This is a genomic window from Actinokineospora sp. PR83 (assembly GCF_021056305.1).
Classification (GTDB): Bacteria; Actinomycetota; Actinomycetes; order Mycobacteriales; family Pseudonocardiaceae; genus Actinokineospora; species Actinokineospora spheciospongiae.
Genome location: NZ_JAJCXD010000073.1, coordinates 1 through 57671 on the forward strand (window position 1 = coordinate 1; position 57671 = coordinate 57671).

Below are 57671 nucleotides of genomic sequence, written 5' to 3' on the forward strand. Positions count from 1 at the left end.
CCCGGCGGCGGCGTGGCCCGCGGCGGGCAAGGCACGCGCTGCCGCCGCGAGGACCGGGGCCGTGCTGGCCGCGGGCCGGGGCGGCGCGGTCGAGGTGGAGACCTTCGGCCAGGACGTGGCCCGCCGCGCCGGGGTCGACGGGGTCGTGCTGCGCGTCGCCGACGCCGCGGGCACCGCGGGCGGCGCTGTGTCCGTCGACCTGGACTACAGCGGGTTCGCGGGCGCCTACGGCGGTGACTACGGGTCCCGCCTGACTTTCACCCGCTACCCGTCCTGCCTGCTGAGCACCCCCGAGAAGACCGAGTGCCGCACCGGCACCCCCATCCGATCCACCAACGACCCCAGGTCCAAGCGGCTCAGGGCCGACGTGCCGGTCACCTCGGCGGTCAACTCCCGGGCGACGACGACGGGCACCCTGCTCGTGGCCTCCGCCTCCGCCTCCGGCCCCGGAGGCGACTACAGCGCCACCAGCCTGGCCCCGTCCGGGTCCTGGGCAGCGGGCGGGTCCACCGGCGACTTCGGCTACACCCTGCCGCTGAACCTGCCCGTGGCCCCCGGCGGTCCCGCACCGTCACTGGCGTTCTCCTACACCTCGTCCATGGTGGACGGTCGCACGTCCGCGACGAACAACCAGGCGTCCTGGGTCGGCGACGGCTGGGACCTCAACGCGGGCGGGTTCATCGAGCGCACCTCCACCGCCTGCGCCGACGACCCCGGCAACCAGGGCAGCACCCAGGTCGGCGACCTGTGCTGGAAGGGCGAGGAGTACACCGTCTCCCTCGGCGGCATCTCCGGCAAGCTGCTGCGCAAGCCCGACGGCACCCTGCGCCCCGAGACCGACGACGGCTCCCGCATCGAACACCTGACCGGGGCCACCAACGGCGACAACGACGGCGAGCACTGGAAGGTCACCGCCCCCGACGGCACCCAGTACTTCCTCGGCCTCAACCGCCTGCCCGGCTGGAGCGCGGGCAAGCCCGAGACGGGGTCGGCGTTCACCGCCCCCGTCTACGGCAACAACAACCTCGAACCCTGCCACCAGGCCGCGTTCGCGAACTCGTGGTGCCAGCAGGCGTACCGGTGGAACGTCGACCTCGTCGTCGACACCCACGGCAACGCCATGTCGTTGCACTACGACCGCGAAACCAACCACTACAAGCGCGGCGGTGTCAACGGCACCAAGACCGCCTACACCGCCGCGGGCCGCCTCAACCACATCGACTACGGTCTGCGCTCCACCGACCTGTTCGCCGCCGCTCCCGCGCGCGTGCTGTTCGAGGTCGCCGAGCGGTGCCTGCCCTCCGGGGCCATCACCTGCGACCCCGCCCAGCTCACCGCGGCCAACGCCGCGTCGTGGCCGGACGTGCCGTTCGACCGCGTCTGCACCGCGGCCGAGGCCGACTGCGCGGGCCGGTTCTCCCCGGCGTTCTTCACCACCAAGCGCCTGACCAAGGTCCGCACCCAGTCGCTGTCGGGCACCACTCACGTCGACGTCGACTCGTGGGCGCTGCGCCAGGAGTTCCCGCCCACCACCGATGGCAGTCCCGCCGCGCTGTGGCTGTCCGGCATCACCCGCACCGGCCACGTCGGCGGCACCGCGTCCCTGCCCGAGGTGACCTTCGCGGGCGTGGCCATGCACAACCGCGTCGACGCCGAGGAGGGCCTGCTCCCGCTCACCCGCTACCGCCTGACCAAGGTCCTCGGCGAGGCGGGTGGGCTGACCGAGGTGCAGTACTCCGGCGCCGACTGCAACCGGGTCAACCGGATGCCCGCCAACCCGGAGACCAACACCCTGCGCTGCTACCCCGTGTGGTGGACCCCGCCGGGCGACCAGCAGCCGCGCCTGGACTGGTTCCACAAGTACGTCGTCACCGCCGTCACCGAGGACGGCCGCACCGGCGGTCCATCCCAGGTCAAGACCCAGTACGAATACCTCGACGGCGCCGCGTGGCACTACGACTCCAACGACGAGGCCGACGCCGCCGAGCGCACCTGGTCGGAGTACCGCGGCTACGGCCGGGTCCGCACCCACCGCGGCGAGCCCAACGGGGTGCGCACCACCACCGAGACCGTCTACCTGCGCGGCATGGACGGCGACACCCTGCCCGGCGGCGCCAAGCGCGACGTGTGGGTTGCCGACGGCGACGGCGGCACCATCGAGGACAGGGACCAGCTCAGCGGGTTCACCCGGGAGACCAGGCTGTTCAGCGGCGGCCAGGTCGTCTCCGGGGCGATCTCCGAGCCGCAGCTGATCGAGACCGCCGTGGTCGGCGCCGACACCGCGTACATGGTGCGGGTCAAGAGCGTGACCAACCGCAGCAAGCAGGCCGACGGCACCTGGCGCAAGACCCGCTCCAGCACCACCTACGACGAGTGGGGCTTCGCGACCAGGGTGGATGACCAGGGCGACCTCGCCGTCACCGGTGACGAGACCTGCTCGGACACCACCTACGTCCGCAACACCAGCGCGTGGGTGCTCGGCTTGGCCTCCACGGTCAAGCTCATCGCCAAGCCCTGCTCGGAGTGGCCGGGCACCGCCGCGGACGTCGTGTCCGACGTGCGTTCCTCCTACGACGGGCAAGCCTTCGGCGCCGCGCCCACCCAGGGCGACCTCACCCGGGGCGAACGCTGGGACGGCACCGGCTACCAGCAGATCTCCACCGCGGAGTTCGACGCCTACGGTCGCACCACCAAGTCCACCGACGCCGACGGCGGCATCACCACCACCACCTACACCCCGGCGACCGGCAACCCCACCACCATCGCCACGACCAACCGGATGGGCTGGGTCACCACATCCACCGTGGACACCGCCCGCGGCGTGTCCACCACGGAGGTCGGGGTCAACGGCGAACGCGCTGACGCCTCCTACGACCCGCTCGGGCGCGTGCTCAAGGTGTGGAAGCCGGGGCGGGCGGTCACCGACACACCCAACACGGAGTACTCCTACGCCTACCACAACGAGCAGCCCACGGTCATCACTAGCAAGTCCCTGCGCGACAACGGGTCCTACGCGGTGTCGTACGACCTGTACGACGGATTGCTGCGCCTGCGCCAGTCCCAGACCCCGGGCATCGACGGCGGCAGGCTGATCACCGACAACCACTACGACGCCCGCGGCGCCGCTTACAAGGTCAACGGCGCCTACTACAACCAGGACCCGCCTTCGGCGACCCTCCACGGCGTCCAGGACAACGCGGTCCCCAACCAGACCGTCACCGAGTACGACGACCTCGGCCGCCCCACCGAGACCATCCTCAAGCGGTTCGACACCGAACTGTGGCGCACCAAGGCCCGGTACGCCGGGGACAACACCTTCACCACCCCGCCCCAGGGCGGCACCGCCACCGGCGTCATCAAGGACGCCCGCGGCGCCGTGGTCGAGCGCCGCCAGTACCACGCCCCCAGCGCCAGCGGAACCTACGACGGCGCCACCTACGACGCCACCAAGTTCACCTACGACGCCAAGGGCCGCCTCGCCAAGGTCGTCGACGCCCTCGACAACCAGTGGACCTACGAGTACGACGTCCTCGGCCGCAAGAGCGCCGAGGTCGACCCGGACCGGGGCCGCAGCGAGTACACCTACGACGCCCTCGACCAGATGACCACGGCCAAGGACGCCCGCGGCCAGGTCCTCGCGTTCACCTACGACGCCCTCGGCCGCCGCACGGAGACCCGCACCGGGTCCGCCACCGGACCCAAGGTCTCCGAGTGGAGCTACGACACGCTCCGCAAGGGCCTGCTCACCTCGTCCACCCGGTGGGTGGGCACCGACGCCTACACCCAGCGCGTCGACGCCTACGACGCCCTCAACAGGCCGACGCAGACCTCGGTGGTCATCCCATCGAGCGAGGGGACCTTGGCGGGCACGTACTCCTACCAGGCCGGCTACACCGGGATCAGCGGGAACCTGCGCTCGCAGACCGTTCCCGCGGTGGGGGCGCTGCCCCAGGAGACCGTGGTCCACGACTACAACGCCATGGACCAGCCGGACGCCACGCACGGCCTCAACAGCTACGCGTCCGAGCACATGTACACCCCGTACGGCGAGACCGCCCGAGTGACGCTGGGCGCCAGCCCCAAGAAGGTGTGGGTCAGCTCCAGCTACGCCGATGGCACCCGCAGGCTGGAGAACGTCCAGGTCAAGCGGGACACCACTACCCAGCCGTTCGTCACCGACCGCACGTACTCCTACGACCCCAACGGCAACGTCCTCAAGATCGCCGACACACCCGCCGACGGCCCGGTCGACAACCAGTGCTTCACCTACGACCACCTCCAGCGCATGACCAGCGCCTGGACCCCCGCCAACGGCGACTGCGCGGCGACCAAGACCGTGGCAGGTCTCGGCGGCGCCGCCCCGTACTGGCAGGACTACACCTACGACAAGATCGGCAACCGGCTGTCGCTGACCAAGCGGGCGGCCTCGGGCACCACCACCGAGACCTACGCGGTGCCCGCCTCCGGGCCCACGTCGGTGCGACCGCACGCCGTGACCTCCACAACCCGGGTCAGCGGCAGCAGCACCGCCCTGGACGAGTACACCTACGACGCGGCGGGCAACACCCTCACCCGCAAGATCGCCGGGGCCACCCAGACCCTGGAGTGGGACGCCGAAGGCCATTTGACCAAGGCCACCGAGGCCAACGGCGCGGTGTCGCAGTACCTCTACGACGCGGACGGCAACCGCCTGCTGCGCCGAGAGCCCACCTCCACCACGCTGTACCTGCCCGGCCAGGAGGCCATCCGCCTGACCAACGGCGCGATCAACACCAAGCGCTACTACACCCACGCGGGCGCCACCGTCGCCATGCGCAGCAACCTCAACGGCCTCCAGTACTTCACCGGCGACCACCACGGCACCGACGACGTGTCCATCACCGAGGCCAACAACCTCTACGTGACCCGCCGCTACAGCGACCCGTTCGGCAACCCGCGCGGCACCCAGCCCCGCTACTGGCCGGACGACAAGGGCTTCGTCGGCGGCATCAAGGACAGCAGCGGCCTGACCGCCGTCGGCGCCCGCTCCTACGACCCCAGGACCGGCCGCTTCGTCACGACCGACCCGGTCTTCGAGACCACCGAGTCGTTCCGCATGAACGCCTACGGCTACGCCAACAACAACCCCACCACCTTCAGCGACACCAGCGGCGAGCGCATCCCGGACTGCGAGGAATTCCACACCAACTGCACCAACGGCGGCAGGCTGACCTCACCGGACCCGGTCTCCCAGGCCCACCACGACGCCGTCGCCGCGGCGGCCAAGGTCCGCGCCAACACCAACCACACCAAGAACACGAAGCAGCAGGAATCCAAGCAGCAGGCCGCCCGCGAGATGGGCATGTCGGACACTGAACTGGCGCGCATGGAGAAGGAGGTCGAGGAGGACAAGGGCTTCTGGGGGGTGATGAAGGAGGAACTCCCCGACATCATCGGCGACCTCACCGGCCTCAACGACATCAAGGGCTGCTTCACCAAGCTCGACCTGTGGGCCTGCGCGGGCCTGATCCCGTGGGGCAAGCTCCTGAAGCTGGTCAAGACGGCCGGCAAGATCATCTCCATTGTCCGCAAGGCCATGGCCTACGAGGACCGCATCTCCGCCATCCGCCAGAAGCTCAACAGGTGGCGGGAACGAACCCTCGAACTGGCCAAGGCTGGCGAGGAGAAGCTCGACACGATCCTGGCAAGCTGCACCAAGCACAGCTTCCCCCCGGGCACCAGAGTCCTGATGGCGGACGGTTCGACGAAACCGATCGAACAGGTCCACGTCGGCGACCACGTCATCGCCACCGACCCGGCGACGGGCACGTCGTACGACCGGGAGGTCACCACCACCTGGGTCCACGACAACGAGCCGACCAGGACCGAGCTGACCTTCACCGACGGGTCGACGCTGGCGGGCACGGACTGGCACCCGGTGTGGGTGGCGGACCTGGGCACGTGGACACCGATCGCCGAGGTCCGGTCCGGCTCGTGGCTGAAGACCTCCTCGGGCACGTGGCTCCAGGTCACAGCCACCCGCCACTTCACCGACGGGGGCACGGCCCATGACCTCACGGTCGAGCAGACCCACACCTACCACGTGCTGGCAGGCACATCCCCCCTGCTCGTCCACAACTGCGATGACCTCCTGGCGGAGGCCCGCGATGCGGCAGCAGAGGCTCCCAATGAAGCAGCCATGACCGCGGTGGCCAGGATCAAGGGCAGTACGGACCCGGACGAGTGGCAAGTCGGCTACTCCGGCAGATTCGACGCCGTGGCACCGACCCCCGAGATCGACCTCAAGCGGGGTGGGCAGACCTACGCGGGTGATGCCGGAAACTGCGCGGAGATCCGCGCTTGCAGTAAGGTTCTGCGAGACAACCCCGGCGCACAGCTCAGGGATGTCGAGTTCATCGTGGTGGGGACCAAGACGGGAGCGATCGAGCCATCCTGTCTGTCGTGCTTCAGCACAGTGGTCATGAGAGGAGCGACTGACCTTGGTGCCCGCTGACGCGAAGACGAGATTTCCCGTCGAGGTCGAAAGGCTCCTGCGGACCGCAGGGTGGTTCCCCGGTCGGACCGTCGACACCGCAGCGTGTTCGGCGGCGTGGGCAGAACTGGAATTGCCAGGAGGCCCCACCGCGTTCGTCCGCGAGTTCGAAGGTCTCACCGTCGAACACCCGCCCTTCGTGGACTTCAACGGCGTCAGGCACTTCGACCACACCAAGTTCGGCGTGATCGGCGCGGTCAAGCGCTTGGCGCCCAGTGCGCACCGGAAGTACTGCGACTTGGCGGGTGTCGATCTCCACCCGGTGGGGCAGAACAGGTCGCACATGACGTTGATGGTGGGTGCCGGGGCGCTGTTCGCGGGGGTGGACCACTACCTGTTCGCCCACCCGGGTGACCTCGATGAGGCTGTGACCCGGATCTGTGAAGGAACACCTCCCGACCTGGTCGGGGAGTGGCCGCTCTGAGCGGGTGGAACCGCCTGTCATGTGAAGCTGACGCAAGGCTGTTCGAAGTGCGGGGAACAGAGGCCACCCACGACCGCTTCGGCAGGTTGCCGACGGCCAGGGGTGGGCGGTCTCAAGCGGTGAGACACTTCCAGGTCCTGCGCCCGTGGGCATCGGGTCGAGGAAGGAGTTCGCGTGCGACCGACCATCGTCCTGCTGTCCGTGAAGGACGGAACAGGAGAATTGGTGTCGCGCTGTCGCGATGTGGGGACATATGAGCCCATGCCGCCGTTCGACCGTCTGACGGTCGGCGAGTGCTGGTACGGGGTTGACCTCTCCGGACGCGTGATCGAGGACTACGAGCAGGACGAATTGGCCGAGATCGCCGAACGCCTCGGCGAGTTCGACCTGATCACACTGGAGTACTCGGGTGTCCCCTGCATCCGGACACTCCTGCAGGCTCTCCTTCCGGGCTTGACAGGTCTGCTGGACACCAACTTCGGAGAGCTGATCGGTTTCGACGAGGTGCTGTCCAGATTCGCCGCGGGACCCGACTGGGACTGGCGGGGCTGACACAGGACGAAGGCGGTGCGGGGAGGACCTCCCCGCACCGCCTTCGTGGCCTCGGTGACACGGCGCCGAGGCGCCCCTGAGCGGCAAGCTTCGGCCCAGGTGCCCGAGGATCGGCAGTCCAGCCCGGACGGGGTGCCACCCAGGTTTTCGACGACCAAGGGAGCCGGTTTCCTCCCTCGTCCTTCACCGTGAAATTTCATCGCTGGTCTTCCTCCTCGCGGTCGATTCTTCTGGGCGGCCGGCATCGGAGCACAGAGGACCTCAGTTCGTGAATCGCGGTTGTGAACACAGGGAGCTCTTTTCATCCTGGGTTGGATGTGTTGGTGTGCAGGGTTTGTCGTTGATCACGGGTTGCCAGGTGTCGGCGTGTCGTGCCCGGACATGGCGAAGCCCTTGATAGGACGTCAATCGACCAAGATCCCCGTCCACCCAAGGGCTTCAGATGTTGTTCTACCGTGTCGCTCTGCTGTTGTCACATCGGACCCTGACCTTCGTGTCCGGGTTGATCCGTGCCCACCGCAGAGAACTGGGGTCGGTGTGGCGCAGGCTCGACCCGGGGCAGCAGGCCCTGCTGGTGCTGGTGCACCTGCGCAAAGGCGAGCCGTTCGCCGAGGTCGGTGCCGGGTTCGGGGTCTCGACCACGGCCTGCTGGCGCTACGTGGGCGAGACCGTGGAGTTGCTCGCCACACGGGCCCCGAAGCTGCGGGCGGCGTTGCGGAAAGCCAAGCGTCAGGGCATGGCCTACGTGGTGATCGACGGAACGCTGATCCCGATCGACCGCATCGCCGCCGACCGGCCCTTCTACTTGGGGAAACACAGGATGCACGGGGTGAACCTGCAGGTCGTCGCGTCACCGGACGGGACGATCGGCGTGGGTGTCGGGTGATCTGCCCGGCAGCACCCATGACACCGCCGCGGCCCGGATCTGGAACCTTCTCGGCGCTCTGCGCGATGCGGGGCTGATCGCCCTGGCGGACAAGGGCTACCACCGCTACGACGCCACTGGCCGGCACGGGATCCCCCCTACAAGGGGCGGGGCAAGCCCGAGTCACAGAAGGACGCCAACCGCGCCCACGCCCGCCTGCGCGGACCCGGCGAACGCGCCAACGCCCAGCTCAAGACCTGGCGCATCCTGCGCAAAGTCCGCTGCTGCCCACGCCGCATCGGCCGGATCGCCAAAGCCATCCACGTCCTGCAGAACCACGAAGCCACAGCAGGATGAAAAGGGCTCAGGGGTGCGCTCGGCCGTTCGGCCCTGTGCAGGGGTGGGGGTTGCTATCTATGGGTCTGCGGGCCTGATCCCTTGGGGCAAACAGCGAGGTGTAGTCAGGACGTACCGCCGGATGTACCGATGCCACCCGGCGGGCAACAACCGCGGCCGCCCGGACAAGCAAGAGGGCCATCCACCCACGGTCTACATCCGCGAGGACCTCATCCTCGAGCAACTCGAAGCCTTCTTTGTCGAACGCCTGTTCGATCTCGGAGCGCCGCGAGCTGCTCCTCGCCGACGTCGACACCAACGACATCGCCGCCGACCATGAGCGCGACCGGCAGCGCCAACGCCTGCACCGCAGGATCGCCGACGCCGTCCGCAAACAGGACAACCTGCTGCACCAAGGGGAGAACGCTGACCCCGACGCCCCCGTCACCCAGGGACCGTGGCAGCGCTACGACGACCTGGAGAACGAACGCCGCGCGGTGAACGGCACCCTGGAACAACTGGAAAAGGAGATGCCCGCACGCGATCATCCGACAACGGAGCAAGCCAGCCTGCTCGACGCCCTGCCCCACCTGGCGACCAACCTGCGACACGCGCCCCCGGAACTGCTCCAGCGACTGCTGGACCTGACCCAACTGACAGTCCAGGTGCACTACCGGGACAACCAGGCCACCATCACAGCGGTCCTGCCCAGCGACATCGCCCCGATCGCCGCCACGGGCCGCGAAATCGCCGAACAGGCGATTGACCACGACCCGGATTATCAGGTATCCGCAGGTCAGGAACTGTGTGCATCCTGCGAGTGCCCCCCGGGCAGGCTTCGCCGGGATGCGCAACGAGATTAAATTCAATGGAGCAGTCGGGGAGACCCGAGCAGGTTGCACACCGCTGCCCAAGAAGCCGCTGGTCATCGTAGTGCGGGTGCCGCTGATCATGGAGCGTCGAAAGTCGTCTCTAGATGCCGCGAAGTGATCAGGTAGCCATTCGGAGGTGCTTGCCCTGCGTACATAATTATTATGACGGTACCTTTCGTAGGAGTAGAACCTACGACCCCTTGACTCCCAGACGCGCTCCGATCATGGCCTGACCTGCGAAAACGCAGAGCGTGGTCTCCAGTTCGGGCAATGTGCGGTATGTTCAGCGCATTTGACGTCGGGACAAGTGTGCTGAGATCTCCGGCTTCCCTTCCGCCGAGTCGATTGTTGAGTACTACAGTGCGTGTCCTGGTCAAGACCCGCCGAACAGCAGCGGCGGTCCGCCTCGTCCACCCCCGGTTACTGGTCGACATCCCACTCTGAATGAATCACCCATGTACATCCAAAACTGGATTCCCGTTGTGCTGCTCGCGGCCGAGGAGGCATAGGATGAGCAAGGTCGGCTGCCCCTGCGTCACGCGGTGGTGGGCAGGTTCAGGGCCGTGGAACCACAGTACGATCTACCCGATGTGATGGCGGCCATCCGCGGGATGTGCCGGATTCCCGGCCGTGTCAGAGGGTCGACCTTTCCCACACCGACGTGAGTCGCCATTCGTACACTGTCTGACCTTGAGGTCCCGCGCGAGAGGGCAGCAGCCAAATGGTTCGTTTCACGGACAACAACGGCGTTGAGTGGAATTTTGACGAAGCCGACCGGATCGGTGACCCGAGTGGGATGGGGGCGGTGTTCAGCGGCACGGCGGCCGACGGCGCCGCTGTGGCCGTCAAGCGGGTCCGGCTGCCGAATCCCACGGAGGAACGGCGGCGGCAGCGCGACCGGGAAGTGGCGATCTTCCAGCGGCTCGTGCAGGCGAACCGGTCGGGCGAGAAGGTGGACCACCTGGTCCTGCCGCTCGGCCACTGTTACCGCGGCGACGACCTGCTGATAGTCATGCCTCGCGCGGACGAGTCGCTGTCCGCCTCGTTGACGCGTGGTCGATTTGACATCGCAGGGGGAATCGACGTTGTGGGGCAGGTGGCGCGTGGGCTGGTGCAGCTCGCGGCGCTGAGCATCGTGCACCGCGATCTAAAGCCCGCTAACGTCCTCCGGTTCGGATCGACGTGGCGGATCATCGACTTCGGGTTGTCCAGGGATCTCACCGAGGCGACCGGGACCTACACCCTGGCGGGATGGGGCACGCTCCCCTACATGGCTCCCGAGTTGTGGCTGAACCAGCCCGCGAACGCCAAGTCGGACCTGTACGCGCTGGGAGTGCTGGCCTTCGAGATCTTCGCGGGCACCCGCCCGTTCGCGGGCCCGGACGACGTGGACTACCGCAACCAGCACCTCCACGAGGCCCCACCCGACCTGCCCGACACCCCACCCGGCATCGGGCGACTGGTCGTCCGGCTGCTGCACAAGTCCCCCGCCGCCCGCCCGCAGGACGCGCGTGCGGTGTGCGAGGTCCTCGCCGCCCAGGCCCAGCGCCTGCGGCCGGTACAGCACGCGCTGGTCGACGCAGCCCACAGCCTTGAACGGCGCCGGATGGCCGACCACACCGCCACCTCGGTCGCCGAAGCCGAGACCGAAAGCCGCACCGCCCTCCGCGACCAGGCCATGGCGGACTTGGGCGAAATCCTCGCCGACGCCTACGACGACCTCCACGAGGCTCTCCCCGACGCTGAGGGAGACCAAGCCGCGCGGAGCTTCACCATCGGCGGACTGACCATCACGTTCGAGGTCGGGCAACCCTTGCAGTTGACCCTGCACCACTCTTCGCGCTCCACGGTCCTGCAGGGCGTCGTCCGCCTGACGCCTGTCACCGGACCGAGTTCGGTGCACGCGCACCTGTATTGCGCGCCTCGGGCTGATGCTCGCCTGGCCTGGGAGTACTCCGGCCCGTCGGTAGCCAGCACTGATCGCATGCCACTCACCGCAGCCGCCGTTCTCGAGATCCTGGTTGCCGCGATGGAGAAGCACGTGAGCGGAGAGTGAACCAGTACCAGCGGCTCTCCGAGGCGGCTCTGGCCTTCCGCCCGAGCCAAAACAAGATTGTCAAGTGGGCCGAGGCCAACTCGGAAGGCGATGCCGCCAAAGCCGAGGCGCTCATCAAGAACCTGAGCCCCGGGTTGTTCACCAAAGAGGGTGGCCTGGTGAAGTCCCTGCGCGGCCTGCAGAGATCCGCGATGATCAAACTGTCGATGGCCGACCGGACGACCCAGGGCGACGTTCTCGTCGCCACACATACGATTCTCGCCGTCCTTGCCGTGGTCACTCAGTTGTCAGATGCATCCAGGCTGATCAAAGAACTCGGCTCTACTACGGATTCGACCGTCAAAAAGCTACTGCAGGAAAGCCCTGTCGAAATCAACGCGGTGACCATCGAGGCCCTGCTCGCCATTTCAATACCCGCTCCGGCTCTGGTGGCATCCTGGAGAGAATTGCAAGCCAGCTTACATGAAGCCCATTTCCAAGCCGCTGCCCCCATTCTTGACCACATCGTGCAGATACTGCCCGATAGGATCAGCGATGCCTTCTCGGGACGCCTGTCGTGGATCAAGGGGAATCTGGCCTATAATTCTTCGTATCAACACTGGCTCTATCTGTCACAAGCGGTGGACAAGAACAGCAACATTGCCATATGGCTCGGATTGCGTGAATCTGACGACCTGTTTGCCCCGGAAATTCACCTCATCGAATCGAAGATCGCGCATATCCGGAAGAATTTGCGCAGAAAACCTTTGGGCCTTGCAGGCATGAGGACCGTGCGGGAACTGAAGCTGCACGACAACAGGCTCATCGACGCATGGCATGAACTGGCGCGGCTGTACAACGACGAGATAGACAGGGCACCCAGCGTGCCCAGGCTCCCGGTTCTGAGAGATTCCTACATCAACCCGGCCTACCGGGTCGCGGCCCACGATGTTGACAACAACCGCCCGCACGAAGAGGCGTGGTGGAAGAGTTTGGCGGTTCACGACGAGATCCAAGAGTTCCTGGTGCGCTACCTCGCCTCCCCCTCCGCCACCGCGCTGCCGCTGCTGGTGCTGGGACACCCCGGTGCGGGCAAGTCCGTCTTCACCAGGGTGCTCGCCGCGCAGCTGGGCGCGATGAACCGACCGGTCGTCCGGGTCGACTTGCGCAGCGTGGCTGCTGACGCGCCCATCTACCTGCAACTGTCCTCGGCTGTTGAGAAGACGCTGACCCGGCGGATCGAGTGGGACGACCTCGTTCGCACAGCCCACAACGAGTATCCGGTGGTCATCCTGGACGGGCTCGACGAGCTTATCCAGAGCAGTGCGGTGAGCCGCGCGGACTATCTGGAACTGGTCCAGGATTTCCAGCGCAGCGCGGTCATCCGGGGCTGCCCGGTCATCGTCGTGGTGACGAGCAGGACGGTCGTGGCGCAGCGGGTGCGCATACCCGCGTCCACGCCCATCCTGCGGCTGGAACCATTCGATGACGAGCGCATCGGACTGTGGCTCGAGAAGTGGAACCAGCACAATGCGAGCCACTTCGCCACCACCGGCAGGAAACCGCTGTCGCGGTCGACGGTTCTCGCGCACCGGGATCTGGCGATCCAACCGCTGCTGCTGTTCATGCTGGCGCTGTATGACTCGAACGAGAACGCCCTACAGCGGGAAGGGCACGAGTTCGTCGGCGGGGACCTCTACGAACGCCTGCTGGAGTCGTTCGCGGTGCGGGAAATCAAGAAGCTGCACCCGTACGCCGAGGAGGGTGAGGTGGGCCGGCTGGTCGAGCAGGAGTTGGAGAGGCTGTCGGTCGCCGCGTTTGCGATGTTCAACCGGGGCAGTCAAGCGGTCCTGGAGGACGAACTCGCCGCCGATCTGGATGCCTTCACCAGACCGGCAGGCCAACCCGCGCGATCCTCGGAGGTGTCCGACAAGGCCAGGAAGTTGGTGAGCCGCTTCTTCTTCGTCCACGTCTCGCAGGCGACGTCTGTCGACGGCGGCGAGGAGAGGACAAAGAGCGCTTACGAGTTCCTGCATGCGACCTTCGGCGAATACCTGGTGGCCCGGCTCACCCACCGGGTCGTCATGCATGCCTACGAAAGCACTCGGTACCGCGACCACGCATTGACTATGATGAGCGCCGAACCCGATTATGCTGTCCTGGGCGCGCTGCTGTCGTTCGAACTGCTCTGCACGCGGAACACGGTCACGTCCTTTCTGGGCCACATGGCAAGTCGCACAGAGTCGGCCACAGTGCAGGCGCTCACCGCTTTGCTGGCCAGAGCACTCCGCGATTCCCTCCACGTGGACAACTGGGGCGGCATCGACGGGTATCGCCCACAGCGGACGTCGATCCCGGTGCGTCTGAGCCTCCGCACGGCGAACCTGCTCCTCTTGGTCGTCATCTTCGGAGGCCAGACCACACCAGCGGACTTGTTCCACGGCACGATAGATCCGCGCGAGGAGTGGGAACGACTGGCCGCGCTCTGGTATGCGACGCTGCCCGTCAAATCGTGGCAGTTGCTGACCGATACGGTCGAGGCCGTGCGCGATGCGGATGGTTCGCTGACCATCCGGCAATGCCAGACGATCATCATTGATGAGACGTACGAGTTCGCACCTTCCCTGGAGCAACTGCGCCGACTGGGCCTGCTCGTACACGACCAGCACATCCACTGGGGACTTTCCGCCCTCCAACCGCTAATGACCGCTGCCCCTGCCGGTTCGCAGCAACAAGCCCTTTCATCACCTGGGGCGAAATTTCTCATGCAATTGGCTTTTCCGCCCCTCGATCTGCTCGGGCAGCCTGATGTAGACTCGCTGTACTCGCTGATCTCCGATGGCGTCAACTACGCTGAGACCTGCCCGCCGCGAGACCGCAGGGTCTTCCTCGACCACATGGTCCGCCTGACCAAGACTCTCCCGACGCCGTTGCCGACTTGGCTGGCTGCACACTTCGGTGAAATCATCCGAAGCCTCGGCACCGAGGCAACCCACATCGCAGCAGAACTCCTCTACGAAATGGTCCGACTGGACCGGCCGCTTCCCCGAGACCTCGACCGACTCAGGCAGACCGTCCTCGTGATCGCAGCCCTCCTCGAGTCCTACGGGTCCGGACCGAGGCAGGTGCCGATTGCCCTCGGCCTGGCCCGGTTGGGTCTCCACGACCGTCAGTTCCCTAGTCGCCTCCGTCTTTCCCGGATCCTCTTCGACCCGGCATCACTCTGGGCCTCGATGGGCGAAGACCCCCACATGGCCGCCCGACTGCTCGAAGTCATCCGGACCACATCCCGCCAAAAGGCCGCGGCGAGGGCCGTCCACCTCCTCGCCTTAGTGCAGGACCTCAACCCCCTTGCCTTCCAGGATCTGGACATCCGGTACGTCCTCGCGCAAGCACGAAAAGCCGAACCAGGACCGGCCAAGGCCCTCGAACGGCGCTGGGAGGAGTCGCTCCTGCGCCATGAGCACCAACGCATCTCCCACCTGCTGAACCAGGTCCTCTACCGCCGCGACGCCCTCACCCGGATTGCCGGCGTTCTGCGCGCAGCCGCCAACCGCCCCGGACAGACGGGGCCGGACTCCCACCCCGACATCTAAGAGTTCCTAACAGAATGATCAACTTGGGTGGTGGCGGTGTCGCCGGTTGTGGATCATGGACCGGTGAGGAGAGGTCATTCGCCGCCGTGGGTCGTGTCCGACGGGCTGTGGGAGCGGATCGAGCCGTTGTTGCCGGTGGTGGAGTGCAGGTCGCGTAACCCTGGTCGGAAGCGGTTGCCGGAGCGGCAGGTGCTGTGCGGGGTGTTGTTCGTGTTGCATACCGGGATTCAGTTGGAGTTCCTTTCCCAACGGCTCGGGTTTGGGTCGGGAACGACCTGTTGGCGGCAGTTGGCGGAATGAAACGAGGCCGGGGTGTGAGCCCGGTTGCACGAGATTCTGCTCGCTGGGTTGCGCTTGGCGGGCAGGCTGGACTGGGATCGGGCGGTGATCGGCTCCTCGCACGTGCGAGCCGCACGGCGGAGCCCGAAAGCGGTGCCAGTCCGGTCGACCGGGGGCAGGCCGGGCTCCAAGCACCACGTCCTGATCGACGGTGGCGGCGTGCCGTTGGCGGTGGTGTTGACCGGCGGCAACCGTCACGATGTCACCCGGTTGGAACCACTGCTGGACGCGGTGCCCGATGTCCGGGGGCGAGTCGGGCGGCCTCGCCATCGTCCGAAGGTGGTCTACGGCGACCGGGCCTATGACCACGACAAGTACCGGCGACGGTTGCGCGCTCGGGGCATCGGCACTCGCATCGCCCGCCGCGGACATACGCACGGCTCGGGCCTGGGCGCGGTGCGATGGGTCGTAGAGCGCACCATCGCCTGGTATCACGGCATGAAACGCCTGCGCATCCGCTGGGAACGCCGCGACGACATGCACGAGGCCTTACTCGCCCTCGCCACCTGCATCATCACCTGGCGACACGTCCAACGACTTTATTAGGAACTCTAAGGCGATCGACAAGCGTGTGGTCGTCAACCCGGAACAAGCCGGACGGTTGTTCGACGCAGTGGGCGCTCAGAAGCCCAGCGGCGGCCGACTGGTGGCGTTCTTCGCCGCGATGTACTACGCAGCCGCGCGGCCCGGGGAAGCGGCGAACCTCGAAGAGTCGGACCTGCTGATCCCCAACGCAGCGTGGGACGAGACCGAAGAGCGGTGGGTGTTCCCGGACGGAGTGACCGAGGACGGGGGAGAACTGTTGCTGTCGGAGTCGGCACCGGAGACCGGGGCCGCCTGGAGTGAGACGGGTACCCGGCGCGACCGGCGACAGCTCAAACACCGGGAGAAGAGCGACACCCGCAGCGCGCCCTGCCCGCCCCAGCTCGCCGTGTGCTGCGCAACCACATCCGCCTGTTCGGCACCGACGCCGAAGGGCACTTGTTCCGCGGGTATCGGGACACGGGGCTGCTGTCGGAGTCCACCTACAGCCGCGCTTGGCGCAACGCCCGGAGGGACGCGCTCACCGAGGAGGAGTACGCATCACCGCTGGCGCGTCGCGCCTACCAGTTGCGCCACGCCGCAGTGTCCACCCAGTTGGCTGCGGGCATCCCCCCGCAGCAGGTTGCCGAGTGGGCGGGTCACTCGCTGGAGGTCCTGTTCAAGATCTACGCCAAGTGCCTGTCGGGGCAGGAGGACATCGCCCGTAGGCGGCTGACCGAGGCGTACCGCACGGACTGACCCCCGTGCCGATTTCGGTACGCATTCGGCACGGACACCCGTAGACGGTCCGCCACAGCCGGACATCACCGGACAGAACAAGATCAGCCCGTGACCCGGAAATCCCAGGTCACGGGCTGATTTTGCGTGGTCAGAGAGAGTGCCCCCGGTGCGACTCGAACGCACACTGGACGGATTTTGAGTCGGCGACGTGGCCAGGCTTCATGCGACGACCAGTGTCAACATGTAACGACAAGTCCCTCAGGCCAGCATCCTCGAACTTCGCTGGTCGGCATCTCGCACCCCGATTCGCACCCAGGGTGGCCCGTCCAGATGGCTCCTATGCCGCGCTTGGAAGCTGGTAGGGCTACTCCAACTGTTTTAGGCTGAACATCTGAGAAATCATTAGCAGGCATCAGGTTGTTAATCAGCAACTAGGCGTGCCAAAAATTGGTCTGTTCATAACGACTATCGCGTGATCCATGTAGTGCTCCTCAACTTGCGCTGAGTAGTATGATGAATCTTCCACTGGAAAAGGGGAAAGTTTTGGCTGGCAAAGAAGGTATCCAAGAATCAGTAAGTCCAGGTCATTCGGACTTGCAGTTGAAAGAACTGAAAGTTACGGGATTGTTTGGAAAGTACAAGCATTCAATTCCATTTCCTACATCTCATGATGAGCAGGGATCGTTAGCTTCAATTCTCATTATTCATGGGTTGAATGGTGTGGGCAAGACAACCTTGCTTCAGATGCTTAACGGAATTATGAAGCTAAACTTTGACGTATTTCGTGCAGTTCCTTTTGAGGTGTGCTCGCTGAGCTTTACTAACGGGGACCGACTGATTGTTAAAGCGGAACGAGAGTCTCTTGATATTTCATTTAGACAAACTCAGGTCAAATTGCAAAAGCGCAAAGGAATGAAGGGTGCTTTCAATCCGGTTGAACAACCTCTAGTAGAGGAATTTAGGCATCAGTTCTATACCGCTGTCAATAATATTTCTCTTCAGTTTTTCGACGCTGACCGTGCACGCCGGGCCAAATTCCTGCTAGAAGTTAAGAACAGCAGTCCTGACAGCCTTACAAGTTTGCCATCTTCCTTGCTGCCGGAGATCTTGCGGCCTGAAGAAGCAAAGAAGACGATCGCTACTGCTATCCAAGAATTTATCCGAGAAGCACAACTTGATTCAACCGCCTTTTTTGGCACGCATGACCTGAATTTGTTTAGTAAAATTATCGAAGACCTCAGAAGGTCCGACAAAAAACCGATAAACATTCTGCAGATCCGCCAGACGATCGAACAGGTTAGTGACTTAGAGGTGCAACACCGCCGCTTGGGTTTGCGCGTAGATGACTGGGATCCGGCCCAATTGGTCCAGCAGTTGGACTCGTCTGCGGCTGAAGAAAACACGCACGCTTTAACTGTATTGCAGACATATACCGAACTCCTTCAATCACGAGCTCAGTCACGACAGTTGATAGCAGAACGCTTGCTTACTTTCGAACAAGTAATGGCCGATTTTTTCGAAGATAAAAAAGTAACTGTAAATGCTCGTTTTGGGATCATGATCGAGTCTTCAAATGGTTCTATTATTGATGAGCTTCAGTTAAGTTCAGGAGAGCATCAGCTACTCTACTTGATGGTTTCGGCATTGACGACACGCCGAAAAGGGACGGTTCTGGCAATCGATGAACCAGAGCTTTCGATGCATATTTCATGGCAACGAAAGTTGGTCCGAAATCTTGTTAAATGTGCTTCGCGGGCAGCTCCACAGATCATCCTTGCAACTCACTCACCGGATGTAGCAAATGAGTTCTCCGACAATATGATCAATCTCAAGAGGAACTCAAAGGAATCATAGGGCATGCTTCGTCGAGGTCCTGGAACGATACTAACTGCACACAAAATGGATCCAAACCGTCGGGAACTATATGTTGAAGGTACAAAAGATCGAGCTTTTCTAAAATGGATTAGTGGGCATAATCTAGACTCGAACACCACCGTGCAGATTATTGACTCGGTGGATATGGCCGATGTTGATCAGGGGGGTAATCGGCAACGCCTTATCGATTTTTTGCGGACTGTTGAAGATGCGCAGGTACAGATTCGAGGATTAATTGACCTCGACCATGGCAAATTTGTAGAGGAAACATACCCAGTCAACTCCTGGGTTACCGACTATCGAGATATGGAAGGCTACGTTCTTGGTGTTTCTAATATCGAAAAGGCACTGAAACTCGGCTACGGTATTGAAATGGTAGATGCGCATAAGGTTTTCAATGCAATGTGTGTTGTCGCAAAGTATTTAACTGCAGTACGGTTGTCTAGCCAATTAAATTCTTGGAGACTTCCAGTTTCTGAAATCAACTTGCGGAAGTATGTTAAGGCGGACTCTCAAGGGGGCATCAGTATAGACAAAGAAAAAATTATTAAAGCTTTGCTGCAGGCCGCAGAAATAAGTTTAACTCGAATGACAAAAGTCGTAAACACAATTCAAGAAACTATCCAGAATATTGATGCAGAGGATCCTGTATTTGTCTGCCATGGCAAGGATGCAATGAAACTGCTTTCCGTGCAGTTTAAAGCCCTTGGTGTGCCGAATGTGTCCGATGTTAGTCCTATAATCTGGACCACCTTTGATCCAATCTCACTTAGAGCTTTACCAAACTTGAATCAAGCGGTTGCATTTTTATTGAATAAGAGTGCAATCGAAAATTAGATGCCTTTGGCGTAATTGGCAAATGTAGGACGTGAAGGGTGGGAACGTGCCTTTCTTCGTTCGACTGCCATATAGTCCTTAATAATGCGCAGATCTTCGCGAACACAAACTATACTTCTAGATTAAATAAAGCTCGAACTTCCGACTAGCCTGGGGGTCTCTGTTGGTTTACTATCATCAAATGGAACCCAACCATGAAAATATTCATTGGAAAATTCACGGTCGACGTGCTGTATATGCGAATAAGTGGGTCAATCTTGAATTGGTGGATGTAGAACCTCCGGACGGAAGTCGTTTCGAGCACCATGTGGTAAAATTGGATCATGTTGCTATAGCATTCTTGCTTAACGAACGAAATGAAGTTTTGACGCTATGGCGATATCGTTTTGCTGTGAATAAATGGGGTTATGAGCTTATTGGTGGGCTAGTGGAGAAAAATGAAAATCCGGCTCAGACTGCCGCTCGGGAAGCTGTAGAGGAAACAGGCTGGCGGCCGATCGGTCCACCAGAGCACGTCATGAGTTTCCAACCGCTGCCAGGCATGGTCGACGCGCCCGTAGATGTATATATGTGGACGGCGGCAGAAAAGATTGGTGAGCCGATCGATGCTGAAGAAGCTGCTCGAATTGAATGGATTCCCGTGGATCGGATGTTGGAACTGATAAAAAACGGTGAAGTGTTGGGTTCGGGAGCGATCATCCCGTTGCTATATTACCTAGCCACCCGTAATATCCGGGCTTAGGTCAATGTATTCTAGGCGTTTCCGCTGGCGGTCGGAGTCGATGCGGGCTGCCAGTTGGCGGCCCTTTCGGATGTAAGCCAGTGCTTTTTCTCGGTCACCCGCTACGGCGTAGGCGATAGCCAGGTCTACATACATGCCGGTTTGGCCTCGGATGGCTGCGGTGGGGGAGGACTCCAAGAGCTTGGCGGCGGTTTCGAGTTGGTTGATCGCGTCTTCGTCGCCGAGCTTGAGGAGGGTGTTGCCGCGCCAGCGGGTGAGGTGGCCGTCATCGAGGAGGAGGAAGGGGAGGGAGGGGTCTACGGGGTCGGTGGGCATGAGGCGGTTGGCGTCGTCGAAGGCTTGGAGGGCGGCTGTGCGGTTGCCTACGGCGGCCAGGCCCTCGCCGTGGGCGGCTGCCAGCCATGTGCGGAGGAGGGCGGGGGCCTGGGCGTCGGCGACATAGCGGGCGAACTCCAGGAGTTCCACGGCTGCTGAGTGTTCGCCCATGTCTTGGAGGATGACCGCTTGTTGTGCGGCGGCGTGGGCCAAGAGGTGTGGGGCGTTGGCCTCGCGGGCTGAGACCTTGGCGTCCTCGTGGAGTTGCCACGCCTGGAGTTGGGAACCCCGGTCCAGGGCGTTCCAGCCTGCCAGGGTTCGGGCGTCGGTGAGGATGTGGGAGAGGCGTTCGCGGTGGGTGGGGTTGACGCTGTAGGAGCGGATTGCTTCCAACTGGCGGATGTGGGCGCTCAGTTGGTCGAGGACGGGGAGGGAGCCGAACTGCTTGTCGGCTCCTCTGAGGTCGTTGACCTGGCGTTGGAAGAGGTCGAGCGTGGCGGCGTCGACGGTGCGGGAGACCAGTAGACGGTTGCGGAGTTCTTCGGCGCTCTCGCTGGCTGGCTCGGGTGGGAAGCCCAACTCCTCGTTGGTGCGGCCGTAGATTTCGCGGAACAGGCGTTGGTAGCCGGGTTCGGTCACCTCTACGTGGCCGTTCTCCCAACGCGACATCATGATGTTGAGCGCGGACTCTGATGCCCGGGGCAGGCCGGGGACCTGCTCACGACGGGCGAGGAAGTAGCGGACCACGTGGGCTTGGGTGTACTTCAGTTCTTGCCGGACAGCCTGTAGTTTTGTGCGGGCGTCCCTGCGGTTGCGAGTTGTCAACGCGGCCCCCCGGCCGTTGTGACATGCCGACCTAACTGGACCTAACAAGGCCCGTGTTAGGTGCTGGCAATTATTTTCACCCCCCTCGCCGCGGTCTGCTGTTCTCATGACAGCGAACCGAAATGCCCGTGTGGAACGAGCGTCAGTCCTCCTTTCTCGGTTGGGTTCTGCCCGACTCGTCGAGGCGACTTGTCAGGGTGCCCACCTGTGCTCGCAGGCCGCGAAGCTCGCGGATGACGGTCTGCAACAGGGGGATGACCGGGTCCTCTGTGTACGTCGTGGTGCTGTCGGGGCTCGGCGGGGTCTTCCCACGGAGTACGGCCGACAGGTGTTCCGGGTGCCAGTCGAGGGCTATCGACATGGCTTCCAGGGTGCGCGGGCTGCGGCGGCGGTGGATTTTGCCTTGCTGGAGTTCGCGGACGATCGCCAGCGAGACACCCGATCGTTCGGAAAGCTCGCGCTGCTTGAGCGCCAGCTCGTCCGCGCGGCTGTTGATCGCCGACGCGACCGCAGGCCAATCCTCGTCCACGTACGCCTCCGTGCTCCGCCTCAGCGCTGACATTAGCGAGGGATGCACTGACGAAGACGAGATTGCGCTGACATGAGCGGTAATTAGCCATTAATGAGCGCTGATGTCAGTTGTGGACGAATGATGTCAGTTTCGCGAAGGGCTCTTGCAATGACCAACTTTGCCCTGAACAACCAACTGCCCACGTTCTACACGGTTCCCGAGGCCGCTCGCATCCTGCGGGTTGACGCGGCCACCGTCTACCGGGCGATCCGGGAGGACGCCTTCCCTGCTGTGCGGGTGCGCTCCCGCTACGTCGTGCCCGCTCAGGCGGTCGCGGAGATGGCCAACCAGGCCGCTGCGACCGGTGGAGTTGTGGACGTTGCCGACATCGCTGCCCAGCGTCGGATGGCTCGTGAGGTCGAGCGTGCCGGTGGTGCCTGGTGAGCGACCACTTCGAGCAGATCGCGGCGGGGCTCGACCAGTACGCCGACGTTCCGGATGACGTCCTGTGGACCCGGGTCACCACGGATGGCGAGTGCATGAGGTTGTACGCCAGCGGCCAGGCGCCGGAGTTCTCCGGTGACATCCACTCCGATCGGGAGTTGGCCGCGCGGGTGTGCGCCGGGTGCCCGGTGCGCGGTGAGTGCCTGGAAGTGGAGTTCCGAACAGCGGGCTACCTGTCGCTCGGGGTGTGGGGCGCGCTGAACGAGGAGGATCGGCGCGCTGTCTACCCGCTGTGGCTCGCACGTCGGGAGACGGGGGATCGGGAATGAGCGCCATCACGATCAGCCCGACCGGTCTGGTTGCCGGGATCGGTGTCCTTCTCGGAGTCGTGCTCATGTGGCGGTCGGGCAAGCGCAAGGCACGTGCGGCAGCGGACGCGGCACGGTCCGGGGTGCGGGCAGTCTCGCTCGCGGGCAGGGTGCTCGTGCTCGCTGGCTTGATTACCGGGACTCAGTGGGTGGTCGTCACCTACGCCACTGAGAACACGACGCTCCTCGCGGTCGTGCTCGGGTTGCCAGCGCTGTTCACGGCGCACACGCTCGTACGCGCCTTGACCATCGTTGCCGATGGTTCGCGGGGCGGGAAGCGATGAACCGCTTCAGCCGGGAAGGGGCAGCCGCGGAATCGCGGCTGCCCCGCCCCTCCCAGGTGGACCGTCTGGCATCACAGGCAACCGAGGCAGCGGAGATCCGCACCTACCAAACCCACCCTGACGTGGTCGCGCTCCGGGTGGAGCAGGTGCGCGCCGAGGTGGACCGGCTCTGTTGGGCTGGGATCGTCCTCGGGCTCGCGTTCACGATGACCAACGTTCAAGCGTTTGCGGCCGGTGGTGCGGCGCCGTGGTCGCTGCCGTGGCTCACTGCGTGGTTGCTCGACCCGATGGTGTCGCTCGTGCTGTTGGCCATCCTGCGTGCGGAACAGGTGACGGCCCGGTATCGGGTGCGCACGGGTTCATGGGTCCGTCGTACCAAGTGGGCGACGCTCACGGCCACCTACGTCATGAACACCTGGGAGTCGTGGGCTGCCGGATCGGTGTCCGGTGTGGTGCTCCACTCCGTCCCGCCGTTGGTGGTGTTCACGGCTGCTGAGGCCGTGACCGACCTCCGGGACAAGCTCACCGCCGCTGTGGCGGTCGCGGTGGCAGATGCCCGGCCACCGGAGGAGAAGCCTGCCCGGAAGCTGTTCGCTGACTACCTGGCGGAAGCGCGGGCGGCTTGGGCTCCCGGGGTCGACGTCACGCCCGCATGGGTTCGCCAGGTCACGGACTGCTCCCGAGGACTCTCCTCGCGGTTGGCGACCGCGCTTTCCGAGGAGGTGCGGTCATGAACGGCGAGCCCCGGGACCTCGTGAACGCCGGGCCGGTTTATGACGCCGAACTCGTGAACGACGTCGTTGTTCACGAACGGCCGCGCGATCGAGTGGCGCGGTGGTGGCGGTACTCGCCTCGCGTGCCGCTGTGGCTGAAGGAACGCACCCACGCGCGGCAAGCCGTGCGGAACGCGCTCGCGTGGCTGCTGCGGGTGCCATGGCGGTACCTCCGGGCCGTTGTCCGGGGCGTCATGGCCGCGCTTCGGTGGTGGCGGCGATGGGTGACCGTCGGCGACTACCGCCAAGCTGCGGAAGCTCAGGGAAAGCTGGCGGACAAGTTCGCGGAGATTCGAGCGCTGTCGCTGTTCCGGTGGCGAGTGACCGGGGTCGCGCTCGCTGTGATCGTGTGTGCTGGGTTGGTCGTGTCGCTTGTCTGCGGCGCCGGCCTGCTGTGGGGCGTTGCTGGCGTCCTGACGGCGCTCCTGGCTGTGCTGGGACGGCAGCGTGATGGGGCACCGGGACGAAAGGCTGTGCTTGCGGGTGCTCGCGCGCTGACGTGGACGATGGACCCCCAGGTGCTCGTGGACGCGTTCCGGGACGCCAAGCTCATCGGCAAGGACGAGTCGCTGCGGCTGGTCGAGCGGGCCACGCGGCAGGGGGACGGCTGGGCTGTCACCGTCGACCTGCCCGCGACCCGCAAGGCGGCCGACGTCGTCAAGAACCGGGATGCGCTGGCGTCGGCGCTGGCCGTGGATGAAATCCAACTCATCGTTGAGCGGGTGCGCGGCAACGGTGGTCATGCCGGGTGGGTGGCGTTGTGGGTCGCGGACACGGACCCGTACGGGGCGCCGCCGATGCGGACACCACTGCTCGGTGCGGACCGGTGGGATGCCTGGCGGCCGGTGCCGTTCGGTCGGGATGCGCGACAGCGGCGGATCGACCTGCCGTTGGTGTGGACGTCGCTTCTGGTCGGTGCCATCCCTCGCCAAGGCAAGATGTTCGCGGCGCGGTTGGCCGCTGCCGGTCTCATCTTGGATCCGTACACGCGGCTGTACGTGGCCGACTTCAAGGCGGGCAAGGACTGGGACGCCTCAGCCCAGGTCGCGCACCGGTTCATGTCCGGTGATGAGGCCGCGCATGTCCTGTTGCTCATCGACTGGCTTGTCGAACTGGTGGGGGAGGTGCAGGGACGCTATCGGCGCATGAGGGAGTTGGACGACGAGGTCTGTCCCGAATCCAAGATCACCCCGGCGATCTCCAGGGACACCGTGCTCGACATGCCTGTCACCGCGATCATCGTGGATGAGGTCCAGGTGCCGTTGGAGGAGCGTACGGCCGTCGAGGTCGAGGGTCGCAGGGTGACGGCTGGCGAGTACGTCGGTGAACTGCTGACGTGGCTTGCCAAGAAAGGACCCGCTGCGGGGATCGTGCTCGTGCTGGCGACTCAACGGCCGGACTCCAAGACGATCCCGTCCGGACTGCGTGCGGTGCTCGGTTCGCGGTTCGCCCTGCGGGTCATGGACTGGCGCGACTCGAACATCATCCTCGGGGAGCAAATGAACACCCGGGGGTATGACTCCAGTCGGCTCCTCGCGTCCCACAAGGGCGTGGGCATCTTGCGGCCCGATGGGGAATCCGAGACTGGTGCCGATGTGCTGGCGACGGTCGTGCGCACGTACTACATGCCCAACGAGGATTGGCGGACGTTGTGCGCTCGGGGTAGGACTCTGCGAGTCGCGGAAGGAACGCTCTCCGGACACGCGGCCGGTGAGGAGTCGACTCCTGCTCTGCTCGGTGCGTCCGTTCCCATGGTCGAGGTCGCGCAGACGACGGAGGAGTTGCCGAGTCTGTTGGCTGAGGTGGTCGAGTACGTCGACCGTCACGGGGACGGGCGTGAGTTCATCCCCAACGCTGAACTGGTCGAGGTAACCGGGTTCGACTCGACCACGCTGGGACGTCAAATGAGCGAGTTCGGCTGTGTGTCGACACGGGACAGGATCGCGTCCGAGGAGGGCGTTCGCCAGGTGCGCGGGTACCGGGTGTCCGAGATCGAATCCGCTGTCACACGCTACGCGAACCCGTCACAGGCCGGTCCGGTTGTGACAGATGCTGTGACAGACCGGAATGTGGTCCCGAGCAGGGAAGATGGTGCGTTGTGACAGGTGTGACGGGTTCGCGCGAACCCGTCACAAACGCCCGTGACGCCATCTGGCGGACCTCAATCGGGAGGTCCGGCAGACGGCGTCACTTGTCACACGCGGAGGACGGGCGGGGGCATCACTCGTCCAGCCGGTGCTTCGACGGGTGGTCTGCGTCCGGCCACTTGGGAGCAGGTCCGAATGACTTGTACCAGTCAGGGTCGATCGGACTGCTGCCGTCAGCGTTCGGCGGCAGGGCGTCGGGTCCGGTGTACTGGTGGTCGATGAACCATTGGGCCACGTAGATGGCGTGGCGGCACGCGTACTCGAAGTCGTCGAGCGACGATTGGTCGATGTCCAGGACTTCGATCTTGTGTGCGAGCCTGTTGGCCGACGTGCCGATCATGCCCAGGAGCACGGTCAGGTTGGGAAGCAGGGCGGGCACCGTCGCGCCCTGCGGGTTCGGGTCGGGTGGTGGCATGGCTGGCTCCTGTCACGGGGTGATGTTGGCGGCGAGTCGAAGCAGTGCTTCGTTGGTTTCCTTGACCGAGAGAGCTGCGTTCATGAGCGTGCTCTCGACTCTCGTGTAGGGAGAGGTCTCGCTGGGACGCTCCAGGACGACCGTCGTCACTTCGTGTTCGAGCCAGACGACGGGGTGGAAGTGCTCGATCTGAACGACCCGGAAGGCTCCGTGGAGGGGAGTGCTGTTCGGGAGCAGACGGACGGGCTTGGGTGCGGAAGTGAGGTGCCGTAGCTGTTCCCGCATGACATGACGCGGTACGGCGGTGTCGCGCAGTGCGGCAGGGTGAAGCAGGTACCTGTCTGCCAGGCGCTCATGGCCCGGTGTGGCTCGCTCCTGGTTGGAGTTGTAAGCGTCGGTGCGGAGTGGGCCGGGGATGGGGGAGGGGCAAACGCTGGTGATGGTGTGGGCTTCCGCTTCGATGGCGCTCAGGATCTCAGTGCCTTGGGTTCGATGGATGATCCATTGGGTGTCACTGGCAGTTCGGGCCAGTTCGTAGAGCGCTGGGCGTCGGTGGGCCGGGATGTCCAGGAGTGCGCAGAGACCACCGATCTCCAGTGGGGTGGGTACCCGGCGACCGGTCATGACGCGGTTGCACATGGCGGGGCTCATCCGCATCTGGTCGGCCAGCTTGCGCGTGGTCAGTCCCCGCTTGGTGCGGTTGGTGTCCAGTTCACGAGCGAGGAGCAACCCGCGCAAGGTCTTGGGTCGAACTCCGTCGATGCCTGCGGCACTGATGTCGGTGACTGTGCTCATCATCGTTTGGTCCTCCGGTACCGCGAGGTCGTCAGGTAGCGCAGGAGTTGTTGAGCCCTGGGGGTGTGGTGGTGGGCGAGGAGCCAGCGCAGTGGGGTGATCGCGTCGTGGTAGACGATGGCGAGTCCGGCGACTTCGGCCGGTTCGACGTGTCCTGTGGGGATCATGTCGATGAGGTTCTGGGGGACGATCCGGAGGTCAGCCAGGGTTCCGTGTAGGTGGCACGCCTGTTCCGGCGGTGGTTCCTGATGTTCTGGGCCAGCGGTTGGAAGATTCTCGTTGGCTGACGAGGTCGGAGGGGTGATGAGCCAGCGGGCGGACTGGCTGATAAGAGTGGGGTAGAGGTGTTCGAGGGCTTCGACGCCAGCTCGGTCGAGTTGCCCTTGGTCCAGAGCCGCATCGATCTCGGTTGAGACCTGGATGAGTTTGTGCAGCTCCGAGGTGAGGGGTGGCATCGTGTCGGTCGGGCCGGTGCCGATGACGGGTTGGTTGGGCATGGGTCTCCTTGTGGTGGTCGGTGACCATCGGGTGTCGGGAAACCTTGGGTGGGGAACTGTTTAAAGCCGCTCGTGAGCGTTGGCCGCGCGTGTGATGAGGTCCGCGCTCTCGTGCGGATCGCAGGCCAAGCCGATCAGTTCGCTGACCGCACTCTCGAACGCGTCAAGGGCGGCTTGGTCGTCGAGGAAACCGGACGTGAAGTGCGTGTGGGTGTGCACCACGGGGCGTGCGGTCGTCGGCATGTAGAGGGTGAAGGCGCCGGTGGGGCGGTAGGCGCCGCGCCGGAAAGGGACAACGTGGATGACCACCCGGCGGTCTTTGAGGAGGGACAGCAACCACCTGAGTTGCATGGCCATCACGGCTGGCCCACCGACTGGCCGTCGTAACACGGCTTCGTCGAGGATCGCCGTGTAGAGGGGTCTCCCGAGGTGGCTCGTTCCTCGTTGGCGGGCGCTGACCCCGGCCAGTTCCTTGGCCGCGTCCTCTGCCGGATGCCGGTACAGCGCCCGCGTGTACGGCGGGATTCGCAGCAAGGCAGGGAGAACCGTGGGCGCGAACTCCACAGCGCGCGATCGGTGCTCCAGGAGTGCGACAGCCATGCGGTGTGTGCGATCCGCCCTCACGGGTGCCCACCAACCGTTGCCCACCTGGTCATCGAGCATCCCCAGGACACACGACCGGTCGTCGTCGTTCGGCTGGTAAACAGCCATTGCGGCTCCGACCTCACTGCGGGACACCGGGCGACGGCCGTTCTCGGAACGGTTCACCGTCGCAGATGATGTGCCCAGCTTGACGGCGGCAACCCTGGTGGTCAGTCCTGCCTCATCCCGCAACCGGGCCAGCGCTGTCCCCAGCATTCGCTGTCGGATCGACACGTGGTCTTCGATCATTTGTGTGCTCCCTGCCCGGCATCTACCGCTGAAACCAGTTCAGGCGCCGTTCCTGTCGGTCACCGGTGCTTGTTGGCTGGTGTCAGCTTGCCGCAGAGGATTCACCCTTGTGAACGACCTGGACGTGCCATCTCTTGCCCTAAGACGACCTAGACTGAATCAGCGCTGACATATGCGGCCAGGGGAGGAGGGTGCACGTGCCCGACACAAGTGATCATGAACTGCGGCGACGGACTCGTTTCGGTGAGTTGCTGCGACAGCGGCACCAGACACCGGAGGAGTTCAGTGCTGAGGCAGAGCGCTTCGCCTGCGAGCGCGGCCTCAAGGGCACGCTGAGCGCCCGCCACGTGCAACGGTTGGCGTCTGGCCTTCGGGACGACGGCAGGCCGTTGGGATTGCCCCGGCCTGCTACCCGGCGGCTGTTGGAGGAGATGCTTGGCGAATCCTTTGATGATCTGCTCGCGCCCGCGCGGGGGACGGTCGTGGTGGACTTGGGCGGGAGTGATGGATTGCGGTCGAGGATTCGAGCGGGCAGGGATATCGACGCTGTCACCGTGGACTTGTTGCGTCAGCGCCTCGAACTCACGAGGGCCATTGATCGTCGGTTGGGTGCTTCTGCCGAACATGACGATCTAGTGGTGCAGATCGGCCAGGTGGAGCGGTTGATAGGTCAGGCGTTCCGACAGTCCATTCGATCGGGTTTGGCCGCGCTGTTGGTGGGTATGTCCGCTCTTGCCGGATGGCGGGCTTTGGACCAAGGTCGAGTCGAACGAGCCTGGGAACATTACGACACTGCTCGCAGATCCGCGCGCGAAGCAGGAGATGTGTCCCTGGAAGCTTTTGTCTGTGCGAGTCAGGCGGTTGTTCTGATCGACATCGGCGAGTCGAATGCCGCTGTCGAACTGACCGAATACGCTCGATCCATCGCCATGGGCAAGGTGTCACCGCTATTGGCGGCGTGGCTCGCGGCTGGATATGGGGAGGTGTGCGCGGTCAATGGTGAGGAGGGCAAGGCCATGGTGGCATTCGATGACGCCCATTCCGTTTTGCCCGCGCAGCCGGACAACTCGGGAATTCCTTACATCGTGTTCAATGAGACGCACTTGGCCAGGTGGCGCGGAGCTGCCTTGGCCAAGGTCGGATTGCCCGAGGCGAACGCTGTGCTGGTCGGGGCGCTGGAACGGCTTGACCCTTCATTCGCCCGTGCGGAAGCTGCACTCAGGGTCGATCTGGTGGAATCGCTGGCCAGCGCTGGTGCGTGGGATCAAGCCGCGTCGCATGTTGAACGTGCCCGATTGCTGGCGAACCAGGTGGGTTCTGTCCGACAGCAGAGGAGACTCGCTCGGGTGCTCAGTCGTTCCGAGCGTTCTTGACCCGCGTCGACTCCAGGGCTTCCTTGGGCATGCGCGATCCCAGGATCTCCGCTGCTTTCCGGTCCGAGGCGGCTACCCAGGCCGCGTAGACCCGCAGGGTGGTAGCGCCGCCCCCGCCATGGCCCAGCCTGCCGGCAACGGTCCTGAGGTCGACGCCTGCGGTCAGCAGCTCGGTGGCTGAGTAGTGGCGCAGGGCGTGGAGGTGGGTGTCGATATCGAGGCGTGTCGCCATGTCCTTGTATCGCTGGCTCACCGCGTTGGGCGGGTAGGGCTGCCGGTGGTCGGGCGTGCGCGTCCCGGTGAACACGAACAGGTCGTCGGTGAACTCCTCGCCGAACTCACGTACGCGGTCGGCTACCCGGTCCCGCTGTTGGCGGAGTAGGACGACCGTTTCCGTGTCGAGTGCTATTCGGCGGCTCTGGTGGGTCTTGGTGTCCTTCTCCTTGCCGCGCACCCAGTTGCGACGGAGGTCGATGACGCCTTCGTCGAAGTCGATTCGGGAGAACCTGAGGCCGCACAACTCGCCACGCCTGACTCCGGTGGTCATCACCAGCCAGACGAGAGTTCCCCAGTCCTTGTCCATCATGAACGCTTCTTTGGCCAGTGCGGCAGCTTCTTTGGGCGACGGCGGATCGGGCTCGGGTGGTTTCTGCCTCGGGCGTCGGGCGATGGCGGCTGGATTGGAGTCGATCCAGTCCCAGCGGAGAGCGGCGTTCATTGTGCCGCTGATGATGGAGTGAATCTGCCGGATGGTCGACGCGACCATGCCCCTGCACTTGTGCTGCTTGCATTCCACCGTGAGGCAGTCGTGGTCATTCGTTTTCTTGTGCTTCTCGATATAGGGCTTGCCGTCGCAGCGAGCACGGCATCGGCGTAGGTCTGTGTAGAAGTTCTCCAGCGATCGGGCACTGACCTTGTTCATCGCTTGCTTGCCCAGGGCTGGTTTGATCGTGCGTGAGATGTAGCCCTCGTACGTCTCGCGGGTGCTGTCTTCGATTTCGCTGGTCCTCATCCACTCGTCCAGGGCGTAGCCCAATGAGACGGATGACGGAGTCGAACGCTGCTTGTCCACGCGCGCGATGAGCTCGGTGAGCTTCTTCTGAGCGGCCCTGTCCGTGCCTTGGATGGTTTCTCGGAAGTAGATGCGTTTGCCTGTTACCGGGTCTGTTCCGGCATAGACTTTGACGCGAAGTGTGTTCCCGCGTTGCTCGATCTCGCCGCGCCTGCGGCCCGTCTCTAGGCGTGCAACACTCATCACCCCAGGTTACTCGCACCCAGGGCCGCACCCACTGATCAACTAGTGATCAACATATTTGGTTGTAACCGCTGGTCAGCGGTGGTGCCCCCGGTGCGACTCGAACGCACACTGGACGGATTTTGAGTCCGCTGCCTCTGCCGATTGGGCTACGGGGGCGTCGGACGAGCACTGTACGCGATCACGTGGGTGGTGGGTGCGGGAGGGGCGGGGTGTCAGCGCGATCACGTCTCGTGGACGACGGGTTGGGGGTGGGCGGCGGTAAGCTTCGGGCTCCGATTCACCGTCACTAGTCCACAGGAGGACCCCGGTGACCGACCTGGCTGCCGAGGCCCAATCGGCCCCGACCCCCCGCCGTGTGCTCGTTGCCGAGGATGAGGCGTTGATTCGCCTTGACCTGGTTGAGATGTTGCGGGAAGAGGGGTACGAGGTTGCCGGGGAGGCCGGGGATGGGGAAGAGGCGGTTCGGTTGGCCGGAGAGTTGCGGCCTGACCTGGTGATCCTTGACGTGAAGATGCCGAAGATGGATGGCATTGACGCGGCTACCTCCATTGCTCGGGAGCGGATTGCGCCGGTGGTGATGTTGACCGCCTTCAGCCAGCGGGAGTTGGTGGAGCGGGCTCGGGACGCGGGGGCGATGGCGTACCTGGTCAAGCCCTTCGCCAAGCACGACCTGGTGCCTGCGATCGAGTTGGCGATGAGTCGGTTCTCCGAGTTGCAGGCCCTGGAGCACGAGGTGGCGGGGCTGACCGAGCGGTTGGAGACCCGGAAGGTGATCGAGCGGGCCAAGGGGCTGCTGATGACCAAGCAGGGGCTTTCGGAGCCGGAGGCCTTCCGGTGGATCCAACGCACCGCCATGGACCGGCGGACGACCATGAAGGCCGTGGCCGAGGCCGTGGTGGAGAACATCACCTGATCGGCGAACGCGGGTCGCTCCGGCACCGGGGCGGCCCGCGGCTCGTTCCCGGGTCAGGGGAGCAGGTCGAAGGAGCGGAGGGTGGACGTGGTTGTTCCGTCCACACCTGACAGTCTCAGTTCGACGGAGTGCCTGCCTGGGGTGAGGGCGGCCAGGGCTATCGGGATGGCGTAGGTGCCCCCGGTGCCGGGGCCGTCCGCCGTGGTCGGGATCGCTGCGATCAGCCCGCCGTCGAGGAACAGTTCCACGCCTTCCACGCCCGCCGTGGAGCCGGTGTCCCATTGGGTGGGGGACGCATCGGCGTGGGCGGTGGCGAGGAGTCTGCCCCGGGGGACCTGGGGGATCGCGGTTCGGAGGTCCCTGCCCGCCGCGTCGCCCAGGGTCAGGGTGGTGCGGGGGAGGGCGGGGGTTGTGGGGCGTTGGGCGTTGGTCCTCGGGGGTGGGATCGAGCCGGGTGGTGCTTGGTCCAGTTCGAGGTACATCTCCTGGACGAGGGTTTGCCTGGTGGTGCCGGGGGCTCGGACGACCAGGGGGGACAGGGTCGGGGCACCGCTGTCGCCCAGGAGGGTGGTGGGGATGTCGGCGGTGACCGTGATCGAGGAGCCCGGGGTGGACGGGCCGGGGACCGCGGGCGTCGCGGGCAGGACCGCTTGCCCGAGTTGGACGGTGACGGCGCCCGGTTCGAGCCCGGTGTCGGCGGTCAGGGTGGCGACGACGCGGGCCGTGGTGGCCCGGGTCAGCGGGGTGCGGGCGATGCCGCTGCCCGGTGCCTGCTCGGCCGGGCCCAGCACCCGCCGGGTGGCGGGGACGACCGGGACCTCCACCGCGGCGGGGACCGGGGTCGCGGGGCCGGTGTGGCCGATGGCGGTGACGTGGACGCGGCTGCGCCTGCCGTCCGGTCCGCGCACCCCCACCAGCGGGTACGCCCGCGTCCACGGGACCGGGGTCGGCGACGTGGCGACCGTGAGGCCGTCCTGGGCGACCTCCACCCCCTGCGGGGACAGCCGGACCTCGAACCGGTGGGCGACCCCCGCCCCCCGGCGCGGTGCGCGGCGGGTCGGGGGCGCCGTGCCGATGCGGACGCCCGCGTCGTCGACGACCACGCGCAGGACCGACGGGGGGACCGAGGCCGGGTCGCGGGTGCCGATGCGGTCCGCGCGGCCGGGGGCCAGGTCGATGGTCAGGGTGCCGCCGGGGCCCGCGGCGTCGGTCAGCACCGTGAAGTGGCCGGTGCCGCCGTCGAGGGTCATCGGCGCGCGGGCGCTGAGCACGGCCTCGTCGGCGCCGCAGCCCAGGTCGACCGGCAGGCCGCGCTCCCCGGCCGCCCGGCCGCCGACGTCCACGCAGCCGGGGTAGCCCGACAGGTGCCACCCGGCCCGGGTGCCGTCGGGGAACTCCTCCAGGGCGCCGGTCAGGCCGTCCCGCCAGGACTCGTGCACCGCCCCGGCCGCCACGTCGGGTAGGCCGAGCGGGCTCGACCGCCTGCCGAAGGCGTCGACGCTGCGGACCGAGACCGACATCGCCACCCCGTCGGGCAGGCCGTCGAACTCGGTGACCGGGGCCGCGGTGAGCCTGGTCCACCCGCCCAGGCGCACCTCGTAGCCCACGGCGCCGCGCGGTGCGGTCCCGCCGGGGAGGCCGTCGGCCCAGGCCAGGCGCACGCGGCCGGCGGCGGGGGTGGCGGTCAGGTCGCGCGGCGGGTCGGGGCGGGCACCGGGTTCCGGCAATACCACGAAATCGGAGTGATACCGCTGAACCCGGTGGCGGTCTGCCCGATCGGGTGGAATCGGGTGCCCGCTTTCACCGTCGACGCGCAGCGCCAGAACAGCCCCGGCGAGCAGGCCCGCGCCCACCACCGCGGCGAGCACCCGATTGCGCCTGCGCACGGTTCCCACGCTAGAGCCCAGCTCACGCCGTGTGAAGACGCTGCTGCGCGCAGGCACCCCAACCCGGCGTGAATTCGAAGTTTCGTCCGTCAGGCGAACAACCGCCCCCGCTTTTCGTTGCAGTCTGATCACGAGGTCGTGGGGTGCGTGACTACCCCCGCCCGGGGTCATTACCTTCCGGCGCAGCCCTCCAACAGGTATGGGCCGCGCCCGGCAGCGGTTCACGTGTACTCGCCGGGCGATTTTGGAGAAGGGACGTCACGTGCGTAACCAGACGGTGAAGGCCACGGTGCTGGTCGCGGGCGCGCTGCTGCTCGCGGCCTGTGGCACGAACAAGACCGAGTCCGGTGGTGGCACCTCGGGTGCGGGCTGCGACACGAGCAAGGGCACGCTGGTCGTCGGCGTCATCGCACCGCTGAGCGGTGAGCTCTCCGCACTGGGCCTCGGCATCCAGAACTCCGCCGACCTCGCGGTCAAGGAGGCGAACGAGAAGTGCACCGTCAAGGGCTACAAGCTCGCCCTCGACCCGCAGGACGACCAGAAGAGCCCGCAGCAGGGCGCGCAGGCGGCCACCAAGCTGTCGCAGGACCCCAACCTCGTCGGCGTCGTCGGCACCCTGAACTCGTCGGTGGCCCAGTCGGTGCAGCCGATCCTGGCGCAGAAGAACATCGTGCAGGTCTCGCCCGCGAACACCAGCGACGCGCTGTCCAAGGGTGAGAACGCGGCCGCTCCCACGCGCCAGTTCAAGACCTACTTCCGCACCTGCACCGTCGACTCGCTGCAGGGCCCGTTCGCGGCCAAGTTCCTGGTCGAGAAGCAGGGCAAGAAGAAGATCGCCATCGTCACCGACGGCCTGACCTACGGCGAGGGCCTCGCGGCCGCGTTCGCCACCAAGGCCGAGTCCCTCGGCGCGCAGATCGTGACCCGGCAGAAGATCGGCGAGAAGGACACCGACTTCTCCGGCGTCATCGCCGCGATCAAGCCCTCCGCCCCGGACGCGCTGTACTTCGGCGGCCAGTACCCGCAGGCCGGTCCGCTGTCCAAGCAGCTCAAGGACGCCGGGCTCAACATCCCGGTCATGGGCGGCGACGGCATCTACGACGACAAGTTCATCAGCCTCGGCGGCAAGGACGGCGACTACGCCACCTCCGTCGGCGCACCGACCGAGTCGCTCGACAGCGCCAAGGCGTTCGTCGACGCCTACAACAAGGCCGGCTACCAGGACAAGTTCGCCGCCTACGGCGCGTTCTCCTACGACGCGGCCAACGCCATCATCAACTCGCTGGCCACCACGCTCAACGGTGGCGACTGGTCCGAGTCCAAGCGCGCCGACCTGCTCGCCTCGGTGGGCAAGTACAACGGCCAGGGCGCGACCGGCACCATCTCGTTCGACGAGTTCGGTGACAGCAACAACAAGGTCCTGACCGTCTACAGCGTCACCGGTGGCAAGTGGTCTCCCGCGGAGACCGGCACCTACAGCGGCTGACCTGACAGCACAGCCGGTTCCCCGGGACCGGACGAAACACGGTGGGGGTGGGCGCGCAGCCCACCCCCACCGCGTATGGAGGTAGATGTGACGACGCTGTTGCAACAAATCGCAAACGGCATCGCTTTGGGAGCCACGATCGGGCTGATCGCCCTGGGCTACACGATGGTGTACGGCATCATCCAACTCATCAACTTCGCCCACGGCGAGGTCTTCATGGTCGGCGCCTTCGGCGGTCTGGCCGTCCACCGCTGGATCCTCCCCGAGGGCTTCCGCGAGAACTGGTACGTGTCCCTGCCGCTCATGCTGCTCGGCGGCATGGCGGTGGCGGTGGCGATCGCGCTCGTCATGGAGCGCTTCGCCTACCGCCCGCTGCGCAACGCGCCCCGGCTGGCCCCGCTGATCACGGCGCTGGGCGTGTCCATCGTGCTCCAGGAGGCCATCCGGATCTGGTTCCCCAACGCCGACTCGGCCCAGCCGTTCCCGAAGGCGTTCCTGGAGAGCCGGATCACGATCGTGGGCCTCGGCGCCGACGGGCCCGACGGCGACGTGAGCATCCGCGCTTCGCAGCTACTGCTCGTCGTCGTCTCGATCATCCTGTCCGTGCTGCTGCAGACCTACATCAACCGGTCCAAGATGGGCCGGGCGATGCGGGCGACCGCGCAGGACCCGGACACCGCCCGGCTGATGGGCGTCAACCCCGACCGGGTGATCGTCTTGACGTTCGTCCTCGGTGCCGCGCTCGCGGGTGTGGCGGGCGTGCTCTACGGCGTCGACATCACCAGCGTCGACAACGCGATCGGCTTCCAGAACGGCATCTTCGCGTTCACCGCGGCCGTCCTCGGCGGCATCGGCAGCCTGCGCGGTGCGGTCATCGGCGCGTTTGTCATCGGCTTGATCAAGACGCTGGGCGGCCAGTACATGCCCGGCGGCACCGACTACGACTACGTGTGGATCTTCGTCGTGCTGATCCTGGTCCTGGTGTTCCGACCGCAGGGCCTGTTCGGCGAGGCCGAAAGGGTGCGAGCATGACGATCCTCAACCGACTCCCCGGATCGGGCGCGTTGGGCAGGCACCTCAAGCCCGCCCACGCCAAGCCGCTGACCGCGGCGGGCGGTGTGCTGGCCGTCGTCGCGGCGCTGCTGCCCTGGGTGACGTTCGTCCTCGGTGACGGCGCCTACCCCGCCAAGGCCACGCTCCAGTTCTTCGACGCGCCGTTCGCCGTCGAGGGCTACCGGCTGCACGTGCTGCTGCTGGGCCTGGTCGCCCTGGTCGTCACCTTCGTGACCAGGACCCCCGGCCGCGGCCGGGTGCTGCGCGCCCTGGGCTGGGGCGTCTTCGCCATCTCGCTGATCAGCGCCGTGTTCATCACCGGCCGCGGCGGTGGCCTCGGGGCCATCACCGCCGCCGACGGCGTCACCGCGTTCGGCTCGGTCGTCGGCGTCGTCGCCGGGCTGCTGGTCGTGCTCGGCGCCAAGGCGGGCCACCTCGACGACATCCCCGAGTGGTCGACCGACCTGCCCAGGTGGGCGGCGTACCTGGCGCTGGTCGTCGGGTTCGTCGGCGTGCTGTACCTGGTGGCCTCGTTGCTCACCGCGGGCGGCACCGGTGGCGCGTCCAACCCGTACGCCGGTCCGATCTTCCTGGCCTTCCTCGGCATGGCCGGTGGCGTGCTCGGTGCGCTCAACGGCCTGGGCGTGGTCCGCTGGATCTCGGTGCTGTCGGAGAAGCACCGCGCGTTCTCCATCGCCGTCCTGCTGGTCTGCGCGCTGGCACTGCCGCTGACCAGCGCGGGCAACGAGTACTGGATGACGGTGGCGACCATCATCGGCGTCTACGCGGCCACCGCGATCGGCCTCAACATCGTCGTCGGCCTGGCCGGGCTGCTCGACCTGGGCTACGTGGCGTTCATGGGCATCGGCGCGTTCGTCGCGGCGAACCTGTCCGGCGCCGCCGCGGCCAAGGTGGGCATCCACCTGCCGTTCCCGGTGGCGGCGCTGCTCGCGGCGGTCATCGCAGGCGTCATCGGCGCCATCGTCGGCTCGCCGACGCTGCGGGTGCGCGGCGACTACCTGGCGATCGTGACGTTGGCCTTCGGCGAGATCTTCTCCAAGTCCTCGCAGAACAACATCGGCGGGCTGACCGGCGGCGCGAACGCCATCCCGGGCATCCCGGACGTCGAGGTCGCGGGCACCGCGTTCAACGAGCCGATCAGCGTGCTCGGCGCCGACCTGCCCGGCGGCGTGCTGTACTACTTCATGATCGTGCTGATCGTCGGCGCCGTCATGGCCGTGTTCGCCAACCTGAAGAACAGCCGCATCGGCCGGGCCTGGATCGCCATCCGCGAGGACGAGGACGCCGCGCGGGCCATGGGCATCAAGACCGGCAAGGCCAAGATCCTCGCCTTCCTCGCCGGTGCCACCCTGGCCGGTCTGGCGGGGGCGGTCCTGGCGCACAAGCTGACCACCACCTCCTACGAGAGCTTCCGGTTCCTGGAGTCGGTCACCCTGCTCGCGGCGGTCATCCTCGGCGGCATGGGCACGATCCCCGGCGCGGTCCTCGGCGCCTCGCTGCTGTTCGTGCTGCCGGAGAAGCTGCGCGAGTTCAACGACTATCGGCTGCTGTTCTTCGGCCTCGCGCTCATCCTGATCATGCGGTTCCGGCCCCAGGGGTTGGTGCCCGACCGGGTGCGCAGAGCCGAGCTCGCGGGCGAGACGGCGGGCGGCAAGTCGATCGAGGAAGAGGAAGAACTCGTGGTCGAGCACGAACACGGGACCCCGGGGCCGAAGGGGGACCGGGCGTGAGCACCACCGACAGCCTCCCGGGCGCCCCGGCGGTGCCGGTCCTGCAGGCGCAGGGCGTCACCATGATCTTCGGTGGCCTGACCGCGCTGAACAACGTCTCGCTGTCGCTGGACAGGGGCGAGATCGTCGGCCTGATCGGGCCCAACGGCGCGGGCAAGACGACCTTCTTCAACTGCCTCACCGGGCTCTACCTGCCCAGCCGGGGCCGGGTGCTGCTCGACGGCAGCCAGCTCGCGGCCGACCCGTCGGAGGTGACGATCGCCGGGGTGGCCCGCACGTTCCAGAACATCCGCCTGTTCCCGAACATGACGGTGCTGGAGAACGTCATGGTCGGGCGGCACAGCCGGATGCGGCAGGACCCGATCTCCACCCTGCTGCGGCTCCCCGCGTTCCACCGCGGCGAGCGGGCGGCGCGGGAGCGCTCGCGCGAACTGCTGGAGTTCGTCGGGCTCACCCGCGCGGAGCACGAGGTCGCCCGCAACCTGCCCTACGGCGACCAGCGCAGGCTCGAGATCGCCCGCGCGCTGGCCACCGACCCCAAGGTGCTGCTGCTCGACGAGCCGACCGCGGGCATGAACCCGCAGGAGACCGAGGCCACCCGGCAGTTGATCTTCGCCATCCGGGACACCGGCGTCTCGGTGGTGGTGATCGAGCACGACATCAAGTTCATCTTCGGCCTGTGCGACAAGGTGTCGGTGCTGGTCCAGGGCGAACTGCTGGTCGAGGGCACGCCGGAGGTCGTCCGCGCCGACCCGAGGGTGGTGGAGGCATACCTGGGCAAGCCGCCGGAGGAGGTCGAGGCCGACGTCCGCGCCGCCTCGACCGAGCAGGACACGAGGGGTGAGGCATGAGTCCGCTGTTGGAGGTCACCGACCTCAGCGTCGCCTACGGCGCCATCGAGGCCGTCCGGAACGTGTCGTTCGTCGTCGAGGCGGGCCAGATCGTCAGCCTCATCGGCGCGAACGGGGCGGGCAAGACCACGACGCTGCGCACCATCTCGGGGCTGTTGCGCCCGCGGGTGGGGTCCATCCGGTTCGACGGCGCCGAGATCGGCGCGCTGGCCGCCCACAACATCCTCAACCTGGGCATCGCGCACTCCCCGGAGGGTCGGCGCACGTTCGGCCGCATGACGGTCGAGGAGAACCTGCTCCTCGGCGCGTACACGCGCGACGACAAGGCCGCGGTCGACAAGGACATGCGCAACGTCTACGAGCTGTTCCCGGTGCTCGGGGAGCGGCGCGACCAGAAGGCCGGGCTGTTCTCCGGCGGTGAGCAGCAGATGCTCGCCATCGGCCGGGCGATGATGTCGCGACCGCGGCTGCTCATGCTCGACGAGCCCTCCATGGGCCTGTCGCCGATCATGACCCAGCGCATCTTCGACACCATCAAGGAACTGCAGTCGCAGGGCACCACGATCCTGCTGGTGGAGCAGAACGCGCTGGCCGCGCTGGCGCTGTCGGACCGGGGGTACGTGATCGACCTCGGGACGACGACGCTGGAGGGGCCGGGCAAGGCGCTGCTGTCGGACCCGCAGGTCCGGGCGGCTTACCTGGGCGAGGACTGACCACCCCGCTGTGACACGACGAGGGGGCCGCGCTTTCGGGCGCGGCCCCCTCGTCGTGCTCGGGGGAGCGGTTACTTCGAGCCGGGGGTGCGGTCGACGGCCACGCAGGTGAGGCGGGCGGTGCAGGTGCGCTTCCCGGACTCCTCGGTGATGACGATCTCGAACGTCGAGGTGCTGCGGCCCAGGTGCAGCGGGGTGCACACCGCCGTCACCACGCCCTCGCGGGCCGCGCGGTGGTGGGTGCAGGACAGCTCAAGGCCGACCACCACCTTGCCCTCGGGGGCGTTGAGGGCCGCGGCGATGGAGCCCGCCGTCTCGGCCAGCACCGCGTTCGCGCCGCCGTGCAGCAGGCCGTAGGGCTGCAGGTTGCCCTTGACCGGCATGGTCGCGACCAGGCGGTCGGGGGTCCAGTCGGTGATGTCGATGCCGAGCTTGTCGGCGAGGAGCTGGTCGGCGACCTCGGGGAGGACGCCGGGGAGCTTCGTGGGGTCGGCGCTGCCGCTCACGGTGCCCTCCTGTCGGGTGACGCGAGCCCGGCACTCGCCGGGCTGTCGGTGCTCCACCCTAGACTCGCCGCGTGCCCGCCAAGACTCAGACCCGCGCTCCCGCCACCGCCTCGACCGCCACCCGGCGCCTGCTGCTCATCGATGGGCACTCGATGGCCTACCGGGCCTTCTTCGCCCTGCCCAAGGAGAACTTCCAGACCGGCACCGGGCAGCACACGAACGCCGTCTACGGCTTCACCTCGATGCTGATCAACCTGCTGCGCGACGAGGCGCCCACCCACCTCGCGGTGTGCTTCGACGTCTCGCGCAAGACCTTCCGGACCGAGCAGTTCGCCGAGTACAAGGCCAACCGGTCCGCCAGCCCGGACGAGTTCAAGGGCCAGGTCAGCCTGATCGAGGAGGTCCTCGCCGCGCTGAACATCCCCACCCTGGCCAAGGAGAACTTCGAGGCCGACGACCTGATCGCCACGCTGACCACCTCGGCCACCGCCGAGGGCATGGACGTGGCCATCTGCACCGGCGACCGCGACGCCCTGCAACTGGTCAACGACCACGTGACCGTGCTGTACCCGGTCAAGGGCGTCTCCGAGCTGGCCCGCTACACCCCGGCCGCGGTGCTGGAGAAGTACGGCGTCAGCGCCGCGCAGTACCCCGACTTCGCCGCCCTGCGCGGCGACCCCAGCGACAACCTGCCCAAGATCCCCGGGGTCGGCGAGAAGACGATCACCAAGTGGATGCAGCAGTTCGGCTCCCTCGGCGAGCTGATCGACCGGGTGGACGAGGTCAAGGGCAAGGTCGGCGACGCGCTGCGGGCCAACCTGGCCAACGTGCAGCTCAACCGGCAGCTCACCGAGCTGGTCCGCGACGTCCCGCTGGAACTGGGACCGGACGACCTGGCGGTGCGCGACTGGGACCGCGACGCGGTGCACCGGCTGTTCGACGAGCTGGAGTTCCGCGTCCTGCGCGACCGGCTGTTCGCCACCCTGTCCACCGCCGCGCCGGAGGCCGAGGAGGGCTTCGAGGTCACCGGCGGGGCGCTGGAACCCGGCGCGCTGCCCGACTGGCTGGCCGAGCACGCCCCGGCGGGCACCCGGATCGGCCTGGCGTTCCGCGAGACCCCCACCGGCCCGTCCGGGCAGGCCGTCGAGCTGCGCTCGGTGGCGCTGGCCACCGCGGCCGGGCAGGGCGTGTACGTCGACGTCAGCGCGCTCACCGAGGAGGACGAGACCGCGTTCCGCGCCTGGCTCGCCGACCCGGAGGCGGTCAAGCTCGGCCACGACGTCAAGCGCTCGCTGCACGCGGTGCGCCACCGCGGCTGGGAGCTGCACGGCCTGGCCACCGACACCGCCCTGGCCGCCTACCTGGCCCGCCCCGGCCAGCGCACCTTCACCCTCGACGACCTGGTGCTGCGCTACCTGCAGCGCGAGCTGCGGGTCGAGGACACCGGCGGCGAGCAGCAGCTTTCCCTGCTCGACGAGGAGGGCGACGACGAGCGCAAGCTGGCCGCGGGGGAGATCCTGCGCGCCCGCGCCATCGCCGAACTCGCCGACGCCCTCGACGTGGCGCTGCGCGACACCGGCCAGGAGGCGCTGCTCACCGACATGGAGCTGCCGCTGCTGCGGGTGCTCGCCGAGCTGGAGGAGGTCGGCATCGCCGTCGACGCCGAGCGGCTCTCGGAACTGGAGTCGGAGTTCGCCGCGCGCGTCCGCGACGCCGAGCGCGCCGCGTTCGACGTGATCGGCAAGGAGATCAACCTCGGCTCGCCGAAGCAGTTGCAGGTCGTGCTGTTCGACGAGCTGCAGATGCCCAAGACCAAGCGCACCAAGACCGGCTACACCACCGACGCCGAGGCGCTGACAACGCTCTACGAGCAGACCCAGCACCCGTTCCTGCAGCACATGCTCGAACACCGCGACGCCACCCGGCTGCGCGTCACGGTGGAGGGCCTGATCAAGTCCATCTCGGACGACGGCCGCATCCACACCACGTTCAACCAGACCATCGCCGCCACCGGTCGCCTGTCCTCGACCGAGCCGAACCTGCAGAACATCCCCATCCGCACCGAGGCGGGCCGCACCATCCGCGACGCGTTTGTCGTCGGGGCAGGCTTCGACACGCTGCTCACGGCCGACTACAGCCAGATCGAGATGCGGATCATGGCGCACCTGTCGGAGGACGCGGCCCTGATCGAGGCGTTCAACTCCGGTTTCGACTTCCACGCCGCCACCGCCGCCCGCGTGTTCCGGGTGGACCCGAAGGCGGTGACCGGCGAGCAGCGGGCGAAGATCAAGGCGATGAACTACGGCCTGGCCTACGGCCTGTCCGCCTACGGCCTGTCCCAGCAACTGCGCATCTCCACCGAGGAGGCGCGCGGCCTGATGGAGGACTACTTCCAGGGCTTCGGCGGCGTCCGCGACTACCTGCACCAGGTCGTCGAGCGCGCCCGCAAGGAGGGCTACACCGCCACCCTGTTCGGCCGCCGCCGCCTGCTGCCCGACCTCACCAGCGACAACCGCCAGCGCCGCGAGATGGCCGAGCGGATGGCCCTCAACGCCCCCATCCAGGGCAGCGCGGCCGACATCATCAAGGTCGCCATGCTCAACGTGCAGCGCCAGTTGAAGGAGGACGGGCTGACGAGCAGGGTCCTGCTCCAGGTCCACGACGAACTGGTCCTCGACGTCGCCGGGGGCGAGCGGGACGCGGTGGAGGCCCTGGTGCGCGAGCAGATGGCGGGCGCCTTCGCCCTGCGCGTGCCGCTGGACGTGTCGGTGGGCTTCGGCCGCACCTGGAACCAGGCGGCCCACTAGGACGGAACCGGGGAGGGCGACGGCCTCGCCCTCCCCGGTCACCCACTAGCTGGGAGACCCCCCACGCCCGCCACTGCGGTCCTGGTCCACCTGCGACGGGCCAGGGACCTCATGGACTCCCGCTACGCCGAGCCGCTGGACCTCACCGCCCTGGCGGCGGAAGCGGGTTTCTCCCGGTACCACTTCGCCCGCGAGTTCAAGGCCGCCTACGGCGAACCGCCGGGCACCTACCTCTCCCGCCGCCGGGTCGAGCGGGCGAAGGACCTGCTGGGCGCGGCGAACCTCACCGCCACCGAGATCTGCACCCTCGTCGGGTTCTCCAGCCTCGGCTCGTTCTCCGCCCGATTCGTTGGACTGGCAGGCTGCTCGCCCACCGAGTACCGCGGGCGGGTCGAGGCGGGGGACGGCCCACCCATGGCCTGGCTGCGTCGTGATGGCCTGGTCGCGTCCAGCGATCCGGGAGAAGCCGAACCCGCCCCGCGCGCCATGGCGTTCTCCTCGAACGCGATCCGCACCGTCGGCCCGGTCGGGTGGAGCCGGACGCGGAGCCGATCCCGGTCCGCACAGGTATGGGCCACGACCCGGAGACCGCCGAGCAGGTTCGGGCGCTGGTCGCCAGGGGCGCGCCGGGCCGGGTGCCATGTGGACCAGCGACTGCCACAGGACCCACCGGGAGTGGTCCGAGCGCCCCCACGGCATCGAGGCCCCGTTCCGCGACGACTCGGGCAACTGGTTCAGCCTCACCCAGCGCACCCGGTAGGTCCACCGACAGGTGAAATAAGCTCACCCTTGTGGACGTATACGAGGTCATCAGCAGGCGCCGCGACGTGCGCGCGGAGTTCACCGGCGCACCGCTGGACGAGGGGACCCTGCACCGGGTGCTCTCCGCCGCGCACGCCGCGCCCAGCGTCGGGATGACCCAGCCGTGGGACTTCGTGCTGGTGCGCGACGCGGGCACCAGGGCCGAGTTCCACCGGCACGTGCACACCGAGCGGGCCCGGTTCGCCGCCGGGCTCAGCGGGGAGCGCGCCGCGACCTTCGACCGGATCAAGATCGACGGCATCCTGGAGTCGACGCTGTCGGTGGTGGTGGGCTACGACCCGGAGCGCGGCTCACCGGCCGTGCTGGGCAGGCACGCCATCGCCGACGCCGGGCTGTACTCGGTGTGCCTGGCCATCCAGAACCTGTGGTTGGCCGCGACCGCCGAGGGCCTGGGCGTGGGCTGGGTCAGCTTCTACCGCGAGGACTTCCTGCGCGACCTGCTCGGCATGCCCGCGCACGTGCGCCCGGTGGCCTGGCTGTGCCTCGGCCCGGTCGCGGGCCTGCAGGAGGTGCCCGACCTGGAACGGCACGGCTGGCGCTCACGGATGCCCCTCGCGGAGGTCATCCACGAGGAAAAGTACACCCCCAAGGATTGAGCGCGCGCCACGCTGGGTAACCCACCGGCACTCAACGCGGAGGAGGCGGCCATGCGGGCACTGGTGATCGGCGGAACCGGACTTCTCAGCGGGACCGCCGCGGACCTGGCCGACCACGGCTGGCGGGTGGTCCTCGCCAGCCGCCGCACCGACCCGGTGACCACCCGCACCCGCGCGGCCCGGTGGGTCCCCGCCGACTGGTCCGACCCGGACCCCCACCTCGGCGACCGCCTCACCACGGCCCTCGGCGGCCCGGCCGACCTGCTCGTCGTCTGGGCGCACGGCGGTCTGCACGGGCAGATGGCCGCCACCGTCACCCCGCTGCTGGCCGAGGGTGCCCCGATCGTGGAAATCCACAGCGGCTCCTCCGCGCACACCGAGGACACCCCGGGCCACCCCACCCACCAGGTCCTGCTCGGCGTCGTCGACTACGCGGGCCGCACCCGCTGGCTCACCGCCCCGGAGATCACCGACGCCGTCGTCACCACCGTCGACCGCGCCACCGCGGGCAGGCTCCCCGGCGTCCACCAGGTCGGCCTGCCCCGCCTGCTCGCCGCCTCCTAATCCCGGGAGCGCCGACAGCAGCCGTTGCAGTTCCACCCCCGCTTCGTCGCACCCGGTGTCGGAGATCCGTTGCAGTTCGAGCAGGTCGCCCGCCGCGACCGCGCGCCGGGTGAGCAGGTGCCCGGCGTGCCTGCACCCTCGTCCAGCAGTTCGCTCAGCTCGTTGAGGTCCGCCTGCGGTACGGGGCGGCCCACGCGATCGACCCGATCAAGATCCGCACCCTGGCCGACCCGACCCTGTGCGAGCTGTTCCTCGCCCAGGCCCACGACCTCGCCCCGCACGACCCCCGCATCGACGCCCTCGCCCACCGCATCGCCGCCGCCACCCGCGACCGCTACGGAACCGACCTGCCCGCACCCGACACCGGTTCCGGGATCCCGGCCCTGATCCAGGGAGCCGTCAACGCCTCGTCCCCGGCGTGGCACCGGCTCGACACGCTGATCCGAGCGGAACTGGGCGCCTGACACCCGCTCACCGGCGGTACGCGCCGCGTGCAGGCTGAACGCAGGGCTGCCCGCGCTACCGGGGTGGGCGCGGGAGGTGGGCCAGGGCCGTTTCCGTGATGCTCCGCAGGGTGCTCTCGTCGATCCCGGCCTTGCCGAGGGCTTCGATGCCGCGGTGGACGGTCAGCAGCAGGCCCGCGAGTTGCCGCGCGTCGGCGGCGGGGTCGATGTCGCCGTTGCGCTGGCAGGCTTCGAGGTCGGCGGTGATGGTCCGGTGGAGGCCCTCGAAGGTCTTCCGCGAGCGGGCCGAGACCACCTCGTCGTGCTCGGACAGTTCCGCGGTGCCCTTGGCCAGCAGGCAGCCGCGGTGGCCGGGCTCGGCGCAGGCGGTCGCGTGGTCCAGCAGGTAGGTGGTGAGCCGCGCGAACGCCTGCTCGTCGTCACCGCCCAGTCGGTGGTTCGCCGAGTCGATCGCCGCGGTGCAGTGCTCGTCGAACACCCGGTGGAAGAGTTCGCGCTTGCCGCCGAACGCCCCGTACAGGCTGCCCTTGCCCAGGCCGGTGGCCGCCGCGATCGCGTCCATGCTGGTGCCCGCGAAGCCGGTGGTCCAGAACTGGTCGCGTGCCGCGTTGAGCACGCTCTGCTCGTCGAATTCCCTCGGTCTCGGCACTCCCACAGCCTAGCCGTTCTTGACTGCATCGTCCATAAGTCGCTAGCGTTGTGGACGATTCATTCCAATACGGGGCTTCGACGAGAGCGGGCGATCGGGCGATGAGTGGAATCCTGGACGACAAGGTGGCCGTGGTGACCGGTGGGACGAGCGGGATCGGGCTGGCCATCGCCCGGCGGTTCATCGCCGAGGGTGCGCTGGTCTACATCACCGGCCGCAGGCAGGCCCAGATCGACGCGGCGGCCGCGGAGCTGGGGCCGCGGGCCGTGCCGGTGCGGTGCGACGTGGGGAACCTGGCCGAGCTCGACGCCCTCTACGAGGTCGTCACGCAGCGCTCGGGTCGGATCGACGTCCTGGTGGCCAACGCGGGCGGCGCGGTGCCCGCCGTCCTGGGGGACATCACCGAGGAGCAGTTCGACAGCATGTTTGCCACGAACGTGAAGGGCGCGGTGTTCGGGGTGCAGAAGGCGATGCCCCTGCTGTCGCGGGGGGCCTCGGTGATCCTCATCGGGTCGAGCACGTCCACGCGCCCCGACCGGGGCATGGAGGTCTACGGCGCGACCAAGGCGGCGCTGCGCAACTTCGCCCGAAGCTGGACGCTCAACGCGCGGGAGAACGGTTTCCGGGTCAACGTGCTGAGCCCGGGGCCGATCCGGACCCCCGGTCTGCTCGGCGTCGTCTCCGAGGACCAGCAGGACGACTTCGTCGAGATGTTCGAGACCGTGCTGCCCGCGGGGAGGCTCGGCGACCCCGACGAGGTCGCGTCGGCGGCCCTGCTCCTGGCCTCGGACACCGCCACCTACGTCAACGGTGCCGAGTGGTTCATCGACGGCGGGTACACGAGCATCTGAGGAGCGCGGGCGTCAGACCTTGCCGCGCAGGCCGCGCACCAGCAGCAGGACCGACTCGCGGACCTCGTCGCGGCTCTGCTCGGGTTCGAAGACCTGCCAGTCCAGGGCGACGACCAGGACCGTGCCGAACAGCGACGCCGCCGCCGTGCGGACGCGGACGCCCTCGGGCAGGTCGCCCGCGTCCTCCAGGCGCTGGAGTTGGCCGCGGATGATGCTGGTGACCTCCTCGCGCAGCAGGGCCAGCGTCTGGTGCCACTGCCCGGGGGTGCGCCACAGCTCGCTCACCAGGAGCTGCGCGAACGTCGGGTACTCGGCGAAGAAGGCGAGCATCCCGTCGACGAGGTCGTGGACCGTGTCGAGGGGGCCGACGGCGGTCTCGGCGGCGCGCAGGCGCGCGGCGAGCAGGTCGACGCCGTAGCGGAGCAGGGCGTCGATGAGGCCGTCCTTGCTGCCGAAGTTGTAGTAGACCGTCCCCTTGGCCACGCCGGCTTCGGCCGCGATCTCGTCGACGGTGAGGCCGACCATGCCGCGGCTGCCCGCGAGGTTCAGCGTGGCGTCGAACAGCTTCTGCTTGGTGGCGCCGGTCCGCGCCGGTCTCGGGTTCACAGCACCAACTCCGGTCGCAACCTGCCCGCCGTCCACACCCGCTGCCTGCGCGCCGCCACCGTCGTGATCACCAGCCCTCCGATCAGGTACACCGCGAGGACGCCCACGTCGACGCCGAGCCCGGACAGGGGACCACCGTAGAGCAGATGGCGCAGTCCGTCGACGACGTAACCCATCGGGAGCGCTTTGTGTAGCGGCAGCAACGTTTCCGGCAGCGTCTGCCACGGAAATGTGCCCCCTGCACTGATGAGCTGGAGAATCAAGACCACGAGCGCCACGAACTTCCCGACCGGTCCGAGGAACGCGTTGAGCGCGTGCACCACCGACACGAACGCGAGCGAGGTCAGCACCAGGAATCCCAGTGTGGCCAACGGGTTCGCCGGGTGGATGCCGATGAGCGTGGTGACCACCGCGTACATCACCACGACCTGCGCCACGCCCAGCGCGGCCGGGGTGAGCCAACCGGCCAGGGCGGTGCGCACGGGGGAGTGGCCCGCGGCGAGGGCGCGCGCGGACAGCGGGCGCACCAACAGGAACAGCACGAACGCGCCGATCCACGTTGCCAGGCCGAGGAAGAACGGCGCCAGGCCCGCGCCGTAGCTGCCCGCGCTGTTCTCGCCCACCGTGCGCACGGAGACCGGGTCGCCGATGGTGCGGGCGGTGCTGTCGCGGGTGTTGTCATCCGGGTGCGGGATTTGGTCCAGACCGGCGGTGAGCCCGTCGCGCAACCGCGTCGCGCCGTCGGCGAGGGAGCGCGTGCCCGAGGCCAGTTCCGCGGTGCCGTCGACCGCGGTTTGCTCACCGGAGCGCAGTTTCACCGCACCGTCGTGCAAGGTGGAGGTCCCGGTGGCGAGTTCCCGGCTCCCGCTCGCCGCCTGGGCGATCCCGTCGGTGAGCGCGGGGGTGGCGGCGGCGAGCGTGCCCGCCCCATCGGCGACCTGCTTGGCGCCGTCGGCCAGCGTGCGCAATTCGCCGGTGGCGCTGTGCACCCGACCGTTCGCCTGGTCGATCGGCGTGCGCAGGCCGCGCAGGGTGGTGACGGTCTGCTGCACCTGCTCCTCGGGCAACCCGGCGGCGCGCAGCCGGGCGGCGATGTCCTGCTCCGCGCCGTCGAGCCGGTCCACCAGGCCCTGGGCGAGGGTGGCGACCTCCTCGCCGGTGGCGGCCACCTTCTCGTTGCCCGCGGCCACCTGCCGGGCGCCGTCGGCCAGTTTTGCCGTCTGCGCGGGCAATTCGCCCGTTTTGTCCTTGAGTGTGCCGAGCCCGTCGGCGAGGGTGCGCGCCCCGTCGGCGGCGGTGCCGGAGCCGTCGGCGAGCTGCTGGGCGCCGCTGAGCAGTTGGCGCTGCCCGGAGTCGAGCTTGCTCGCGCCGTCGGCCGCCTTGGTCGCGCCGTCGGTGAGCTGACCCGCGCCGTTGGCGGCTTCCAGGGTGCGCTGGTAGACCGTGCCGAAACCGACCAGGAACTTCTCCGCGGCCTCGGTGCCCACCTCGCTGGCGACCGACTGGCGCACCTCGCTGACCACCTGGTCGGCGATCGTGCCGACCAGGTAGTTGTTGGCGTCGTTGGTGGTCACGGTGATCAACCCCTGCCGCGGGGTCAGCGCGGAGCTGGACGCCAGTGCGGCGGAGAAGTCCGCGGGCAGGGTCATCGAGAACGTGTACCGCCCGTCGCGCACCCCCGCCTCGGCCTCGGCGGCGCCCACCTCGTGCCACTGGAACGCGCCGGAGTCCTTGAGCCTGTCGGCCACCTTGCGGCCCGCGTCGAGCCGGGTGCCGTCGGCCGCGGTGTTGCCGGTGTCGGCGACGACCAGGGCCGCCGGGATGTTGTCCAGCCGGTCGTACGGGTCGGCGTTGGCGTAGAGGTACAGCGAGCCGTAGAGCAGCGGCACGAGCACCAGCGCCAGCACGGCCAGCTTGGGCAGCGTGCCGGAGGTGATGCGGCGCAGCTCGGTGCGGGCGAGGCGGAAGGTGCTCACGGTGTCGTCTCCAGGGGCGGCGCGGTGTCGAGGGGGGCGGGCTGGTCAGAGGAGCCGAGCCGGGCCGAGGGGTGGGGCAGCTCGCGGGCGGTCCCCGCACCGCAGAGCACGACCACGGCGAGCCCGCCCCGCGCCAGGGCCAGCGCGGTCTCCCACCAGGTGTGGTGGTCGCTGCTGTGCCGATCGGGCGTGTCCAGGACCAGCAGTTCGACGCCGGGTCGCTCAGCGGCCAACCCGGCCAGCAGCGCGGTCCGGGCGGCGGGGGCGACGGCCTCGAAGCGGGTGTCGGCCTCCAGCCCGTGCCGGGCCAGCACCCCGGCCACGTCCGCCCGCCGGTCCCGGCGCCCCGCCAACGCCAACTCCTCGGCCACCACGTCGGCGACCCGCAGCGCGGGCTCCGGTTCACTCACCCCGGGCGCGTCGACGAGCACGGAGTGCGCGCGCAGCCAGGACGCGTCAGGCTCGACCGTGCCCGCCGAGGGGACGAGCCTGCCGGTCAGCGCCAACCCGAACGCGGTGTGCCCGTCGTTCGGCTCGCCCGCCACCACCGCCAGCTGCCCCGGCCCGACCTCCAGCGAGGTCGCCACCACCAGCGGCCCGTGCGCCCCGGTCACGGCCACCCGTTCGGCCCGCACCCGCATGTCGCCTCCATGTGAACTGACTGGTCAGTACAAATAGTGCGCCGCGTGGCAGCCGGAGGCAAACCACAATGGGGTGATTCGGGATACGTTCGCCCACCAGCCACCCAGAACAGCACCAGCGCAGCCACCGACCACCCCCGAACCCCACCGAGCGGCCGGCCACCGTGCGCAGCCGCCGACCGCCCACCAACCGCCTGCCTGGCGGCCACCCATGCCGAACCCCACAAGCGCAGCCGCCGACCACCCCACCAACCGCAAACCTGGCGGCCAGCCACCCGCAACCCCACCGCGCGCAGCGAAAACCAGCCACCTCCGCAGCCGCCGGCCCGGCTACGGAAATGCCCGGGTGGGTGGATGTGCTTGGGTGGGGGTGCCGATCATGTGCGAGCCTGCGTGGGCTGTGGGGCATCTCTTCAGCCCCACTCGGTCACACTGGGCGCATGATCGGCGTAGGGGCCCCGCCCAAGCAGATCCACCCACCCGGGCACGCCCCCAAAAATCCCGGGCTTTGAACAAGGACACGGCCGAGCAGAGATCAGCCCGCCCCGGCGCCACCACCAAAATCCCCGGCGCATGAACCCCACGCACCAGGTACGACCTAGCGCAGCGCCGTCGCGGGCCGCAGCTCCCACACCGTCCACAACGGCCGGTACCCCTGCCGCGACCAGAACACCGGCGACAGCGGGTTCGGCGGGTTGTAGTACAGGAACATCCCCACCGCGCCCCCCGACAGCAGGTCCGCGTGCGCCGCGTCCGCCAGCGCGCGCCCGACCCCCGTCCCCCGCGCCGACGGCACCACCGACAGGCAGTTCAGGTACCCCCACCGCCCGTGCCGCACCCGGGTCTCCGCCCAGGACCCGGGAGCGGACACCGTCTGCCAGCCCTCCGCGTGCCCGACCGGCTCACCGCCGCGCTCGGCCAGCCACACCGGGTCCTCCTGCGCCAGGTGCACCCGCAGCGCCGCCCGCTTGACTGCCCGCGCCCGCGGCCGCAGGACCGCCCCGCCGACCCGGGACGAGTACTCGACCTCCGCCACCGCGGAGTCCACCAGGAAGTCCAGGTCCGCCGCGGTCGCCCGGCGCACGGTGACCGCGGACGGCCGGGTTCCCGGTGCCGGGCCCACGCGCACCGCCAGCACCGACAGCGGCACGAAACCGTGTGCCAGCAACGCTTCCGACGCCACCACGTCCCGGCTGGGCCAGGTCACCACGCACGAGGAGTCCGGTCCCGGCGCGGCCCGCGCCAGCACCGCCGCCCAGCGGCGCAGCAGCACGTCCAGGGCCGCCCCGGGTGCCGCGCCCAGCAGCGGGTGCAGTTCCCGCACGTCCAGCGCCGACCACAGCGCCGGTGCCGTGCCCGGCCCGTGCTCGGTCCTGGTCAGCACCGCCGCCACCCGCTCGCCGTCGGGCAGCGCCGCCACCAGCGCCTCGCCGCCCGGCGGTGCCACCGCCGCGGGCAGCAGCGGGTCCAGGCCCGCGAACCGGGTCGACTGGGCGGCCAGCAGCGGACCGGTCACCGGCGGCAGCGGAAGATCGCCGTGCCGGGGAAGCGCTCGCCGCGCAGCGGGCTCCACTGGCCCCACTCCTGGGTGTGCCCCTCCGGCCACTCCGGCTCCACCAGGTCGAACAGGGTGAACCCGGCGGCGGTCAGCGCGCGCACGTAGTCGCCGAGGGTGCGGTGGTGCTCGACGTAGGTGGGGACGCCGTGCTCGTCGACCTCTACATACGGGGTGCGGTCGAAGTAGGAGCCGGTCACGGTGAGCCCGCCGGGGCCCGGGTCGTCCGGGAAGATCCACCGCATCGGGTGGGTGACGGCGAACGTCCACGTCCCGCCCGGCCGCAGCACCCTGGCCACCTCGGCGAACGTGCCCGCCACGTCGGCCACGAACGGCACCGCGCCGAACGCCGAGCAGGCCAGGTCGAACGAGCCGGTCCGGAACGGCAGCCGCTCGGCGTTGCCCCTGATCAGCGGCACGTCGATGCCGGTGGCCTGGTTCGCGGCCCTGCCGTAGCGCAGCATCCCGGCCGACAGGTCGATGCCGACGACCCTGGCGCCGCGCTCGCGCAGCCAGCGCGCGCAGGGCGCTGAGCCGCAGCCGACCTCCAGCACGTCGCGGTCCGCCACGTCGCCGAGCAGGTTCGCGTCCTCCTCGCGCAGCGCCTCCGGGCACCACATGAAGTCGGCCACGCCCAGGAACTCGCCGTGCTCGGCGTGGTAGTCGTCGGCGTCGGCGTCCCACCAGGCGATGTTCGCCGCGACGGAGGCGGCGGAGCCCACCGCCACCCTGGCGACGCCGGTGGTGCCCAGGACCGCCTCGGCGCTGGTCTCACTCGTCACCGGGGCATGGTGGCAGCAGGGCGCTGACCACGGCCGTTCGAGGTACCCGGGTTTGCCCGTGCCCCGCCGGGCCGCGTAGGATACATCCACGCAGTGGTATCGCGCTTCCAACCAGTCTCGACCGGTCTTTCTCCAAGCCCGGAATGCACCGGCGGTGGCGTGTGTTGTCCGGAGTATGTCCTGCTCGTGGGGTGTAAGTCGGCGGCCGTGATCCGCTGCGCCACACGAGCTACACGACGAACAGCACCAAGCCCAGCGACCCCCAATCCGTACCGGAGCCACCTACCCAATGTCCACCGACACCACCATTGTCCCCGCCGCCTCCTCGTCGAGGCCGCAGGTCGCCATCAACGACTTCGCGTCCGAGGAGGAGTTCCTCGCCGCGATCGATGCGACGATCAAGTACTTCAACGACGGCGACATCGTTGAGGGCACGATCGTCAAGGTCGACCGGGACGAGGTCCTGCTCGACATCGGCTACAAGACCGAGGGCGTCATCCCCTCGCGCGAGCTGTCGATCAAGCACGATGTCGATCCCGCCGACGTGGTCAGTGTCGGTGACGAGGTCGAGGCCCTCGTTCTCCAGAAGGAGGACAAGGAGGGCCGTCTGATCCTGTCCAAGAAGCGCGCGCAGTACGAGCGCGCCTGGGGCACGATCGAGGCGCTCAAGGAGTCGGACGAGCCGGTCAAGGGCACGGTCATCGAGGTCGTCAAGGGTGGCCTCATCCTCGACATCGGCCTCCGCGGCTTCCTGCCCGCGTCGCTGGTCGAGATGCGCCGCGTGCGCGACCTGCAGCCCTACGTCGGCCGCGAGCTCGAGGCGAAGATCATCGAGCTGGACAAGAACCGCAACAACGTGGTCCTGTCCCGCCGCGCGTGGCTGGAGCAGACCCAGTCCGAGGTCCGCAGCGAGTTCCTCAACCAGCTGCAGAAGGGCCAGGTCCGCAAGGGCGTCGTGTCCTCGATCGTCAACTTCGGTGCCTTCGTGGACCTCGGTGGCGTCGACGGCCTGGTGCACGTCTCGGAGCTGTCCTGGAAGCACATCGACCACCCCTCCGAGGTCGTCGAGGTCGGCCAGGAGGTCACCGTCGAGGTCCTCGACGTCGACATGGAGCGCGAGCGCGTGTCGCTGTCGCTCAAGGCGACGCAGGAAGACCCGTGGCGCCAGTTCGCCCGCACCCACGCGATCGGTCAGATCGTGCCGGGCAAGGTCACCAAGCTCGTCCCGTTCGGCGCGTTCGTCCGGGTGGACGAGGGCATCGAGGGCCTGGTCCACATCTCCGAGCTGGCCGAGCGCCACGTGGAGATCCCGGAGCAGGTCGTGCAGGTCGGCAACGACGTCATGGTCAAGGTCATCGACATCGACCTCGAGCGCCGTCGCATCTCGCTGTCGCTGAAGCAGGCGAACGAGGGCTTCACCGCCGAGACCGAGTTCGACCCCACCCAGTACGGCATGGCCGCCGAGTACGACGCCGAGGGGAACTACATCTACCCCGAGGGCTTCGACCCGGAGACCCAGGACTGGCAGGAAGGCTTCGACAAGCAGCGCGAGGAGTGGGAGCGCCAGTACGCCGAGGCGCACGCCCGCTACGAGCAGCACATGAAGCAGATCGTCAAGGCCGCGGAGGCGGACGCCGCCGCCGAGGCCGAGGGTGTCATCGCCGCTGCCACCGGCGGCAGCGGTGGCGAGCAGAGCTACTCCTCGGCCGGTGCTGAGAAGCCCGCCCAGTCGGGCGGCACCCTCGCCAGTGACGAGCAGCTCGCGGCCCTCCGCGAGAAGCTGTCGGGCGGCGTGTGAGCTAGCTAGGCACTTCTTCTCTCCCCGGGAGCCCCCGAACCTGTCCAGGTTCGGGGGCTCCCGGCTTTGTTCCCGGGTGACGGCCGCGAGCCCGCGGCGCACCGGGCCCTGACAGAATCGGCCCATGCTGCGCGTAGGCCTCACCGGGGGAATCGGTTCCGGCAAGTCCACCGTCGCCACCAGGCTCGCCGAGCACGGCGCCTTCGTGGTCGACGCCGACCGGATCGCCCGCGAGGTCGTCGAACCCGGCACCGACGGCCTGCGCGACCTCGTCGAGGCCTTCGGCGATGGCATCCTCACCGCCGACGGCGCCCTCGACCGGCCCGCGCTGGCCGCCATCGCCTTCACCGACGACGCCTCCCGGGCGAAGCTCAACGCCATCGTGCACCCGCGCGTCGGCGCCCGGACCGCCGAGCTGGTCGCCGCCGCCCCGGACACCGCCGTGGTCGTGCACGACGTGCCGCTGCTGGTGGAGAACCGGATGGGCGCGCTCTACCACCTGGTCATCGTGGTGGACGCCCCGGTGGAGGAGCGGGTGCACCGACTGGTCCACTCCCGCGGCCTGCCGGAGGCCGACGCCCGCAACCGGATCGCCGCCCAGGCCACCGAGGCCGACCGCCGCGCCGCGGCCGACGTGTGGCTGGACAACTCCGGCCCGCAGGACGTCGTCCTCGCCGCGGTCGACGCGCTGTGGGCCGACCGCCTGGTCCGCTTCGAGAGCAACGTCCGCCTGCGCCGCCACGACAACCGCGGCGCCCCGCGCATCGTCGAGTACGACCCCACCTGGCCCGCGCAGGCCGAGCGGGTGCTGGCCCGGCTGCGGCTGGTCGCGGGGGAGCGGGCGGTGCGGATCGACCACATCGGCTCCACCGCGGTCCCCGGCCTCGCCGCCAAGGACGTCCTCGACTTCCAGGTCACCGTCGCCGACCTCGACGCCGCCGACGGCCTGCCCGAGGCCCTGGCGGACGCGGGCTTCCCCCTCGCGGAGGGGGTCTTGGAGGACAGCCCGTACGGCGACGACGCCGACCCCGCGCACTGGCGCAAGCGCGTCCACGTCGACACCGACCCCGGCCGCTGGGTCAACATCCACGTCCGCGAGGCGGGGCGGCCGAACCAGCGCCACGCCCTGCTGTTCCCGGCCTGGCTGCGCGCCGACGCGGGGGCGCGGGCCGAGTACGAGGCGCTCAAGCGCAGGCTGGCCGACGAGGTCACCGAGATCCCGGCCTACGGGGACGCCAAGGTCCCCTGGTTCACCGCGGCGTACGTGCGCGCGGAGGAGTGGGCCGAGCGGACGGGCTGGACCCCCTGATCACCCGGGCAGCACCTCGTCGAGCGGGCGGCCAGGCGGCAGGGCGGCCACCAGCCCGGCGACCGTCGCGGTCATCAGCAGGTGGAACTGCCGCTCCTCGGACGTGATCGGGATCCGGGCGTGCGCGGCGGCCAGCACGGGCGAGGACGCCACCGCCGCGAGCGCGGCCTCGACCTCCGCCCCGGCCGCGTCCGGGTTCGCCGCCGCAGCCGCCTCCCTGGCCTCCTGCGCGGCGGCGTGGCCGAGCGCGGTGCGGGCGACCGCGCTGCTGAGCACCACCGCGGCCTCGGGCGCGTAGCCGCGGTTGCCCAGGGCCGCCACCTCGGCCTCCAGCAGGCGGACCCCGGACGCGCCGCGCGGGAAGACCCGCTGGAAGTAGGCCGCCGCCCCGGGGTGGGCCAGGGTGAACGCGCGCAGCTCGCCCGCGAAGGACACCAGGTGCTCGGTCGTCGACCGGGTCGGGTCGTCGGTGATCACCAGGTCGGCCAGCACCGCCTCGCCGACCAGTCGCTCCAACGCCTGCCTGCTCGGCACCCGCCGGTAGACGGCCGTGCTGGTGACCCCCAGTTCCGCCGCCACCGCCTGCACGGTGAGCCCGGCCAGTCCGACGCGCACCCCGGCGGCGACGATGCCGCCCGGGGAGACCTGCGCCGTGCGACCGCCGGTCTTGGCGCGTTTCGGCAGTGACACCCGTCTCGTCCCCCTCTAAGTTATGCACCGTACTTTAGAGTCTGCGCATGGCGAAGACCAACATGGCCGCGAACCGGGTCAAGCCCGCGAACGCGGAACCGCTGATCCTGCGCGTGCTGCGCAGCACCCGGATCTCACCCGGGTTCGTCCGGGTCACCTTCGGCGGGGACGACCTCGCCCGCTTCACCCCGATGGGCTTCGACCAGTGGTTCCGCCTGTTCATCCCGGTCTCGGACGACTCGCTGTCGAAGGTCCCCGACCGGTTGACCGCCGCGTCGTACGTCCGGCTGCTGGCGACGCCGCGGGCCACCAGGCCGATCGTGCGCAACTACACCGTCCGGGCCCACCGCGCCGAAGGGCCCGAGCTGGACGTGGACTTCGTGGTGCACGGGGACGGGCCCGCCGGGACGTGGGCCGGGAACTGCGCGGTGGGGGACCGGGTCGCCATCATCGACGAGGGGATCACCTTCGCGCCGCCGCCGTCGACCCGGGAGTTCGTGCTGGTGGCCGACGAGTCCGGGCTGCCCGCGGTGGCGGGTGTCCTGGCGTCGCTGGACGCGGGCGCGACCGGTCGCGCGGTGATCGAGGTCGGGGTGGCCGAGGACCGGCAGGACCTGATCGCGCCCGCCGGGGTCGAGGTCACCTGGGTCGTGCGCGCCGACCCGCACGCGGTCCCCGGCCGGGCCGCGCTCGCCGCCGCCGAGGCCCTGCCGGTGCCCACCGACCGCTTCCTCGGGTGGGTGGTGGGGGAGGCGGCGCTGGCGACCGGGCTGCGGCGGCACTGGGTGCGGGCGGGCGTGCCGAAGGAGGACATCGTCTTCTGCGGTTACTGGCGCGCGCCCAAGCGGTGACCCGCTCAGCGGGCCCCAGCGCGATCCCCGGCTTCGGGGCACGGCCTAGTACGGCGGCCAGACCTCGAAGATGTGCTTGTGGGCCAGCCACGACGACAGGTCGTGGCGGACCCGGCTCAGCTCCTCCAGTGTCTTGTGGACGGTGCACATCGCCAGGTCGGCGTCGCCGACGCGGAGGACCTGGCCCGCGACGGCGGCGGCGAACTCCTCCGAGCGGACGATGCGGGCCGTGGTGCCGCCGGGGGCGGCCAGGCCGAGCAGCAGGTCGGTGGTGCGCCAGTACCGGCCGTCGCGCAGCACGCGGACGGCGGTGAGCACGCTCGGACCGCCCTTGGCGTGCCGGGAGCTGGGTTTCTGCTGGGTCAGCCGGAGGTTGAGGTCCGGCAG

General features: G+C 67.8%; 46 protein-coding genes, 1 tRNA gene and 3 pseudogenes (1 of these 50 running past the window's edge). 32 read left to right on the forward strand and 18 right to left on the reverse strand.

Going from position 1 to position 57671, the window contains the following annotated elements; genetic code table 11:
* Nucleotides 1-61 precede the first annotated feature (61 nt).
* From L6E12_RS23595 to L6E12_RS23650, 12 genes and pseudogenes are all read left to right on the forward strand, one after another.
* On the forward strand, nt 62-6493 hold the full coding sequence (locus L6E12_RS23595; protein WP_236230113.1) for an RHS repeat-associated core domain-containing protein: 6432 nt from the start codon (nt 62-64) through the stop codon (nt 6491-6493).
* Nucleotides 6483-6956, forward strand: a complete 474-nt coding sequence (locus tag L6E12_RS23600; protein ID WP_236230114.1) for an SUKH-3 domain-containing protein — start codon at nt 6483-6485, stop codon at nt 6954-6956. Before L6E12_RS23595 ends, L6E12_RS23600 begins: the two co-directional genes overlap by 11 nt.
* Before the next feature lie 174 nt (nt 6957-7130).
* Nucleotides 7131-7508, forward strand: coding sequence for a hypothetical protein (locus L6E12_RS23605; RefSeq protein WP_236230115.1), 378 nt, complete (start codon nt 7131-7133; stop codon nt 7506-7508).
* A gap of 442 nt (nt 7509-7950) precedes the next feature.
* Nucleotides 7951-8730, forward strand: a pseudogene (locus L6E12_RS23610) (transposase family protein).
* A gap of 236 nt (nt 8731-8966) precedes the next feature.
* Nucleotides 8967-9572 carry a hypothetical protein gene (locus L6E12_RS23615; protein WP_236230116.1) on the forward strand — a complete coding sequence of 202 codons (606 nt, stop codon included), beginning with the start codon at nt 8967-8969 and terminating at the stop codon, nt 9570-9572.
* Between the two features lie 730 nt (nt 9573-10302).
* Nucleotides 10303-11637, forward strand: a complete 1335-nt coding sequence (locus L6E12_RS23620) for a serine/threonine-protein kinase (protein ID WP_236230117.1) — start codon at nt 10303-10305, stop codon at nt 11635-11637.
* A complete protein-coding gene (locus L6E12_RS23625; protein WP_236230118.1) occupies nt 11634-15212 on the forward strand; it encodes an NACHT domain-containing NTPase in 3579 nt (1192 codons plus the stop codon). The genes L6E12_RS23620 and L6E12_RS23625 overlap by 4 nt, the downstream gene beginning before the upstream one ends.
* 63 nt (nt 15213-15275) lie before the next feature.
* Nucleotides 15276-16097 (forward strand): annotated as a pseudogene (locus L6E12_RS23630) (IS5 family transposase).
* Between the two features lie 387 nt (nt 16098-16484).
* Nucleotides 16485-16832: an integrase gene (locus L6E12_RS23635; RefSeq protein ID WP_236230119.1), complete on the forward strand. Its 348-nt coding sequence runs from the start codon at nt 16485-16487 to the stop codon at nt 16830-16832.
* 495 nt (nt 16833-17327) lie between these two features.
* Complete coding sequence (locus L6E12_RS23640; protein WP_236230120.1) at nt 17328-18668, forward strand: ATP-binding protein; 1341 nt, start codon at nt 17328-17330, stop codon at nt 18666-18668.
* A gap of 3 nt (nt 18669-18671) precedes the next feature.
* On the forward strand, nt 18672-19526 hold the full coding sequence (locus tag L6E12_RS23645; protein WP_236230121.1) for a hypothetical protein: 855 nt from the start codon (nt 18672-18674) through the stop codon (nt 19524-19526).
* A 181-nt stretch (nt 19527-19707) separates the two neighbouring features.
* Nucleotides 19708-20268, forward strand: coding sequence for an NUDIX hydrolase (locus tag L6E12_RS23650; RefSeq protein ID WP_236230122.1), 561 nt, complete (start codon nt 19708-19710; stop codon nt 20266-20268).
* Here L6E12_RS23650 and L6E12_RS23655 read toward each other — a convergent pair.
* On the reverse strand, nt 20242-21330 hold the full coding sequence (locus tag L6E12_RS23655; protein ID WP_236230123.1) for a tetratricopeptide repeat protein: 1089 nt from the start codon (nt 21328-21330) through the stop codon (nt 20242-20244). The genes L6E12_RS23650 and L6E12_RS23655 overlap by 27 nt on opposite strands.
* Nucleotides 21331-21550: 220 nt before the next feature.
* Complete coding sequence (locus L6E12_RS23660; RefSeq protein ID WP_236230124.1) at nt 21551-21937, reverse strand: hypothetical protein; 387 nt, start codon at nt 21935-21937, stop codon at nt 21551-21553.
* 150 nt (nt 21938-22087) lie between these two features.
* Here L6E12_RS23660 and L6E12_RS23665 point away from each other — a divergent pair, with 150 nt between their 5' ends.
* Genes L6E12_RS23665 through L6E12_RS23685 form a run of 5 tightly spaced genes read left to right on the forward strand, consistent with a single transcriptional unit; the run spans nt 22088 to nt 25890 of the window.
* Nucleotides 22088-22363, forward strand: a complete 276-nt coding sequence (locus L6E12_RS23665) for a helix-turn-helix domain-containing protein (RefSeq protein WP_236230125.1) — start codon at nt 22088-22090, stop codon at nt 22361-22363.
* On the forward strand, nt 22360-22692 hold the full coding sequence (locus tag L6E12_RS23670; protein WP_236230126.1) for a WhiB family transcriptional regulator: 333 nt from the start codon (nt 22360-22362) through the stop codon (nt 22690-22692). Before L6E12_RS23665 ends, L6E12_RS23670 begins: the two co-directional genes overlap by 4 nt.
* Nucleotides 22689-23015, forward strand: a complete 327-nt coding sequence (locus L6E12_RS23675; protein WP_236230127.1) for a hypothetical protein — start codon at nt 22689-22691, stop codon at nt 23013-23015. Before L6E12_RS23670 ends, L6E12_RS23675 begins: the two co-directional genes overlap by 4 nt.
* The gene (locus L6E12_RS23680) at nt 23012-23749 is read left to right on the forward strand and encodes a hypothetical protein (RefSeq protein WP_236230128.1); all 738 of its coding nucleotides are present in this window, start codon (nt 23012-23014) and stop codon (nt 23747-23749) included. The genes L6E12_RS23675 and L6E12_RS23680 overlap by 4 nt, the downstream gene beginning before the upstream one ends.
* Entirely contained in the window at nt 23746-25890 is a 2145-nt protein-coding gene (locus L6E12_RS23685) for a cell division protein FtsK (protein ID WP_236230129.1), read from the forward strand. The genes L6E12_RS23680 and L6E12_RS23685 overlap by 4 nt, the downstream gene beginning before the upstream one ends.
* A 118-nt stretch (nt 25891-26008) precedes the next feature.
* Here the strand turns inward: L6E12_RS23685 and L6E12_RS23690 are convergent, their stop codons facing one another.
* From L6E12_RS23690 to L6E12_RS23705, 4 genes are read right to left on the reverse strand one after another with little or no spacing between them, the layout of a single operon-like run.
* Complete coding sequence (locus tag L6E12_RS23690; protein ID WP_236230130.1) at nt 26009-26350, reverse strand: hypothetical protein; 342 nt, start codon at nt 26348-26350, stop codon at nt 26009-26011.
* A 12-nt stretch (nt 26351-26362) separates the two neighbouring features.
* On the reverse strand, nt 26363-27148 hold the full coding sequence (locus tag L6E12_RS23695) for a Scr1 family TA system antitoxin-like transcriptional regulator (RefSeq protein ID WP_236230131.1): 786 nt from the start codon (nt 27146-27148) through the stop codon (nt 26363-26365).
* Nucleotides 27145-27642: a hypothetical protein gene (locus tag L6E12_RS23700; RefSeq protein ID WP_236230132.1), complete on the reverse strand. Its 498-nt coding sequence runs from the start codon at nt 27640-27642 to the stop codon at nt 27145-27147. Before L6E12_RS23700 ends, L6E12_RS23695 begins: the two co-directional genes overlap by 4 nt.
* A gap of 60 nt (nt 27643-27702) precedes the next feature.
* Nucleotides 27703-28533, reverse strand: coding sequence for a helix-turn-helix transcriptional regulator (locus tag L6E12_RS23705; protein WP_236230133.1), 831 nt, complete (start codon nt 28531-28533; stop codon nt 27703-27705).
* A 197-nt stretch (nt 28534-28730) separates the two neighbouring features.
* Here L6E12_RS23705 and L6E12_RS23710 point away from each other — a divergent pair, with 197 nt between their 5' ends.
* Entirely contained in the window at nt 28731-29906 is a 1176-nt protein-coding gene (locus L6E12_RS23710) for a hypothetical protein (protein ID WP_236230134.1), read from the forward strand.
* On the opposite strand, the gene L6E12_RS23715 is transcribed toward L6E12_RS23710, so the two are convergent.
* Together L6E12_RS23715 and L6E12_RS23720 are read right to left on the reverse strand one after the other, a co-directional pair.
* Complete coding sequence (locus L6E12_RS23715) at nt 29884-31161, reverse strand: tyrosine-type recombinase/integrase (RefSeq protein WP_236230135.1); 1278 nt, start codon at nt 31159-31161, stop codon at nt 29884-29886. The genes L6E12_RS23710 and L6E12_RS23715 overlap by 23 nt on opposite strands.
* An 82-nt stretch (nt 31162-31243) precedes the next feature.
* Nucleotides 31244-31320 (reverse strand) — tRNA-Leu (locus tag L6E12_RS23720).
* 151 nt (nt 31321-31471) lie between these two features.
* Between L6E12_RS23720 and L6E12_RS23725 the strand changes: the two genes are divergently transcribed.
* Nucleotides 31472-32077, forward strand: coding sequence for an ANTAR domain-containing response regulator (locus tag L6E12_RS23725; RefSeq protein ID WP_236230136.1), 606 nt, complete (start codon nt 31472-31474; stop codon nt 32075-32077).
* 53 nt (nt 32078-32130) lie between these two features.
* Here L6E12_RS23725 and L6E12_RS23730 read toward each other — a convergent pair whose 3' ends face one another.
* Nucleotides 32131-33963: a hypothetical protein gene (locus L6E12_RS23730; protein WP_236230137.1), complete on the reverse strand. Its 1833-nt coding sequence runs from the start codon at nt 33961-33963 to the stop codon at nt 32131-32133.
* A gap of 262 nt (nt 33964-34225) precedes the next feature.
* On the opposite strand from L6E12_RS23730, the gene L6E12_RS23735 reads away from it, so the two are divergent.
* From L6E12_RS23735 to L6E12_RS23755, 5 genes are all read left to right on the forward strand, one after another.
* Complete coding sequence (locus tag L6E12_RS23735; RefSeq protein ID WP_236230138.1) at nt 34226-35449, forward strand: branched-chain amino acid ABC transporter substrate-binding protein; 1224 nt, start codon at nt 34226-34228, stop codon at nt 35447-35449.
* A gap of 75 nt (nt 35450-35524) precedes the next feature.
* Nucleotides 35525-36481 carry a branched-chain amino acid ABC transporter permease gene (locus L6E12_RS23740; RefSeq protein ID WP_255683404.1) on the forward strand — a complete coding sequence of 319 codons (957 nt, stop codon included), beginning with the start codon at nt 35525-35527 and terminating at the stop codon, nt 36479-36481.
* Nucleotides 36478-38253, forward strand: a complete 1776-nt coding sequence (locus tag L6E12_RS23745) for a branched-chain amino acid ABC transporter permease (RefSeq protein WP_236230140.1) — start codon at nt 36478-36480, stop codon at nt 38251-38253. Before L6E12_RS23740 ends, L6E12_RS23745 begins: the two co-directional genes overlap by 4 nt.
* Complete coding sequence (locus tag L6E12_RS23750; RefSeq protein WP_236230141.1) at nt 38250-39104, forward strand: ABC transporter ATP-binding protein; 855 nt, start codon at nt 38250-38252, stop codon at nt 39102-39104. Before L6E12_RS23745 ends, L6E12_RS23750 begins: the two co-directional genes overlap by 4 nt.
* Complete coding sequence (locus L6E12_RS23755) at nt 39101-39817, forward strand: ABC transporter ATP-binding protein (RefSeq protein ID WP_236230142.1); 717 nt, start codon at nt 39101-39103, stop codon at nt 39815-39817. The genes L6E12_RS23750 and L6E12_RS23755 overlap by 4 nt, the downstream gene beginning before the upstream one ends.
* A gap of 71 nt (nt 39818-39888) precedes the next feature.
* Here L6E12_RS23755 and L6E12_RS23760 read toward each other — a convergent pair whose 3' ends face one another.
* Nucleotides 39889-40323, reverse strand: coding sequence for a hotdog fold thioesterase (locus L6E12_RS23760; RefSeq protein ID WP_236230143.1), 435 nt, complete (start codon nt 40321-40323; stop codon nt 39889-39891).
* A gap of 152 nt (nt 40324-40475) precedes the next feature.
* Between L6E12_RS23760 and polA the strand changes: the two genes are divergently transcribed.
* From polA to L6E12_RS23780, 4 genes and pseudogenes are all read left to right on the forward strand, one after another.
* Complete coding sequence (gene polA / locus L6E12_RS23765) at nt 40476-43130, forward strand: DNA polymerase I (protein ID WP_236230178.1); 2655 nt, start codon at nt 40476-40478, stop codon at nt 43128-43130.
* Between the two features lie 111 nt (nt 43131-43241).
* A pseudogene (locus L6E12_RS23770) lies at nt 43242-43457 on the forward strand (helix-turn-helix domain-containing protein); the annotation flags it as partial.
* Between the two features lie 464 nt (nt 43458-43921).
* On the forward strand, nt 43922-44548 hold the full coding sequence (gene bluB / locus L6E12_RS23775) for a 5,6-dimethylbenzimidazole synthase (RefSeq protein WP_236230144.1): 627 nt from the start codon (nt 43922-43924) through the stop codon (nt 44546-44548).
* 51 nt (nt 44549-44599) lie between these two features.
* Complete coding sequence (locus tag L6E12_RS23780; protein ID WP_236230145.1) at nt 44600-45112, forward strand: hypothetical protein; 513 nt, start codon at nt 44600-44602, stop codon at nt 45110-45112.
* A 519-nt stretch (nt 45113-45631) separates the two neighbouring features.
* Here the strand turns inward: L6E12_RS23780 and L6E12_RS23785 are convergent.
* Nucleotides 45632-46225, reverse strand: coding sequence for a TetR/AcrR family transcriptional regulator (locus L6E12_RS23785; RefSeq protein ID WP_236230146.1), 594 nt, complete (start codon nt 46223-46225; stop codon nt 45632-45634).
* A 101-nt stretch (nt 46226-46326) separates the two neighbouring features.
* Here L6E12_RS23785 and L6E12_RS23790 point away from each other — a divergent pair, with 101 nt between their 5' ends.
* A complete protein-coding gene (locus L6E12_RS23790) occupies nt 46327-47076 on the forward strand; it encodes an SDR family NAD(P)-dependent oxidoreductase (protein WP_236230147.1) in 750 nt (249 codons plus the stop codon).
* A 12-nt stretch (nt 47077-47088) separates the two neighbouring features.
* On the opposite strand, the gene L6E12_RS23795 is transcribed toward L6E12_RS23790, so the two are convergent.
* The 5 genes from L6E12_RS23795 to L6E12_RS23815 form a co-directional block, all read right to left on the reverse strand.
* The gene (locus L6E12_RS23795; RefSeq protein ID WP_236230148.1) at nt 47089-47682 is read right to left on the reverse strand and encodes a TetR/AcrR family transcriptional regulator; all 594 of its coding nucleotides are present in this window, start codon (nt 47680-47682) and stop codon (nt 47089-47091) included.
* Nucleotides 47679-49658 (reverse strand): YhgE/Pip domain-containing protein, encoded by a 1980-nt coding sequence (locus L6E12_RS23800; protein WP_236230149.1) that lies wholly within the window; start codon nt 49656-49658, stop codon nt 47679-47681. Before L6E12_RS23800 ends, L6E12_RS23795 begins: the two co-directional genes overlap by 4 nt.
* Nucleotides 49655-50299 carry a hypothetical protein gene (locus L6E12_RS23805; RefSeq protein WP_236230150.1) on the reverse strand — a complete coding sequence of 215 codons (645 nt, stop codon included), beginning with the start codon at nt 50297-50299 and terminating at the stop codon, nt 49655-49657. The genes L6E12_RS23800 and L6E12_RS23805 overlap by 4 nt, the downstream gene beginning before the upstream one ends.
* A gap of 598 nt (nt 50300-50897) precedes the next feature.
* Nucleotides 50898-51815, reverse strand: coding sequence for a GNAT family N-acetyltransferase (locus tag L6E12_RS23810; protein ID WP_236230151.1), 918 nt, complete (start codon nt 51813-51815; stop codon nt 50898-50900).
* Nucleotides 51812-52636 (reverse strand): class I SAM-dependent methyltransferase, encoded by an 825-nt coding sequence (locus L6E12_RS23815; protein ID WP_236230152.1) that lies wholly within the window; start codon nt 52634-52636, stop codon nt 51812-51814. Before L6E12_RS23815 ends, L6E12_RS23810 begins: the two co-directional genes overlap by 4 nt.
* Nucleotides 52637-52925: 289 nt before the next feature.
* On the opposite strand from L6E12_RS23815, the gene rpsA reads away from it, so the two are divergent.
* Both rpsA and coaE read left to right on the forward strand, forming a co-directional pair.
* Nucleotides 52926-54434, forward strand: coding sequence for a 30S ribosomal protein S1 (gene rpsA, locus L6E12_RS23820; protein WP_236230153.1), 1509 nt, complete (start codon nt 52926-52928; stop codon nt 54432-54434).
* Nucleotides 54435-54558: 124 nt separating this feature from the next.
* Nucleotides 54559-55743 carry a dephospho-CoA kinase gene (coaE, locus tag L6E12_RS23825; protein ID WP_236230154.1) on the forward strand — a complete coding sequence of 395 codons (1185 nt, stop codon included), beginning with the start codon at nt 54559-54561 and terminating at the stop codon, nt 55741-55743.
* On the opposite strand, the gene L6E12_RS23830 is transcribed toward coaE, so the two are convergent.
* On the reverse strand, nt 55744-56433 hold the full coding sequence (locus L6E12_RS23830; protein WP_236230155.1) for a TetR/AcrR family transcriptional regulator C-terminal domain-containing protein: 690 nt from the start codon (nt 56431-56433) through the stop codon (nt 55744-55746).
* A 47-nt stretch (nt 56434-56480) separates the two neighbouring features.
* Here L6E12_RS23830 and L6E12_RS23835 point away from each other — a divergent pair, with 47 nt between their 5' ends.
* Nucleotides 56481-57284, forward strand: coding sequence for a siderophore-interacting protein (locus L6E12_RS23835; protein ID WP_236230156.1), 804 nt, complete (start codon nt 56481-56483; stop codon nt 57282-57284).
* A 45-nt stretch (nt 57285-57329) separates the two neighbouring features.
* Here L6E12_RS23835 and L6E12_RS23840 read toward each other — a convergent pair whose 3' ends face one another.
* A protein-coding gene (locus L6E12_RS23840) for a DUF402 domain-containing protein (RefSeq protein WP_236230157.1) crosses the window boundary here: on the reverse strand, nt 57330-57671 show its 3' portion. 177 nt of this gene lie beyond the right edge of the window; 342 of the gene's 519 nt are visible here — the last part of the coding sequence; the start codon falls outside the window, past its right edge; it ends in the stop codon at nt 57330-57332.

Coding starts and splice junctions, on each gene's coding strand:
- L6E12_RS23715 (WP_236230135.1), bottom strand. CDS start 31,161: ATGAGTGTTGCACGCCTAGAGACGGGCCGCAGGCGCGGCGAGATCGAG.
- L6E12_RS23745 (WP_236230140.1), top strand. CDS start 36,478: ATGACGATCCTCAACCGACTCCCCGGATCGGGCGCGTTGGGCAGGCAC.
- L6E12_RS23650 (WP_236230122.1), top strand. CDS start 19,708: ATGGAACCCAACCATGAAAATATTCATTGGAAAATTCACGGTCGACGT.
- L6E12_RS23695 (WP_236230131.1), bottom strand. CDS start 27,148: ATGATGAGCACAGTCACCGACATCAGTGCCGCAGGCATCGACGGAGTT.
- L6E12_RS23645 (WP_236230121.1), top strand. CDS start 18,672: ATGCTTCGTCGAGGTCCTGGAACGATACTAACTGCACACAAAATGGAT.
- L6E12_RS23805 (WP_236230150.1), bottom strand. CDS start 50,299: ATGCGGGTGCGGGCCGAACGGGTGGCCGTGACCGGGGCGCACGGGCCG.
- L6E12_RS23755 (WP_236230142.1), top strand. CDS start 39,101: ATGAGTCCGCTGTTGGAGGTCACCGACCTCAGCGTCGCCTACGGCGCC.
- L6E12_RS23705 (WP_236230133.1), bottom strand. CDS start 28,533: ATGATCGAAGACCACGTGTCGATCCGACAGCGAATGCTGGGGACAGCG.
- rpsA (WP_236230153.1), top strand. CDS start 52,926: ATGTCCACCGACACCACCATTGTCCCCGCCGCCTCCTCGTCGAGGCCG.
- coaE (WP_236230154.1), top strand. CDS start 54,559: ATGCTGCGCGTAGGCCTCACCGGGGGAATCGGTTCCGGCAAGTCCACC.
- L6E12_RS23835 (WP_236230156.1), top strand. CDS start 56,481: ATGGCGAAGACCAACATGGCCGCGAACCGGGTCAAGCCCGCGAACGCG.
- L6E12_RS23680 (WP_236230128.1), top strand. CDS start 23,012: ATGAACCGCTTCAGCCGGGAAGGGGCAGCCGCGGAATCGCGGCTGCCC.
- L6E12_RS23685 (WP_236230129.1), top strand. CDS start 23,746: ATGAACGGCGAGCCCCGGGACCTCGTGAACGCCGGGCCGGTTTATGAC.
- L6E12_RS23640 (WP_236230120.1), top strand. CDS start 17,328: ATGAATCTTCCACTGGAAAAGGGGAAAGTTTTGGCTGGCAAAGAAGGT.
- L6E12_RS23675 (WP_236230127.1), top strand. CDS start 22,689: ATGAGCGCCATCACGATCAGCCCGACCGGTCTGGTTGCCGGGATCGGT.
- L6E12_RS23740 (WP_255683404.1), top strand. CDS start 35,525: ATGGAGGTAGATGTGACGACGCTGTTGCAACAAATCGCAAACGGCATC.
- L6E12_RS23790 (WP_236230147.1), top strand. CDS start 46,327: ATGAGTGGAATCCTGGACGACAAGGTGGCCGTGGTGACCGGTGGGACG.
- L6E12_RS23620 (WP_236230117.1), top strand. CDS start 10,303: ATGGTTCGTTTCACGGACAACAACGGCGTTGAGTGGAATTTTGACGAA.
- L6E12_RS23700 (WP_236230132.1), bottom strand. CDS start 27,642: ATGCCCAACCAACCCGTCATCGGCACCGGCCCGACCGACACGATGCCA.
- polA (WP_236230178.1), top strand. CDS start 40,476: ATGGCCTACCGGGCCTTCTTCGCCCTGCCCAAGGAGAACTTCCAGACC.
- L6E12_RS23665 (WP_236230125.1), top strand. CDS start 22,088: ATGACCAACTTTGCCCTGAACAACCAACTGCCCACGTTCTACACGGTT.
- L6E12_RS23780 (WP_236230145.1), top strand. CDS start 44,600: ATGCGGGCACTGGTGATCGGCGGAACCGGACTTCTCAGCGGGACCGCC.
- L6E12_RS23690 (WP_236230130.1), bottom strand. CDS start 26,350: ATGCCACCACCCGACCCGAACCCGCAGGGCGCGACGGTGCCCGCCCTG.